Source organism: Agromyces sp. GL_144 (assembly GCF_057834305.1).
This window is the reverse complement of the sequence record NZ_CM174399.1, coordinates 4,040,130-4,094,872: the sequence shown is the minus strand read 5'-3', so window position 1 is coordinate 4,094,872 and position 54,743 is coordinate 4,040,130. Positions and strand designations below refer to the sequence as shown.

At 71.3% G+C, this 54,743-nt stretch carries 56 protein-coding genes and 1 pseudogene (1 of these 57 only partly in view); 25 read left to right on the top strand and 32 right to left on the bottom strand.

Annotation, left to right across the window (positions count from 1 at the left end; all coding sequences use genetic code 11):
* The 5 genes from AC3IPY_RS18865 to AC3IPY_RS18845 form a co-directional block, all read left to right on the top strand.
* A protein-coding gene (locus tag AC3IPY_RS18865) for a type III polyketide synthase (RefSeq protein WP_489185813.1) crosses the window boundary here: on the top strand, positions 1–108 show its final stretch. 1,032 nt of this gene lie to the left of the window's left edge; the window shows 108 of its 1,140 coding nt (coding positions 1,033–1,140); its start codon lies off the left edge, out of view; the stop codon is at positions 106–108.
* A 4-nt stretch (positions 109–112) separates the two neighbouring features.
* Positions 113–874, top strand: coding sequence for a methyltransferase domain-containing protein (locus tag AC3IPY_RS18860; protein ID WP_489185812.1), 762 nt, complete (start codon positions 113–115; stop codon positions 872–874).
* On the top strand, positions 867–2,147 hold the full coding sequence (locus AC3IPY_RS18855; RefSeq protein WP_489185811.1) for an FAD-dependent oxidoreductase: 1,281 nt from the start codon (positions 867–869) through the stop codon (positions 2,145–2,147). The genes AC3IPY_RS18860 and AC3IPY_RS18855 overlap by 8 nt, the downstream gene beginning before the upstream one ends.
* 222 nt (positions 2,148–2,369) lie before the next feature.
* Positions 2,370–2,810, top strand: a complete 441-nt coding sequence (locus AC3IPY_RS18850) for a hypothetical protein (protein WP_489185810.1) — start codon at positions 2,370–2,372, stop codon at positions 2,808–2,810.
* 4 nt (positions 2,811–2,814) lie between these two features.
* The gene (locus tag AC3IPY_RS18845) at positions 2,815–3,111 is read left to right on the top strand and encodes a transcriptional regulator (protein WP_489185809.1); all 297 of its coding nucleotides are present in this window, start codon (positions 2,815–2,817) and stop codon (positions 3,109–3,111) included.
* Between the two features lie 27 nt (positions 3,112–3,138).
* Here AC3IPY_RS18845 and AC3IPY_RS18840 read toward each other — a convergent pair whose 3' ends face one another.
* The gene (locus tag AC3IPY_RS18840) at positions 3,139–3,579 is read right to left on the bottom strand and encodes a nitroreductase family deazaflavin-dependent oxidoreductase (RefSeq protein ID WP_489185808.1); all 441 of its coding nucleotides are present in this window, start codon (positions 3,577–3,579) and stop codon (positions 3,139–3,141) included.
* 102 nt (positions 3,580–3,681) lie between these two features.
* Positions 3,682–4,398 carry a YceI family protein gene (locus AC3IPY_RS18835; RefSeq protein ID WP_489185807.1) on the bottom strand — a complete coding sequence of 239 codons (717 nt, stop codon included), beginning with the start codon at positions 4,396–4,398 and terminating at the stop codon, positions 3,682–3,684.
* A 170-nt stretch (positions 4,399–4,568) separates the two neighbouring features.
* Here AC3IPY_RS18835 and AC3IPY_RS18830 point away from each other — a divergent pair, with 170 nt between their 5' ends.
* Together AC3IPY_RS18830 and AC3IPY_RS18825 are read left to right on the top strand one after the other, a co-directional pair.
* Positions 4,569–4,991: a nuclear transport factor 2 family protein gene (locus AC3IPY_RS18830; RefSeq protein ID WP_489185806.1), complete on the top strand. Its 423-nt coding sequence runs from the start codon at positions 4,569–4,571 to the stop codon at positions 4,989–4,991.
* An 83-nt stretch (positions 4,992–5,074) separates the two neighbouring features.
* On the top strand, positions 5,075–5,785 hold the full coding sequence (locus tag AC3IPY_RS18825; protein WP_489185805.1) for a MarR family transcriptional regulator: 711 nt from the start codon (positions 5,075–5,077) through the stop codon (positions 5,783–5,785).
* Between the two features lie 28 nt (positions 5,786–5,813).
* On the opposite strand, the gene AC3IPY_RS18820 is transcribed toward AC3IPY_RS18825, so the two are convergent.
* Positions 5,814–6,842: an LLM class flavin-dependent oxidoreductase gene (locus tag AC3IPY_RS18820; protein WP_489185804.1), complete on the bottom strand. Its 1,029-nt coding sequence runs from the start codon at positions 6,840–6,842 to the stop codon at positions 5,814–5,816.
* 223 nt (positions 6,843–7,065) lie between these two features.
* Here AC3IPY_RS18820 and AC3IPY_RS18815 point away from each other — a divergent pair, with 223 nt between their 5' ends.
* The 4 genes from AC3IPY_RS18815 to AC3IPY_RS18800 all read left to right on the top strand — a co-directional run bounded on the left by AC3IPY_RS18815 (position 7,066) and on the right by AC3IPY_RS18800 (position 11,277).
* The gene (locus AC3IPY_RS18815; protein WP_489185803.1) at positions 7,066–9,237 is read left to right on the top strand and encodes an ATP-dependent Clp protease ATP-binding subunit; all 2,172 of its coding nucleotides are present in this window, start codon (positions 7,066–7,068) and stop codon (positions 9,235–9,237) included.
* Between the two features lie 171 nt (positions 9,238–9,408).
* Complete coding sequence (locus tag AC3IPY_RS18810) at positions 9,409–9,861, top strand: YciI family protein (protein WP_489185802.1); 453 nt, start codon at positions 9,409–9,411, stop codon at positions 9,859–9,861.
* A gap of 1 nt (position 9,862) precedes the next feature.
* Positions 9,863–10,024, top strand: a complete 162-nt coding sequence (locus AC3IPY_RS18805; RefSeq protein ID WP_489185801.1) for a hypothetical protein — start codon at positions 9,863–9,865, stop codon at positions 10,022–10,024.
* Positions 10,021–11,277 carry an RNA polymerase sigma factor gene (locus AC3IPY_RS18800; RefSeq protein ID WP_489185800.1) on the top strand — a complete coding sequence of 419 codons (1,257 nt, stop codon included), beginning with the start codon at positions 10,021–10,023 and terminating at the stop codon, positions 11,275–11,277. Before AC3IPY_RS18805 ends, AC3IPY_RS18800 begins: the two co-directional genes overlap by 4 nt.
* Positions 11,278–11,337: 60 nt before the next feature.
* On the opposite strand, the gene AC3IPY_RS18795 is transcribed toward AC3IPY_RS18800, so the two are convergent.
* A complete protein-coding gene (locus AC3IPY_RS18795; RefSeq protein ID WP_489185799.1) occupies positions 11,338–12,609 on the bottom strand; it encodes an MFS transporter in 1,272 nt (423 codons plus the stop codon).
* A 79-nt stretch (positions 12,610–12,688) separates the two neighbouring features.
* On the opposite strand from AC3IPY_RS18795, the gene AC3IPY_RS18790 reads away from it, so the two are divergent.
* Positions 12,689–14,287: a carboxylesterase/lipase family protein gene (locus AC3IPY_RS18790; protein WP_489185798.1), complete on the top strand. Its 1,599-nt coding sequence runs from the start codon at positions 12,689–12,691 to the stop codon at positions 14,285–14,287.
* A gap of 90 nt (positions 14,288–14,377) precedes the next feature.
* Positions 14,378–14,860, top strand: coding sequence for an aromatic ring-opening dioxygenase LigA (locus AC3IPY_RS18785; RefSeq protein ID WP_489185797.1), 483 nt, complete (start codon positions 14,378–14,380; stop codon positions 14,858–14,860).
* 116 nt (positions 14,861–14,976) lie between these two features.
* On the opposite strand, the gene AC3IPY_RS18780 is transcribed toward AC3IPY_RS18785, so the two are convergent.
* Complete coding sequence (locus tag AC3IPY_RS18780; RefSeq protein ID WP_489185796.1) at positions 14,977–15,645, bottom strand: TetR/AcrR family transcriptional regulator; 669 nt, start codon at positions 15,643–15,645, stop codon at positions 14,977–14,979.
* 99 nt (positions 15,646–15,744) lie between these two features.
* Here AC3IPY_RS18780 and AC3IPY_RS18775 point away from each other — a divergent pair, with 99 nt between their 5' ends.
* On the top strand, positions 15,745–16,215 hold the full coding sequence (locus tag AC3IPY_RS18775; protein WP_489185795.1) for an anthrone oxygenase family protein: 471 nt from the start codon (positions 15,745–15,747) through the stop codon (positions 16,213–16,215).
* A 32-nt stretch (positions 16,216–16,247) separates the two neighbouring features.
* Complete coding sequence (locus tag AC3IPY_RS18770; protein ID WP_489185794.1) at positions 16,248–17,297, top strand: zinc-dependent alcohol dehydrogenase family protein; 1,050 nt, start codon at positions 16,248–16,250, stop codon at positions 17,295–17,297.
* A 144-nt stretch (positions 17,298–17,441) separates the two neighbouring features.
* Here AC3IPY_RS18770 and AC3IPY_RS18765 read toward each other — a convergent pair whose 3' ends face one another.
* The 6 genes from AC3IPY_RS18765 to AC3IPY_RS18740 all read right to left on the bottom strand — a co-directional run bounded on the left by AC3IPY_RS18765 (position 17,442) and on the right by AC3IPY_RS18740 (position 24,673).
* Positions 17,442–18,092, bottom strand: coding sequence for a DUF2510 domain-containing protein (locus tag AC3IPY_RS18765; RefSeq protein WP_489185793.1), 651 nt, complete (start codon positions 18,090–18,092; stop codon positions 17,442–17,444).
* 144 nt (positions 18,093–18,236) lie between these two features.
* Entirely contained in the window at positions 18,237–18,830 is a 594-nt protein-coding gene (locus AC3IPY_RS18760) for a nitroreductase family protein (protein ID WP_489185792.1), read from the bottom strand.
* Positions 18,831–19,034: 204 nt separating this feature from the next.
* The gene (locus AC3IPY_RS18755; protein ID WP_489185791.1) at positions 19,035–20,153 is read right to left on the bottom strand and encodes a threonine aldolase family protein; all 1,119 of its coding nucleotides are present in this window, start codon (positions 20,151–20,153) and stop codon (positions 19,035–19,037) included.
* A gap of 218 nt (positions 20,154–20,371) precedes the next feature.
* The gene (locus AC3IPY_RS18750; protein WP_489185790.1) at positions 20,372–22,483 is read right to left on the bottom strand and encodes an alkaline phosphatase family protein; all 2,112 of its coding nucleotides are present in this window, start codon (positions 22,481–22,483) and stop codon (positions 20,372–20,374) included.
* A gap of 157 nt (positions 22,484–22,640) precedes the next feature.
* The gene (locus AC3IPY_RS18745) at positions 22,641–23,792 is read right to left on the bottom strand and encodes an ABC transporter permease (RefSeq protein WP_489185789.1); all 1,152 of its coding nucleotides are present in this window, start codon (positions 23,790–23,792) and stop codon (positions 22,641–22,643) included.
* Positions 23,789–24,673: an ABC transporter ATP-binding protein gene (locus AC3IPY_RS18740; RefSeq protein ID WP_489185788.1), complete on the bottom strand. Its 885-nt coding sequence runs from the start codon at positions 24,671–24,673 to the stop codon at positions 23,789–23,791. The genes AC3IPY_RS18745 and AC3IPY_RS18740 overlap by 4 nt, the downstream gene beginning before the upstream one ends.
* Before the next feature lie 147 nt (positions 24,674–24,820).
* Here AC3IPY_RS18740 and AC3IPY_RS18735 point away from each other — a divergent pair, with 147 nt between their 5' ends.
* From AC3IPY_RS18735 to AC3IPY_RS18720, 4 genes are all read left to right on the top strand, one after another.
* Positions 24,821–25,027: an antitoxin MazE-like protein gene (locus AC3IPY_RS18735; protein ID WP_489185787.1), complete on the top strand. Its 207-nt coding sequence runs from the start codon at positions 24,821–24,823 to the stop codon at positions 25,025–25,027.
* Positions 25,024–25,350 (top strand): type II toxin-antitoxin system PemK/MazF family toxin, encoded by a 327-nt coding sequence (locus tag AC3IPY_RS18730; protein ID WP_489185786.1) that lies wholly within the window; start codon positions 25,024–25,026, stop codon positions 25,348–25,350. The genes AC3IPY_RS18735 and AC3IPY_RS18730 overlap by 4 nt, the downstream gene beginning before the upstream one ends.
* A gap of 31 nt (positions 25,351–25,381) precedes the next feature.
* Positions 25,382–25,933, top strand: coding sequence for a peptidase dimerization domain-containing protein (locus AC3IPY_RS18725; RefSeq protein WP_489185785.1), 552 nt, complete (start codon positions 25,382–25,384; stop codon positions 25,931–25,933).
* Positions 25,934–26,158: 225 nt separating this feature from the next.
* Positions 26,159–27,556 (top strand): MFS transporter, encoded by a 1,398-nt coding sequence (locus AC3IPY_RS18720; RefSeq protein ID WP_489188372.1) that lies wholly within the window; start codon positions 26,159–26,161, stop codon positions 27,554–27,556.
* Positions 27,557–27,710: 154 nt separating this feature from the next.
* Here the strand turns inward: AC3IPY_RS18720 and AC3IPY_RS18715 are convergent, their stop codons facing one another.
* From AC3IPY_RS18715 to AC3IPY_RS18695, 5 genes are all read right to left on the bottom strand, one after another.
* Positions 27,711–28,289 (bottom strand): dihydrofolate reductase family protein, encoded by a 579-nt coding sequence (locus tag AC3IPY_RS18715; RefSeq protein WP_489185784.1) that lies wholly within the window; start codon positions 28,287–28,289, stop codon positions 27,711–27,713.
* The gene (locus AC3IPY_RS18710) at positions 28,289–28,765 is read right to left on the bottom strand and encodes an SRPBCC family protein (protein WP_489185783.1); all 477 of its coding nucleotides are present in this window, start codon (positions 28,763–28,765) and stop codon (positions 28,289–28,291) included. The genes AC3IPY_RS18715 and AC3IPY_RS18710 overlap by 1 nt, the downstream gene beginning before the upstream one ends.
* Positions 28,758–29,099 (bottom strand): ArsR/SmtB family transcription factor, encoded by a 342-nt coding sequence (locus AC3IPY_RS18705; protein ID WP_489185782.1) that lies wholly within the window; start codon positions 29,097–29,099, stop codon positions 28,758–28,760. Before AC3IPY_RS18705 ends, AC3IPY_RS18710 begins: the two co-directional genes overlap by 8 nt.
* Before the next feature lie 75 nt (positions 29,100–29,174).
* On the bottom strand, positions 29,175–29,912 hold the full coding sequence (locus AC3IPY_RS18700; protein WP_489188370.1) for a response regulator: 738 nt from the start codon (positions 29,910–29,912) through the stop codon (positions 29,175–29,177).
* The gene (locus tag AC3IPY_RS18695; RefSeq protein WP_489185781.1) at positions 29,906–31,318 is read right to left on the bottom strand and encodes a sensor histidine kinase; all 1,413 of its coding nucleotides are present in this window, start codon (positions 31,316–31,318) and stop codon (positions 29,906–29,908) included. Before AC3IPY_RS18695 ends, AC3IPY_RS18700 begins: the two co-directional genes overlap by 7 nt.
* Before the next feature lie 181 nt (positions 31,319–31,499).
* Between AC3IPY_RS18695 and AC3IPY_RS18690 the strand changes: the two genes are divergently transcribed.
* Positions 31,500–32,057, top strand: coding sequence for an EXPERA domain-containing protein (locus tag AC3IPY_RS18690; protein ID WP_489185780.1), 558 nt, complete (start codon positions 31,500–31,502; stop codon positions 32,055–32,057).
* A gap of 103 nt (positions 32,058–32,160) precedes the next feature.
* The gene (locus AC3IPY_RS18685) at positions 32,161–33,561 is read left to right on the top strand and encodes an FAD-binding oxidoreductase (protein ID WP_489185779.1); all 1,401 of its coding nucleotides are present in this window, start codon (positions 32,161–32,163) and stop codon (positions 33,559–33,561) included.
* Between the two features lie 496 nt (positions 33,562–34,057).
* On the opposite strand, the gene AC3IPY_RS18680 is transcribed toward AC3IPY_RS18685, so the two are convergent.
* The 4 genes from AC3IPY_RS18680 to AC3IPY_RS18665 form a co-directional block, all read right to left on the bottom strand.
* Positions 34,058–34,990: an alpha/beta fold hydrolase gene (locus AC3IPY_RS18680; RefSeq protein ID WP_489185778.1), complete on the bottom strand. Its 933-nt coding sequence runs from the start codon at positions 34,988–34,990 to the stop codon at positions 34,058–34,060.
* 53 nt (positions 34,991–35,043) lie between these two features.
* Positions 35,044–36,759 (bottom strand): SulP family inorganic anion transporter, encoded by a 1,716-nt coding sequence (locus tag AC3IPY_RS18675; protein ID WP_489185777.1) that lies wholly within the window; start codon positions 36,757–36,759, stop codon positions 35,044–35,046.
* The gene (locus tag AC3IPY_RS18670) at positions 36,756–37,145 is read right to left on the bottom strand and encodes an ArsR/SmtB family transcription factor (RefSeq protein ID WP_489185776.1); all 390 of its coding nucleotides are present in this window, start codon (positions 37,143–37,145) and stop codon (positions 36,756–36,758) included. The genes AC3IPY_RS18675 and AC3IPY_RS18670 overlap by 4 nt, the downstream gene beginning before the upstream one ends.
* A 90-nt stretch (positions 37,146–37,235) precedes the next feature.
* Positions 37,236–38,081: a PIG-L deacetylase family protein gene (locus AC3IPY_RS18665; protein WP_489185775.1), complete on the bottom strand. Its 846-nt coding sequence runs from the start codon at positions 38,079–38,081 to the stop codon at positions 37,236–37,238.
* A gap of 174 nt (positions 38,082–38,255) precedes the next feature.
* Here AC3IPY_RS18665 and AC3IPY_RS18660 point away from each other — a divergent pair, with 174 nt between their 5' ends.
* Positions 38,256–39,590, top strand: a complete 1,335-nt coding sequence (locus AC3IPY_RS18660; protein ID WP_489185774.1) for an MFS transporter — start codon at positions 38,256–38,258, stop codon at positions 39,588–39,590.
* Between the two features lie 9 nt (positions 39,591–39,599).
* Here AC3IPY_RS18660 and AC3IPY_RS18655 read toward each other — a convergent pair whose 3' ends face one another.
* Positions 39,600–39,989 carry a phage holin family protein gene (locus AC3IPY_RS18655; protein WP_489185773.1) on the bottom strand — a complete coding sequence of 130 codons (390 nt, stop codon included), beginning with the start codon at positions 39,987–39,989 and terminating at the stop codon, positions 39,600–39,602.
* 315 nt (positions 39,990–40,304) lie between these two features.
* On the opposite strand from AC3IPY_RS18655, the gene AC3IPY_RS18650 reads away from it, so the two are divergent.
* Both AC3IPY_RS18650 and AC3IPY_RS18645 read left to right on the top strand, forming a co-directional pair.
* Positions 40,305–41,288 carry a hypothetical protein gene (locus tag AC3IPY_RS18650; protein ID WP_489185772.1) on the top strand — a complete coding sequence of 328 codons (984 nt, stop codon included), beginning with the start codon at positions 40,305–40,307 and terminating at the stop codon, positions 41,286–41,288.
* A gap of 87 nt (positions 41,289–41,375) precedes the next feature.
* Positions 41,376–42,041: a DUF4232 domain-containing protein gene (locus AC3IPY_RS18645; RefSeq protein ID WP_489185771.1), complete on the top strand. Its 666-nt coding sequence runs from the start codon at positions 41,376–41,378 to the stop codon at positions 42,039–42,041.
* 32 nt (positions 42,042–42,073) lie between these two features.
* Here the strand turns inward: AC3IPY_RS18645 and AC3IPY_RS18640 are convergent, their stop codons facing one another.
* The 4 genes from AC3IPY_RS18640 to AC3IPY_RS18625 form a co-directional block, all read right to left on the bottom strand.
* Positions 42,074–42,736 (bottom strand): SDR family NAD(P)-dependent oxidoreductase, encoded by a 663-nt coding sequence (locus AC3IPY_RS18640; RefSeq protein WP_489185770.1) that lies wholly within the window; start codon positions 42,734–42,736, stop codon positions 42,074–42,076.
* A gap of 89 nt (positions 42,737–42,825) precedes the next feature.
* Complete coding sequence (locus AC3IPY_RS18635; RefSeq protein ID WP_489185769.1) at positions 42,826–44,298, bottom strand: DUF6421 family protein; 1,473 nt, start codon at positions 44,296–44,298, stop codon at positions 42,826–42,828.
* 329 nt (positions 44,299–44,627) lie between these two features.
* Entirely contained in the window at positions 44,628–45,092 is a 465-nt protein-coding gene (locus AC3IPY_RS18630) for a GNAT family N-acetyltransferase (protein WP_489185768.1), read from the bottom strand.
* An 85-nt stretch (positions 45,093–45,177) separates the two neighbouring features.
* A complete protein-coding gene (locus AC3IPY_RS18625; protein ID WP_489185767.1) occupies positions 45,178–45,828 on the bottom strand; it encodes a TetR/AcrR family transcriptional regulator in 651 nt (216 codons plus the stop codon).
* Between the two features lie 77 nt (positions 45,829–45,905).
* Between AC3IPY_RS18625 and AC3IPY_RS18620 the strand changes: the two genes are divergently transcribed.
* A complete protein-coding gene (locus tag AC3IPY_RS18620; RefSeq protein WP_489185766.1) occupies positions 45,906–47,429 on the top strand; it encodes a DHA2 family efflux MFS transporter permease subunit in 1,524 nt (507 codons plus the stop codon).
* 196 nt (positions 47,430–47,625) lie between these two features.
* On the opposite strand, the gene AC3IPY_RS18615 is transcribed toward AC3IPY_RS18620, so the two are convergent.
* The 7 genes and pseudogenes from AC3IPY_RS18615 to AC3IPY_RS18585 form a co-directional block, all read right to left on the bottom strand.
* Entirely contained in the window at positions 47,626–47,925 is a 300-nt protein-coding gene (locus tag AC3IPY_RS18615) for a DUF4190 domain-containing protein (RefSeq protein WP_489185765.1), read from the bottom strand.
* A gap of 161 nt (positions 47,926–48,086) precedes the next feature.
* A complete protein-coding gene (acs, locus tag AC3IPY_RS18610; protein WP_489188369.1) occupies positions 48,087–50,078 on the bottom strand; it encodes an acetate--CoA ligase in 1,992 nt (663 codons plus the stop codon).
* Between the two features lie 173 nt (positions 50,079–50,251).
* A complete protein-coding gene (locus AC3IPY_RS18605) occupies positions 50,252–51,172 on the bottom strand; it encodes an ABC transporter permease (RefSeq protein ID WP_489185764.1) in 921 nt (306 codons plus the stop codon).
* Between the two features lie 12 nt (positions 51,173–51,184).
* Positions 51,185–52,222, bottom strand: a complete 1,038-nt coding sequence (locus tag AC3IPY_RS18600; protein ID WP_489185763.1) for an aliphatic sulfonate ABC transporter substrate-binding protein — start codon at positions 52,220–52,222, stop codon at positions 51,185–51,187.
* 113 nt (positions 52,223–52,335) lie between these two features.
* Complete coding sequence (locus AC3IPY_RS18595; RefSeq protein WP_489185762.1) at positions 52,336–53,250, bottom strand: ABC transporter ATP-binding protein; 915 nt, start codon at positions 53,248–53,250, stop codon at positions 52,336–52,338.
* Between the two features lie 301 nt (positions 53,251–53,551).
* Positions 53,552–54,219, bottom strand: a pseudogene (locus tag AC3IPY_RS18590) (NAD(P)H-dependent oxidoreductase).
* A 3-nt stretch (positions 54,220–54,222) separates the two neighbouring features.
* The gene (locus tag AC3IPY_RS18585) at positions 54,223–54,696 is read right to left on the bottom strand and encodes a MarR family winged helix-turn-helix transcriptional regulator (protein WP_489185761.1); all 474 of its coding nucleotides are present in this window, start codon (positions 54,694–54,696) and stop codon (positions 54,223–54,225) included.
* Positions 54,697–54,743 lie beyond the last annotated feature (47 nt).

Sequence of the window (54,743 nt, the reverse complement as noted above, 5' to 3'; positions counted from 1 at the left end):
CTGCGCAACATCCTCGATTCGGATGCCGCCGACGGCGAGCGGGTGGCGGCGATGGCCTTCGGGCCGGGCCTCACGGTCGAGTCGGCGCTCATGACGGTTCGCGCCTGAGACCATGTCGTCGTCGCCTTCGCAGTCGCGGCCGGCGCCGCCCGGCGGGGTGCTGACCTCGCTGCGGAGTCGTGACGACACCCTGGTCGAGCTCATGGACGCGCCCGACTGCGACCCCGTGATGCTCGCGCGCACCTACGAGCAGTTCGGGCGCGTGAACGCCGTGGTCTCGAACCAGCGGGCGGTGTACCGGCGGTGGATCCGGCCCCGGCTCTCGCGCACCGAGACCCGTCGCGTGCTCGACGTCGGCACGGGCGGGGCCGACGTGCCGCGGGCACTGCTGCAGTGGGCCCGCGCCGACGGGCTGCGCCTCGAGGTCACCGCGATCGACCCCGACCCGCGCTCGTACGACTGGGCCTCGCGGCGGCCGCCGGAACCGGGGCTCGTGCTGCGCCGGACGACGAGCCGCGAGCTGGCCGTCGCGGGCGAGCGATTCGCGGTCGTGACCTCGAACCACGTGCTGCACCACCTCGACGGCGGGCAGTTGGGTGCGCTGCTCGCCGACTCCGAGCGGTTGGCGGCGGGCGGCGGCATCGCCGTGCACGGCGACATCGAGCGCAGCCGGTGGGGCTACGCCGGGTTCGCGCTCGGCACGCTGCCGTTCACCACCACCCTGATCGCGGGGTCGTACATCCGCGCCGACGGGCTCACGTCGATCCGCCGCAGCCATACAGCCCTCGAGCTCGCGGCCCTGCTCCCGGCGGGGTGGCGCGTGCGTCGAGGCTTCCCGTCTCGGCTCGAGGTGCTCTGGGACCCGCATGGCTGAGACGGATGGTGGGGGGCGTGCGGATGCTGCGGGGCGGGCGGATGCCTCGGCCGAGCCGCGCCACGACGTGGTCGTCGTCGGCGCGGGGCCGGTCGGCCTGCTGCTCGGCTGCCTGCTGGCCCAGCGCGGCATCGATGTCGTCGTGCTCGAGCGGCGCGCGTCGCGCACCGGGCGGTCGAGGGCGATCGGCATCCATCCGCCCGGGTTGCGTGCGCTGGCGCGCGCCGGCGTCGACGCCGAGGTGCGCGCCGCCGCGGCCCCGATCCGCGACGGCCGGGCGACCTGCGAGGGGCGAACGCTCGGCGAGATGTCGTTCGAGCGCGGCGGCGTCGTGCTCTCACTGCCGCAACTCGAGGCCGAGGCGATGCTCGAACGCCGGCTCGAGGCGCTGCGGCCGGGCGCCGTTCGTCGTGGGGTCGAGGTGCGCGCCGTCGACGATCTCGGCGTGGATGTGCGGGTCGAGGGGGTGCTCGTCGGGGGCGGCGGTGTCGGCGGCACCGCCGCCGGTGCGCGGACTGGGGCGGGCGATGCCGACGGCGCCTCGATCGGCGACTCGATCGGCGCGCGCGGGTTCGCGGTGACGGCGAGGTACGTGATCGCGGCGGACGGCATCCGCAGCGGCATCCGCGAAGCTCTCGGGGTCGGATGGCGCTCGCGTCCGGGCCGTGCCCACTACGTGATGTGCGACACCCGCGACGACACCGGCGAGCCGACCTCGGCGCTGCTGCACTTCGAGCCGGCGGGCGTCGTCGAGTCCTTCCCGATGCCGGGCGGCCTGCGGCGATGGGTCGCTCGGGTGCGGCGGCCGCCGGCGCGGCTCAGCGCCGACACGCTCGCGGCGATCGTGCACGCCCGGGTCGAGGGCGGCCGGTTCGACGTGGCGTCGGCGGGCGAGCCGAGCGCCTTCGAGGCGCGGCAGCACCTCGCCGAGCGCATGGCGGTCGGCCGCATCGCGCTTGTCGGCGACGCCGCGCACGAGATCAGCCCGATCGGCGGGCAGGGCATGAACCTCGGATGGCTCGACGCCCTGCGTCTCGACCACGACCTCGCCGCGGCGCTCGCGGTCGGCGCGCCGCTCGAGGCCTTCGAGGTCTACGACCGCGTGCGCCGTGCGGCGGCGCGGCGGGCCGTGCAGCGGGCGGCGTTCAACATGGCCGTCGGCGCCCCCGCCTCCGGGCTGCGCCTGCGCGTGCGCAACGCCGGCGTGCGGGTGCTCGACGTGCCGCCCCTGCGCTCGGTGCTCGCGCGGGCGTTCACGATGCGCGGGCTCTGAGTTCGCGTCGCCGGCCTGCCCGCGGCATCCGCTCGCTTGCTCGCCTTGCGCCCGACCGAACGCATGCGCCACGCCCTTTTGCCGGCAGACGATGCCTGCGAGCGCGCGGTGAATGGTCGTCGCGCCGCAAAGGGTCGTGGCGTGCGGACGCGGCGACGTCTCGAGGCCCCGGAGGCCGGGTCGACATTGACATCCACGCCGAAGAGGCGTCTACTTTCCAGTATGGAAAATGCTCCGACGGCCGAGGAAGCGCTCGAGGTCGCCACCCGGGCGCAACGAGTCGCCGTCGATCGCTCGCGCGCGCCGTGGTGGTATTACCCGGCCAGTGGCGCGTTGCTCGGGCTCGTGTTCGTCGTCTTCCTACTGGCGCCGGGCGTGCTCTCCAGCGTCGCCCTGATCGTGTCGGTGATCGGCAATCGCATCCTCGACGCACGCCGCCTCCGGCTGACGGGCACCAGGGTCTCCGAGTTCCGCGGCGATGCGGCGATCGTCTCCCTGCTCGTCGTCGCCGCCCTGCTCGCCGCGCTCGGCCTCGGCATGTACCTCGTCTTCGAGCAGCACCTGACCTGGGTCGCGTGGGCGGTCGGCGTCGCCATCGTGCTCATCAGGATGGCGAACGGATGGCTCCTCGAACACGTGCCGCGAACATCCGTCGAAGGCTGAACCGATGCAAGCACCTCATCCGCGATTGGACGACGTCATCCACCCGCTTCGGCGCCTGGCGATCTGCGCGTTCCTCTCGCAGGTCGCCGAGGCCGAGTTCTCGGTGGTGCGTGATGCGCTCGAGATCAGCGACTCCTCGCTCAGCAAGCACGCGTCGACGTTGAGAGACGCCGGATACCTCGAGGCCTACAAGCTCCCCCGTGACGGCTACGTTCGCACCTGGCTCTCACTCACGACTGCGGGTCGTGCCGCCTATGCGGCCCATGTCCGGGCGCTCCGCGAACTCACCGACGCCTCCTGAGCGCCCGAACCGAACCGAACCGTCGGATCAGAGCACGACGCGCGTGAGCAGGAACACCGGGATCACGCGCTCGGTCTTCGTCTGGTACTTCGCGTAGTCGGGCCAGGCCTCGACGGCGCGCGCCCACCAGAGCTCGCGCTCGTCGCCCTCGAGCTCGCGGGCGACGTAGTCGTGCTTCTCGGCGCCGTCCTGCAGTTCGACGTTCGGGTGCGCGTGCAGGTTCCAGTACCAGACCGGATGCTTCGGGGCGCCGCCGAGCGAGGCGACGACGGCGTACTCTCCGTCGTGCTCGACGCGCATGAGCGCGGTCTTGCGGAGCTTGCCCGACTTGGCGCCGACAGTCGTGAGGACGATGACCGGCTTGCCGTGCAGCGTGTTCGCCTTCGCCCCGTCGCTCGCCTCGAACGCCTCGGCCTGCTTGCGCGCCCAGGCCGCCGTGCTCGGTGCGTATTCGCCTTCGAGTGGCATGCGTTCTCCTTCGTCTCGTGCTTCGAGGCTACGCCCGCCGACGGCCGCGAGGCCCGCCTTGCGGCGACATGCCCGTCGGCTTCGACGACCCTGTGTGCGGCGCTACGCCGGCTCGACCTGCAGCGAGAACTCCACGAATCCCTCGGGCTCGACCGAGACGAATCCGAGGCTGGGCGCCTCGACGCCGTAGTCGGCGAACGTGATCGGGATGCTCCCGGCGACCTGCCCCGTGTCGCCGTTCAGCACTGCCTCGAGTTCGACGGTCACGGTGCGGGTCTCGCCGGCGAGGGTGAGCTCGCCGGTCGCCTGGATGGTCTGCACCTCGCCGACGGCGGGGGCCGCGCCGCTGACGACGGCGTCGGTGAGCACGAACGTCGCGGTCGGGTTCTGGCCGACGCGCATGGCGTTGTCGCGGAAGTACGAGTCGCGGCTCGGGTTGTCGGTCGCGATCGAGGCGACGTCGACCGTGATCTCGGCCGAGACCAGGGTCAGTCCGTCGACGGTCATCGTGCCGGCGACCTCGTCGCTTCGGCCGACGACCGTGACGTCGGTGCCGTTCAGTACCTCGTCGACGCGGTAGCCCGCGTACGATCCGTCGCCGACCGTCCACTCGCCGCTGAGGTCGGATGCCGCGGCCGAGCCGCCGTCGCCACCCGACGTCGCACTCGGGGCGGGGGTCGCGGTGACGCTGGGCGCGGCATCCGCTTCGCCGACGATGACGTCGCGATAGATGATCGGGCCGGCGATGGCGGCAGTGGCGCCGAGCACCAGGACGGCGCCGACGATCGAGGCCGTGATGATCTTCGTGCGCTTCTGCATGCGGATCCCTCGTGCGTTCTCGTGGTCGGACTCCGATCTTGACGCACGAACGTATGAGAAGGCATTGAATCTGCCGAGAGGGTTGACGGATGGGGTTGCGGTTCGAGCGGATCCCGATATTGTTGGTTACACCAACGTTGGCTACACCAACGAAAATGAAGGAGCCGCCCATGTCCATCGATGCCGCCGATCGCGCCGACCTGACCGACCTCGTCTCCCGACTGGGCGCCGCCCTGGACGAGCACCGGTTCGAGGTGCTGCGCGAGCTCTTCACCGAGGACGCGACCGCGACCACGCCCGGCGGCGCTGCAGAGGGCCGAGACGCCGTGATCGCCCAGGCGACACGCAATCACGTCGGCTACGAGCGCCTGCACCACGTGATGACGAACGTGCTCTGCGAAGCGGATGTCTCGACCGCCGGTGCTCGTGCCGCGCGCGTGCGCGCGAACCTCACGGCGCATTTCGCCCGTGCCGACGGCGTCCCGGTGCAGGTGCTCGGCGCCGTGTACCGGCTGGGCGTGCGGGACACGGAGGCGGGCTGGCGCATCGCCGAGCTGCGGGTCGAGCCGGTCTGGCGCACGGCCGCCGCGTGACGGGTCGGCGCGTGAACGGCGGCCCTGCGGCCGCCCGCGACGCGTCTGCTCGCCGGCGACCGACGCTGATCTAGGCTGACGCCATGCACGCCCAACCGAACCCGCCGCGTCGGCTCGCCGAGCTGCCGAGCTGGCTCCTGAGCCGTGCGGCAGGCCTCGGCGCCGCGGCCGTGGGCGAGGCGCTCGCCGCGCACGGCGTGCGCCGACACCACTTCTCGGTGCTGCACGCGCTCGCCGAGGAGGGCTCGGTGAGCCAGGCCGAGCTCGGCCGCCGCCTCGGCATCGATCGAAGCGACCTGCACGCGGTGCTCGGCGAGCTCGAGGCATCCGGTGCCATCGCCCGAACGCCCGATCCCGCCGACCGGCGCCGCAACACCGTGACGATCACGGCTTCGGGCGAGACGCTCCTGACCGACCTCGATGCCGCGGTCGACGCCGCGCAGCTCGAGCTGCTGGCGCCGCTCGAGGCCGATGAGCGCGCCGAACTGCGGCGGCTGCTCGTGAAGGTGCTGGGCGTGACCCGCGTCGAACTGCGCGGAGAACTCGTCTGCGCCGACGAGGCACAGGCCGAGCTTGTTCGAGCGCATCTGCCGCGCCATATCGAACTGACGCGAGCCGAGCCCGGCTGCGAGAGCTTCACGGTCGTCCCGTCGCAAACCCCACGGGTTTGGGTCGTCGAAGAGGTGTTCCGTGACGTCGCCGCGTTTCGCGCGCATCAGCTGCGCGTCTCGTCGAGCGAATGGGGGCGGGCGACCGCTTCGATCGAGCGCCGCTATACGGTCTCGGGAGTCTGAGCAGGAGTCTGAGCGCGAGCGCCGCTGCTCAGGCCCGCGTGCTCTGCCAGCCGAGGCTCGGCGCGACGTGCTCGGCGAAAGCCGAGACGAGGCGCAGGTTGAACTCGACGCCGAGCTGGCTCGGGATCGTGAGCATGAGGGTGTCGGCCGAGCGGATGGCGGCGTCGCGCTGCAGCTGCTCGACGAGCTTGTCGGGCGTGCCCGCGTAGGTCTTGCCGAACGTCGAGCGGATGCCGTCGATCATGCCGACGCCGTCGCCGTCTTGACGACCGCCGAAGTAGAGCTCGTCTTCGGCGGTCGTGATCGGGAAGATCGACCGGCTGACCGAGGTGCGCGGCTCGCCGGGGTGGCCCGCCTCGCGCCACGCATCGCGGAAGGCCTCGATCTGCTGCGCCTGCAGCTCGTCGAACGGGATGCCGCGGTCCTCGGTGAGCAGCGTCGACGACATGAGGTTGACGCCCGTGCGGCCCGCCCACTCGGCCGAGTCGCGGTTGCCGGCGCCCCACCAGATGCGCGATCGCAGGCCGGGCGAATACGGCTCGATGCGCTGCAGGCCGCTGCCGCCGCCGAACGGCGAGGTCGCGTCGCGCTCGGCGAGTCCCTCGCCCTCGATCGCGCTGAGGAAACGGGCGAAGTGCTCGCGCGCGACATCCGCCCCTCTCGGATCCTGCGAGCCGGTGTAGCCGAACGTCTCGTAGCCGCGCACGACCGACTCGGGTGAGCCCCGGCTGACGCCGAGCGCGAGGCGCCCGCCCGAGATGAGGTCGACCGCGGCCGCCTCCTCGGCGAAGTGCAGCGGGTTCTCGTAGCGCATGTCGATGACGCCGGTGCCCACCTCGATGTGCTCGGTGCGGGCCGCGATCGCCGCGAGCAGCGGCATGGGCGAGGCCTGCTGGCGGGCGAAGTGGTGCACGCGGAAGTAGGCGCCGTTGACGCCGAGCTCGTCCATGCCCTGCGCGAGGTCGATGGCCTGCAGCATCGAATCGGCGGCCGAGAGCTGGCGTCCGCCGCCGAGGGGGCCGTAGTGGCCGAATGAGAGCGTTCCGAATCGTTGCACGTCAAGGTCAACGTTGCGGCGCCGGGGCGCATTCCGAGGCGGTCCGTCGAGGTCTCGATACGGCCGCGGGCGGCCTACTCGACCGACTGCGGGTCTGGCGGGCCCCGCGGCATCCGTCTACCGTGAAGCGGGGGAGCGAACGCCGGCTCGAGGCATCCGGAATACCGCACCTCTTCGCAAAGTTGAGTCTAGTACACTCAACTTACAGACGAAGGGAGAGCCTGTGGCCAACATGCAGGGCGCGCCGAGCTCGCAGGAAGAGCAGAAGTCGGCGCTCGAACAGTACGGCGTCAACCTCACCGAGATCGCGAAGGCGGGCAAGCTCGACCCCGTCATCGGTCGCGACGCCGAGATCCGCCGCGTCAGCCAGGTGCTCACGCGCCGCACCAAGAACAACCCCGTGCTCATCGGCGAGCCCGGCGTCGGCAAGACCGCCGTCGTCGAGGGGCTCGCCCAGCGCATCGTCGCGGGCGACGTCGCCGAGTCGCTGAAGAACAAGCAGCTCATCTCGCTCGACATCTCCGCGCTCGTCGCGGGCGCCATGTACCGCGGCCAGTTCGAGGAGCGGCTCAAGGCCGTGCTGAAGGAGATCAACGAGGCCGAGGGCGAGATCATCACCTTCGTCGACGAGCTGCACCTGCTCATGGGCGCCGGCGGCGGCGAGGGTTCGGTCGCGGCATCCAACATGCTGAAGCCCATGCTCGCGCGCGGCGAGCTGCGCCTCATCGGCGCCACCACGCTCGACGAGTACCGCGAGTACATCGAGAAGGATGCCGCGCTCGAGCGCCGCTTCCAGCAGGTGTACGTCGGCGAGCCGTCGGTCGAAGACACCGTCGCGATCCTCCGTGGGCTCAAGGGCCGGTACGAGGCCCACCACGGGGTGACCATCACCGACGCCGCGCTCGTCGCCGCGGCATCCCTCTCGAATCGCTACATCTCGTCTCGCCAGCTGCCCGACAAGGCGATCGACCTCGTCGACGAGGCCATGTCGCGCCTCAAGATGGAGATCGACTCCAGTCCCATGGAGATCGACCAGCTCAAGCGCGAGGTCGACCGCATGAAGCTCGAGGAGCTCGCCCTCAAGAAGGAGAAGGACGACGCGTCGAAGGAGCGGCTCGCGAAGCTGCGCGAGACGCTCGTCGACAAGGAGCGCGAGCTCGCCTCGCTCGAGGAGCGCTGGTCGCGCGAGCGCATGTCGCTGAACCGCGTCGGCGACCTCAAGAAGCAGCTCGACGAGGCGGTCACCGCCCGCGACCGCGCCATGCGCGAGGCCGACTACGCCACCGCGTCCCGCCTCGAGTACGAGACCATCGCGCGGCTGCAGCGCGACCTCGTCGAGGCGGAGCGAGCGGATGCCGCCGGCACGGCCGCCGACGAGCCCCGCATGGTCAACGAGCAGGTCACCGACGAAGACATCGCGGCCGTCATCGCCGCATGGACGGGCATCCCGGTCGGGCGCCTGCTGCAGGGCGAGACCGAGAAGCTGCTGCACCTCGAGGCCGAGCTCGGCAAGCGGCTCATCGGCCAGAAGCGCGCCGTCGGCGCCGTGGCCGACGCCGTGCGCCGCTCGCGCGCCGGCATCAGCGACCCGAACCGGCCGACCGGCTCGTTCCTCTTCCTCGGCCCGACCGGTGTCGGCAAGACCGAGCTCGCCCGCGCGCTCGCCGAGTTCCTCTTCGACGACGAGCGCGCCATGGTGCGCATCGACATGTCGGAGTACGGCGAGAAGTTCTCGGTCTCGCGCCTCGTCGGCGCCCCTCCGGGGTACGTCGGCTACGACCAGGGCGGCCAGCTCACCGAGGCCGTGCGTCGCCGGCCCTACTCGGTCGTGCTGTTCGACGAGGTCGAGAAGGCGCACCCCGAGGTCTTCGACGTGCTGCTGCAGGTGCTCGACGACGGCCGGCTCACCGACGGCCAGGGGCGCACGGTCGACTTCCGCAACACGATCCTGATCCTCACCTCCAACCTCGGCTCGCAGTACCTCATCGACCCGAGCCTCTCGTGGGACGAGAAGGAGCAGGCGGTCATGCAGACCGTGCGGCAGTCGTTCAAGCCCGAGTTCGTCAACCGCCTCGACGACCTCGTCGTGTTCTCGGCGCTGTCCGAGAGCGAGCTCGCCGAGATCGTGAACCTCTACGTCGACAGGCTGTCGGCGCGCCTGCACGAGCGCCGGCTCGAGCTCGGGGTCACCCCCGACGCCCGGGCCTGGCTCGCCGAGCGCGGCTACGACCCGCTGTACGGCGCCCGGCCCCTGCGCCGGCTCATGCAGCGCGAGATCGACGACCGCCTGGCGCGGGCGCTGCTCGCCGGAGACATCCGCGACGGCGACGCCGTGGTGGTCGGGCTCGACGCCTCGGGCGAGGGGCTGTCGGTGGGGCGCGCCGAGCGGGCCTGACCGACGGGGCCGGCCGTTCGCGCCCCAGTCGTCGTCTGCATTCGTGGCGGTCGCAACCCGATCTGCGAAACACTTCTGAAGAAGATCCGGACCCGTGTCGATCCGGCGCCCGCCCGTTCGACGCATGAGTGAGGCGGGCACTTCGGCCCCTTCCCGAACAAGGAGAACACCGTGAAGTACATGCTGATCATGCGCTCGAACGACGCCGCCGTCGAGGCCTACGAGGAGCTCGATTTCACCGAGGTCATCGCGGCGATGGGCGCCTACAACGAGTCGCTCATCAAGGCGGGCGTGCTGCTCGGCGGCGAGGGTCTCACCGACGCGAAGGAGGGCTTCGTCGTCGACTTCGACACGACGCCCCCGGTCGTCACCGACGGCCCCTACGGCGAGACCAAGGAGCTCTTCAACGGCTTCTGGATCATCCAGGCCTCGAGCCCCGAAGAGGCCGCGGAGTGGGCCAAACGCTGCCCTCTCGGCCCCGGTTCGAAGCTCGAGGTGCGCCGCGTCACCGAGCTCGAGGACTTCCCGCAGGACAACGAGTGGATCCAGAAGGAGGCCGGCTGGCGCGAGGAGGGCAAGCTCGGCACCGGCTCGACCGGCACCGCGGCCGGCACGGGTGACTGACATGCCCGAGGCGGATGTCGCGGGCCGGCCCGTTCCGGATGCGGCGGGCCGCTCCGCTCCGGGCGTCGCGGGCCGGCCCGTTCCGGGGGTCGTGTTCGGTCATGCCGACCGCCCGCGCGGCGTGTTCGTGGCCGAGAACGACCTCCGGAAGGGCCGACCATGATCGACGACGCCGATCGTGCCCGTCGCGCCGTCGCCGCCGTGTGGCGCATCGAGTCGGCGCGCATCGTGGCGACCCTGACCCGGTTCGTCGGCGACGTCGGACAGGCCGAAGACCTCGCCCAGGAGGCGATCGTCGAGGCGCTGCGCCAATGGCCCGATGAGGGCGTCCCGAACAATCCGGGCGCCTGGCTCACGGCGGTCGCCAAGCGCCGGGCCATCGACGGCTGGCGACGCCGTGAGCGGCTCGACGAGCGGTATGCGGCGATGGCCCGCGATCTCGAGCAGGAGGGCGCCGCGGCATCCGACGTGTTCTGGGACCCCGACACGATCGACGACGACGTGCTGCGTCTCATCTTCGTGTCGTGCCACCCCGTGCTCACGCGCGAGGCGCAGATCGCGCTCACGCTGCGCATCGTGGGCGGCCTCGGGTCCGATGAGATCGCGCGGGCGTTCCTCGTGCCGACGGCCACGATCCAGCAGCGCATCGTGCGCGCCAAGAAGACGCTCGCGGCCGCGAAGGTGCCGTTCGAGGTGCCCGAGCCGAACGAGTACGCGGCTCGGCTCGCCTCGGTGCTGCAGGTGCTCTACCTCGTCTTCAACGAGGGGCACCTGCCGGCCTCTGGCAGTGATTGGGTGCGACCGGATGTCTCGAGCGAGGCCTTGCGGCTCGCGCGAATGGTCGCCGGGCTCATGCCGCGCGAGCCCGAGGCATGGTCGCTCGTCGCGCTGATGGAGTTCACGGCGGCTCGCTTCCCGGCCCGAACGGCACCCGACGGATCGGCGGTCCCGCTCGACGAGCAGGACCGCACGCGGTGGGACCGCGCGCAGATCGGCCGCGGACGGGAGGCGCTCGCGCGCGCCGACCGGGTCGGACGGGGGCGAGGGGCCTACGGACTGCAGGCCGCCATCGCCGAATGCCACGCGGTGGCGCCGACGATCGACGACACCGACTGGGCGCAGATCGTGGTGCTCTACGAGGCGCTCGGGCAGCTCGCGCCGTCGCCCGTCGTCGACCTGAACCGGGCGGTCGCTGTCGCGATGGCCACCGGCCCCGCCTCGGCGCTCGCCGTCGTCGACCGGCTCGTGGCCGGCGGAGCGCTCGCGCGGTATCCCGCGCTGCCCGCGGTGCGCGGGGAACTGCTCGCCAGGCTCGGCCGCACGGCCGAGGCGCGCGCCGAGCTCGAGGCCGCCGCCCGGCTCACGGGCAACGACCGCGAGCGCGCGAGCCTGCTCGCGAAGGCAGCGAAGCTGTAGCCCCACGCCCGCGTGCAGCGCGGGATACCGCGCGAGCGCCCGGCGCCGCGGGCGTGGCCGTCAGCCGGCGGCCGGCGCGGGCTGCGGCTCGACGCCGTTGGCGTTCGCGGGGATGCGTCGTTCGAGCGCCAGCGCCATGACGCCGATGCCGAGGCAGCAGAGCACCATGAGCCCGATGAACACGGCGCCGAGGCCGTTGCCGAGCAGTACGCCGGCGGCGACCGGACCGGCGATCGCGCCGCCCTGGAACGCGGCCGAGTTGATGGCGTTGTAGCGGCCGCGGTTGTGGTCGGACGCGAGGTCGTTGTAGACGGCCGGCACCGTCGGCTGCAGCAGCGTCTCGCCGAACGCGAAGACGCCCATGAACGCGATGACGCCGATCGCGGCGGCGAGGGTGTCGGGCAGCAACCCGGAGGCGCCGAGCAGCAGCCACGAGACCACCCAGACGAGCGCCATGATGCACATGACGCGGGTGCGGCGATGCCCCTTGATCCAGCGGAGCACCGCGAACTGGAAGAGCACGATGACGAGCGTGTTGACGGCGAATGCGAAGCCGACGGTGCGGGTCGACACCTCGGCGACCTGCCGGGCGAACGCGGGGAAGCCCGCCTCCATCTGGCCGTAGCCGACGAACATCGCGACGAACGTGAGCAGGGTCACCCAGATGACGGCGGGCCGTCGGAGGATCTGCCGGTAGCTGCCGCCGGTCGTGTCGTCTGCGTCGTGCGGCTGCTCGGACTGCGTGCGCACGTGGCGAAGCGGCCCGACGAGCAGCCCCATCGGGATGAGGCAGCTCGCCGCATCGACGAGGAAGATCACGGTGAACGTCGTGGGGTCGGCGACGTTCACGTAGAACCCGCCGATGACGCCGCCCACGCCGATGCCGAGGTTCAGCAGCGCGAAGTTGACGCCGAAGTACTGCTGGCGCAGGTCGCCGGTGACGACGCTCGCGACGAGCGCATTGAACCCCGGCCACGAGACGCCGAAATTGACGCCCATGAGGATGAGCCCGGTCGCGGCGACCGCCGGATGCGTCGCGAAGGCGAGCAGCGCGCAGCCGGCGATCATCGCCGCGAGGCCGACGAGCAGCACCCGGCGCGCGCCGTAGCGGTCGATGAGGGTGCCGCCCGGCCCCGTGACGATGAGCCCGACGACGGCGATGAGCCCCATGAGCGTGCCCGAGAGCGCGAGGTCGAACCCGCGCACCTCGTGCAGGTAGATGATCGTGAACGGCAGGGTGAGCCCGCGCCCGAGGGTCTGGATGGCGACGGTGGACAGCAGCCATCGCCCCTCGGTCGGCAGGGCGCGCCAGAAGCCACGGATTCCGTTCACCCGAGCATCCTGCCGCATGCCTCCGACATCCGCAGTTCGCGTCACCCAGGCGTTCACCGACGGCGGGTAGGCTCCCCGCATGCTCCTCGGGGGAAGGGTCCGCGCCGACGCGCTCGTCGTCGAGACCGATGCCGGCGCGGTGCGCGGCGTGCGCGAGCGCGGCATCCGTGCGTGGCGTGGCATCCCGTACGCGGAGGCGCCCGTCGGCCCGCTGCGGTTCCTCGCGCCGAGGCCGGCCCCGGGCTGGGACGGCATCCGCGACGCGTCGCGCTTCGGCCCCGTCGCGCCGCAGAATCGCCGCGGCCAGTTCATCGGCGCGGCATCCCACCTGCCCCGCAGCGAGGACTGCCTGAGCATCAACGTGCTCGCCCCCGATCGAGCGGATGCCGCGGGCACGACGCATCCCGCCGGTTCGCCCCGCCCGGGGCCGACCGGTCTTCCCGTCATGGTCTTCATCCACGGCGGCGCCTACAGCGTCGGATCCGCGCGCGAGTACCCGCGGCAGGGGGAGCTGCTCGTGCGGCGGCACGGCGTGATCTACGTGGGCCTGAACTACCGGCTCGGCGCGCTCGGGTGGCTGGATTTCCGGGCGTACGCCGGGCCGCGGCATCCGTTCGACGCGAACGTCGGGCTCCGCGACCAGGTCGCAGCCCTCGAATGGGTACGCCGCAACATCGCGGCCTTCGGCGGCGACCCCGACCGGGTCGCGCTGTTCGGGGAGTCGGCGGGCGCCAACTCGGTGACGACGCTCATGGCGGTGCCGAGCGCCGAGGGCCTGTTCTCGCGCGCGATCGCCCAGAGCTCGCCCGCGAACGCCGTCTACCTGCCCGAGATCGCGGCGAAGTGGGCGGGCGAGTACGTGTCGATCCTCAGCCGACTGGTCGATGACGACGACCTCGAGAGCGAGAGCCTCGAGGATGCCGCGACCATGCTCCGCGCTGCCGACCCCGCCCTGATGGCGCGGGCGACGACCGAGCTGACCGTGCGCACGCCCGACGAGAATCCGGGCACGATCAGCCTCGCGCCCGTGATCGACGGCGATTTCCTGCCATGGCGGCCGCTCGACGCGTTCCGCGACGGCACCGCGCACCGGGTGCCGCTCATCATCGGAACGAACGACCGCGAGGGGTCGCTGTTCGAGGGGCGCATCGACATCCTGCCGACGACGAAGCCGCGTATCAGGGCGATCTTCGCGAACACGCGCAAGAGGTCGCGCAAGGCGATCAAGCGGCAATACCCCGGCCTGCCCGAGCGGCGGCCCGCGGCCGACTTCGGCGGCGACTTCACGTTCTGGTACCCGAGCGTGAAGGCGGGCGAGCGTCATTCGCGGTATGCGCCGACCTGGTTCTACCGCTTCGACGCGGCCCCGCGCACTGCACGGCTGCTCGGCCTCGACGCGACGCACGGGCTCGAGCTCTTCGCGCTCTTCGAGAAGTTCGACACCCCCGTCGGCACGGCGCTCACCATGCTCGGCGGTCGGCGCATGTTCCGTTCGGCCGGGCGTCGCATGCAGGCGCACTGGGTCGCGCTCGCGACATCCGGAGCACCGCTCGAGAGCTGGCCCGGGTATGACGAGCGGATGCGTCAGACCCTCGTCTTCGACGCGGTCGACCGGATCGAGGCCGACCCTCGTCGCGAGAAGCGGCTCGCGTGGCAGGAGTTCGTGCCGCACGTATGAGCGGGCATCCTCAGCGCTTCGGCGCGCGGCATCCTTCCCCTCGGCGGCCGCCGTCACTACGCTCGGAGCAACGAGGGCGAGGGGGACGTCATGTCGGAACCGGTGGTCGAAGGGGTCGTGCTGACCAGGGGTCAGGATCGAGGGCTGCGGTTGATCGGGCTCGCGGGCGTCATCGGCGGGGCACTGCTCATCATCGTCGCCGTCATCGCGTGGATGGCCGTCTCGGCGCAGTTGCGCGCCGAGAACATCACGATCTCCGACGACGCGCCGATCCTCGCCGGCCAGCAGGTCGACGGGCCGATCGACGCCTACGTGCAGGCGAGCGTCATCAACACGCACGCGCTCGAGATGGCCGACGGCAAGACCTATGCCGAACTCGACATGGACGACCCGGTGCGGGCGACCGTCATGGACGCCTCGTTCCTGCGGGCCTCGCTCTTCACCTCGGTGGTGTCGTTCGGCGTCGCCCTGTTCGCCGGGGGCGTCGGCGTGATCTTCATCCTGTTCGGGTGGGCGATCCGCATCATGGTGCCCGCGCTCGGCAAGGCGCAGCCGGTCGTCGCCAGGCGCTGAGGGGCGGATGCCTCAGCGGCGGTTCGTCGCTGGTTCGGCGGGTCGGCGGCTGATCCGTCAGTCGGCTCGCGGATGCCTCGACACGCCGTTCGTCGCCGGTTCGTCGTCGTGTCGGCTCAGGCGAAGAGCTCGACGAGCAGCTCGCGGCGCTCCTGCTCGGCCGAGGGGCGCAGCCGGTCGGCGAGCGAGAGCTGGGTGAGCCCGTTGAGCGCGGCCCAGAACAGCTCCGCCCGGGTCTCGTCGGCGACGGGGTCGCCGGTCTGGACGGCGTGCAGCACGCGCGCGAAGCCGGCGCGCAGGGGCTCGGGGGCGTCGGGGGTCGCGAACGAGACCGTCGTCGACATTGCGGACATCGCCTCGTAGACCGCGGGGTTCGCCCTGGCGAAGGCGAGGTAGCGATCGATCAGGGCACGGCGGGCGGCCGGCGTGCCGGGGCCGGGGGATGCGGAGGCCGTGCTGTCGTCGCCTCCGGCGTCGTCCTTGACGCGGGCGCCGTTGTTGCCGTTGCCGTTGCCGCCGTCACTGTCGCCGTCGCCGTCGCCGTCGCCTGAGAGCGCGTCGGCCAGTCGGCGGTAGCCGTCGACGACGACGGCCGCCACGATGCCGTCGCGCCCGTCGGCGAAGTGCGAGTAGAGCACGGGCTGGCTGTACCCGATCTCGGTGGCGAGCCGTCGCACCGTCACCGCCGGCCAACCCTCGGCCTCGGCGATCGACCGGGCTGCCTGCACAATGCGTTCGCGGCGCTCGCGGTAGATGTTCTGCGCTCGATCCGAGGGGGGCTTCACAAACTCACCATAGCACTGCTAGATTTTCTAGCAACGCTAGCTAGCACTGCTAGATGTTGACCGCCACCCACTGATCCGATCTTGAAAGCAGGAGCCGAAATGCTCATCGCCGACGTGCTCATCGTCATCGCCATCCTCGCCACCGCCGTCATCTTCGGCACCGACACCTCGACCGCCATCGTGACCCGGCCTGCGCTCGCCGAACTCGATGACCGTGCCCTGGTGCAGCTGACCGGTCGCAGCCACCGTTACGGCGGCGCGCGCTTCGCACCGATCGGGATCACCGGGGTCGTCGCCTCGGCGCTTGCCGCCGCGGTGCTCTTCATCATCGGCGAACCGCTCTCGGGTGCGCTCGTCGCCGCCGGCCTGTTGATGCTGCTCATCTGGCTCGTGCTGTTCGCCCGCATCGCGAACCCGATCAACCAGGTGCTCATCGCCGCGGCGATGGCCGACGAGGTTCCGGCCGACGCCCGCGAGCTGCAGGACCGCTGGGAGTCGATCATCGTCATCCGCTCGATCCTGCAGGGCCTCGCGGTCGCGCTCTTCGCCTGCGCGCTGTTCGTCGGGTGACGGTACGAGCGCGCGCGCGTAGGCTCGAACGCATGCTCGCAACCGTGATCCACGCCGCCCATGACATCCGCGTCGAGACCGTGCCCGACCCCGTGCTGTCGACCGGAGGCGACGCGATCGTGCGCGTGGTCGCCGCCTGCGTGTGCGGCTCCGACCTCTGGCCGTACCGCGGCATCACGCCGACCGACGAGCCGCATCGCATCGGGCACGAGTTCGTCGGCGTGGTCGAGGCCGTCGGCGACGACGTGACGCTCATCGAGGTCGGCGACTTCGTGATCGCGCCGTTCTACGTGTGCGACAACACCTGTGTGAACTGCGCGAACGGGGTCAGCACCTCGTGCCTGAACGGCGGATGGTGGGGCGGCGACGACCGGCTCGGCGGCTTCGCCGACGGCGGCCAGGGCGAGCGCGTGCGCGTGCCGCTCGCCGACGGCACCCTCGTGCCCGTTCGCCAGGAGATCACCGACGAGATGGTGCCCGGCCTGCTCACGCTCAGCGACGTGATGGGCACCGGGCATCATGCGGCCGTCTCGGCGGGCGTGCAGCCGGGCGAGTCCGTCGTGGTCGTCGGCGACGGCGCCGTCGGGCTCTGCGCCGTCATCGCCGCGAAGCGACTCGGGGCGACGACGATCATCGCGATGTCACGGCATCGCGATCGGCAGGACCTCGCCCGTGCCTTCGGCGCCACTCACATCGTCGCCGAGCGCGGCGACGAGGGCGTGCTCGCCGTCAAGCAGCTGACCGGCGGCATCGGCGCCGACCGCGTGCTCGAATGCGTCGGCACGAAGGAGTCGATGGACCAGGCGATCCGCTCGACCCGCCCCGGCGGAATGGTCGGATACGTCGGCGTGCCGAACGGTGGGCCCGAGCTGCCCGTGCGGCCGCTGTTCAACCGCAACGTCGGCGTCAACGGCGGCGTCGCACCCGTGCGCGGCTACATCGAGGAACTGCTGCCCGATGTGCTCTCGGGGGCGATCGAGCCCGGCCGGGTCTTCGACCTGACCCTGCCGCTGTCGGAGGCGGCCGAGGCCTACGCCGCCATGGACGAGCGCCGCGCCGTCAAGGTCATGCTGCGGCCGTAGCGCCAGGGCCCGGTGCGTCCGTTCGGGCCCGGAGTTCCCATTCGGTCGGCGACATGCGGCGCCGACGGAGACGCCGGACGCACCACGCCCAGCCCCGGTGCGACCCGAGGGCGGCGACCGCCCGTCGACGACCGTCGATGCGACTCAGTACCCGACGACCTCGGTGACCGCCGCGATCGAGGCGAGCACGACCCAGACCGACCACACGATCGCGATGATGACGGCGGCCACGTTCACGCCGATCGCGGTCCACATCGGTGCCAGGCCGCGGCCCGTCTGCCGGCGCACGACGACCGAGCGGCCGATGACGTAGACGAACGAGCTCAGGAACGCCCACGCCCAGTGGAAGCGCGACGCGTAGCCGGCGCGGCCGAGGGCCGCGTGATCGAGCGCGGCGCACCAGACGACGATGCCGTAGAGCACGAACGAGAGTGCGACGGTGCCGAGGTACCAGGGGTCGAAGAAGATCGCGTAGGGCGCGAGCGGGTCGGAGAGGTCGGCGGAGGCCACGACGTAGCGCGCGGGGTCGAACGTCGCCAGTGAGATCAGTCCGAGCAGCGGCAGCAGTGCGACGAGCCAGATCCACGGGGTCGAGGTCGGCGTGCCCTCGGGCACCGTCGCAGCGACCGCGCGCTCGCCGTACGGCTGCGGCGTGGCGGGCTGTGCCGGCGCGACCTGCTGTGCCGGCGCGACGTGCGCCGTCCACTGCACGCCGTCCCACCAGCGCTGCGCGGGCGCACCGCTCGGGTCTGGGTACCAGCCGGCGGGCGTCACGGGGGCAGCATCATTCGTCATCGGATCTCCTCGTCGGGGTCCGGGCCATGTTATCGGCGCCGGCCGACGGCCCGAAACGACGCGAGCGGATGCCGCGACCCGGGGCCGCGGCATCCGCTCGCGTTCATTCGGGGCCGGCCGCGCCGGACCCCGGGGCGAGGGAGACTACTCGCCGACGAGGACGAGCTCGTCGAGCGACTTGCGCTCGCGGGGAGCGACCTCGCGCTCGCGGAGCACGTCGGGCAGCGCGTCGACGTCGCCGAGCACGCCGATCGTGGTGATCGAGACGATCTCGAGGTTGTCGGCGAGGCTGAACGCGTCGTGCAGCTTGGCGGCGTCGAACCCGCCCATCTGGTGGGTGTGCAGGCCCTCGTGCTGCGCCTGCACGGTGAGGTGCGCGACGGCCTGGCCGAGGTCGTAGCGCGCCCACGGGCGCGGCTTGCCCTCGGCGTCGGCGATCTCGGCGATGTTGATGACCAGCGCCGCGGCCGAGTCGGCCCAGACCTGGTTGAAGCCCATCATCGCGTCGTGCGCGGTCGTGAACGCGGCGGTTCCGCGGCGGGCGACGATGAAGCGCCACGGCTGCGAGTTGTTCGCCGACGGCGCCCAGCGGGCGGCCTCGAGCACGGTGCGCAGCGCCTCCGCGTCGACGACGGCGTTCGGGTCGAACGCGCGGGGGCTCCAGCGGTCGACCAGCGGGTCGATGAGCTGCGCCGTGGTGTCGGCGCGACGGGAGGTGAGATCGGTGACGAGCGTCATGGTGCAGCTTTCGGAGGGGGAACGGTGGCCGGGGCGCCGTTGTCCCGTTCCATTGCAACGCATAAATCTGGGAGGTATTCCAGGAACGGGAGCAGCTTTCACAATTCAGGAACATCTGGCGGTTATGGCCGCCGACGCGAACGGCGAGGCCCGGAATCACGGGCCTCGCCGGTCCGCCTTCCTGAATTCTGAAGGGGGTGGGGGTCAGCCGCGCGCGAGCTCCTCGCGGATGCCGGCGACGAAGGCGTCGATGTCGTCTTCGCTCGTGTCGAACGAGCACATCCAGCGCACCTCGCCCTTCGCGGCATCCCAGTCGTAGAACTTGAAGCCGCGCTCGCGCAGGCGGTCGGCGACGCCGAGGGGCAGCACCGCGAAGACGCCGTTGGACTCGGTGGCCTGGCTGAAGCCGAGGCCGGGCAGCTCGCCCGCGGCGATGCCGGCGTCGAGGGCGTCGCGCAGGCGTCGCGCCATGGCGTTCGCGTGCGACGCGCTGTCGAGCCACAGGTCGCCCTCGAGCAGGGCGATGAGCTGCGCCGACACGAACCGCATCTTCGAGGCGAGCTGCATGTTCAGCTTGCGCAGGTACTTCAGGCCGTCGGATGCCGCGGGGTTGAGCACGACGATCGCCTCGGCGCCGAGCGCGCCGTTCTTGGTGCCGCCGAAGCTCAGCACGTCGACGCCGGCGTCGCGCGTGAACGCGCGCAGCGGCAGCCCGAGCGACGCGGCCGCGTTGGAGAGGCGTGCGCCGTCCATGTGCAGCAGCATGCCGTGGTCGTGCGCGTGGTCGGCGATGGCGCGCACCTCGTCGGGCGTGTAGAGCGTGCCCAGCTCGGTGGTCTGCGTGATCGATACGACGAGCGGCTGTGCGCGGTGCTCGTCGCCCCAGCCCCACGCCTCCTCGTCGATGAGCTCGGGGGTGAGCTTGCCGTCGGGCGCCACGACGGTCAGCAGCTTCATGCCGCCGACGCGTTCGGGTGCTCCGCCCTCGTCGGAGTTGATGTGCGCGGTCTTCGCCGAGATCACGGCGCCCCAGCGCGGCAGCATCGACTGCAGGCCGGTGACGTTCGCGCCCGTGCCGTTGAACACGGGGAACGCCTCGACGCCCTCGCCGAAGTGCTTCGCGAACACCTGCTGCAGGCGCTCGGTGTAGGCGTCTTCACCGTAGGCGACCTGGTGGCCGCCGTTGGCCGCGGCGATCGCGGCGAGCACCTCGGGGTGCACGCCGGAGTAGTTGTCGGAGGCGAAACCACGGATGGTGGTGTCGTGGAGGGGGGAGGGCTCGTGGGTCACCGAACCATCCTGCCACCCGGCGGCTGGCGGCATCCTGACGGTCGGCGCACGGAACCTGCGTTGCGCGGGCGGTGCGCGCACGGATGCGCGACAGGGAGACGGTCGAAGACCTGAGGATGCCGCGACCTCCCGGTGTCCCAGACGAGCGGATGCCGCGACCGGGCCGGATGCCACGACCGGGCCAGGTGCGCTGAAGAAACACGGATGCCCCGGGGCGCCGGCCCCGAGGCATCCGCTCGCCTGCTCGCGACTCAGCCGAGGAGCGTGAACACCGTCGTCGAGGTGTTGCCCGCGACGTCGTGCACGACGAGGGTGTTCTCGCCCGCGACCGCGCCGAACACGCCGGGCTTCACGAAGTTGAGGTCGGACCAGGCGTTGTCGGTCAGGTCCTTGACCACGCCGTTGAGTACGACCCTGTCGACCTTGCCCGCGTCGAAGAGCTTGAAGCTGACCTTCTCGTAGACGCCGTCGGCGCCGACCGTCTCGCCCGCTCCGGTCTTGACCGTCGCGGTGGGCGCGGTGGCGTCGATCGTGAAGGCGAACGTGCCGGTCTTGGCGATGTTGCCGGCGAGGTCCTCGGCGTTGAACTTCACCGTGTAGGCGCCGTCGGGCAGCGTCACCGTCGCCCGGTGCGTGCCGGTCGTCGCGCCGCCGACCGGGCTCTGGGTGCTCTTGACGAGGGTTCCGTCGCGGTAGACGTTGGCCACGATGCGCTTCAGCCCGCGGTCGTCGCTCGCGTCGACCTGCACCTCGAGGGCGCGGAAGGGGCCGGCCGTGGTCGGGGTGACGAGCGTCGCGACCGGCTTGGCCGTGTCGGGCTCCTCGGGCACCTCGGGCGCGGCCTCCTGGTCGAGGCGAACGCGGTCGACGGTCCAGAAGGCGCTGTTCGTGCCCGTGTAGTGGAAGCGGAACTGCGCCGTGCGGGCGCCGGCCGGCGCGTCGAAGGTCAGTCGCTCCACCGTGTTCGTGTTCGCCGAGTACGCCTTCAGCGACTGCGGCGCGCCGCCGTCGAAGCTCACCGAGACCTCGGCCGACTGCGGGCCGTCGATGAAGTAGTTCGTCGCATACGCGAGGGTCGCGGTCGCGGCGCCCGTCAGCGGGTACTCGGGGCTCACGAGCGTGGAGTCGAACTGACCCGCGCCGTGCGACTTGTCGTCCCACTCGTCGGAGTCGGCCACGGCGAACACGTCGCGGCTGCGCACGCTCGTCTCGCGGCGCTGGCCGAGCTCGACGTTCGTCCAGAACTCGTCGGTCGAGAAGGCCCAGCCGGCCCATTCGGCAACCCCGCCCGCGGGCATCTTCGAGTTGTCGATGCTCCAGCCGTCGGGCGCGGTGTGCGTCCAGCCGAGCACGCCCGCGCCGGGGCGGGTCTCGTCGACCTTGCCCTGCAGCACGGGTCGGAGCGCGTCGAAGTCGTCGGCCTCCAGGTCGCCGAGTGCGCTGCCGTCGAGGTTCCACGCGGCGTCACGGTCGACGCCCGCCGCGGCGATCAGGGTCGGCGCGATGTCGACGACCTTGACGTCGTTGCGCACCGAGCCGGCATCGATGCCGGGGCCCGCCGCGATCACGAACGTCTTGCGCTCGGCGGGCGAGTTGCCGCCGTGCCCGCCGGTCGGCGTGTGGCCGTGGTCGGCGGTGACGATGATGGTCCAGTCCTCGTCGGCGCGCGTGGGGCGGGCGTCGACGGCGGCCAGGATCTCGCCGAGCTGCGCGTCGGCGCGCCGCAGTGCCGCGCCGTACGCCGCGCCGTTCGTGCCGACCGAGTGGCCGGCGCCGTCGACCTCGTCGAGGTGCACGAACACGTCGTCGGGGTCGCCCGTGCTGAGGGCGGCGACGGTCTTCGCCGTGGTGCCGGCGTCGTTGCCGCCGGCGATGCGCTCGTCGATGGCAGGGCCGAACACGATCTGCGGGATCGGGCCCCACGTGCCGACGACGAGCGTCGAGCGATCGGGCTCGGCGGCCTCGATGCGCGTGAGGTAGTCGGGGAACTCGGCGTAGTTCGGGTTGGTGAAGTTGTTGTCGAGCACGCGGTGCTTGTCGGGCCAGACGCCGGTGGCGATGCTCGACCACCCGGGGCCCGAGATGGTGCCCGCCATCGGCGAGGCGTAGAGGTTGCTCGTCGCGGTCAGGCCCGAGGCGCGGAGCGCGTCGAGGTTCGGCATGCCCGCGGCCGCGAAGAAGTCGAACGAGGCGCCGTCGATGCCGACGACGAGGGTCTTCGCGGTGCGTTCACCGACGGCGGATGCCGCGGGGACGGCGGATGCCGCGGGGCCGAACGCGCTCGCGGTCATGGGTGCGGAGACGAGCAGGGCGCTCAATGCGACGGTCGAGACAGCGAGGACGCTGCGTTTCGTCGAGGACATGGATTCTCTCCAGAGCTTGGCGTGCGTCCGCGCGGTCGCCCGGACGCACGCCAGTCTCACGAGCCGCCGTCTCCGCCCGGTTCGGTTTCGGTGGGCACCGGGTGAACGGGCGACGGCGAACCGCCGGAGTTGTCCGGACAGGAGCGGAACCGCGGCGTCAGCCCCGCAGCGCGTCGCCGAGCTTCACGCGGGCACCCGTCTTCAGGAGCGAGTTGCGGTACATGCGCTCGCCGACGAGCACCGCCGCGGCGGCCGTCGCGAGCAGGATGGCGAGCGACACGAACGGCTCCCACCACTCGGTCGTGCCGAGGAACACGCGCATCGGCATGCCCACGGGCGCCGAGAACGGCACGTAGCTCATGATCGCGAGCACGGTCGGGTTGTTGTTGAACACGATGATGAGGATGTACGGGATCATCACGAGCATCGTCACGGGCGTTGTGACCGAGCCGACGTCTTCAGCCCGCGAGACGAGCGCCGAGCTCGCCGCGAAGAGCGCCGCGAGCATCACGAACCCGATCGCGAAGAACACCACGAACCAGATGACGGATGCCCCGAGCCCGCCGAGCAGCACCCGTTGGCCGGTGAGCATCAGGCCGAGCAGCGCGAGCACCGCGATCGCGAGGATCTGGCCGAACGCGAGCACGCTGTTGCCGATGACCTTGCCGGTGAGCAGGGCGCGAGCCGACACCGTCGAGAGCAGGATCTCGACCACGCGGGTCTGCTTCTCTTCGACCACGGACTGCGAGATCGTCGAGCCGAACGTGATCGCCGACATGAAGAACACGATGCCGAAGCCGAAGGCCACGAGGTAGGCGAGGCCCGGATCCACGGCGGCGGGCTCGAGCAGCTCGACACTCGGGTACACCGCGAGGGCCTGGGCGACGCCGGTCGGCGCCTGATCGAGTCCGATCACGACGACGCCGAGAGGGTCGGATGCCGCGGGGGCCACGATCGCGTCGACCTCGCCGTCGCGCAGCAACTGCTCGCCGGCGGCCTGGTCGTCGACCGGCACCGCCTCGAGCGCGGCGTTGCCGTCGACGGCCGACGCGGCGGTGCCGACCACCGCGACCTTCGTCGCGTCGGACTGCCCGCCGAGGAGCGAGCCGAGCACGACTGACGCGAGCACCGCGAGCATGAGGATGCCCGTCGAGATGAGGAACGCCTTGCTGCGCAGGCGCATCGTGATCTCGCGGCCCGCGATGAGGCTCACGCTCTCGACGAATCGGGGTGCGGTCGGGCGAGCGGCGTTCGCCGGTCGGGTAGGCGCGCCGGCGCTGTGCCGAGACCCGCTGTTCTGCGTGCTCATCGCACGACCTCCTTGAAGATCTGGGCGAGCGAGGTGCGCTCGCGCGCGAAGCTGGTGAGGCCCCCACGGGCGACCGCGGCGGCGAGGGCGGCCTCGCGCGCGGCATCCGACTCGGCCTCGAAGACGGCCCAGCCTCCGTCGAACTCGATGACGCGGATGCCGGGCTGCTGGCGCAGCCAACCGGCGTCGCCGCTCGCGAGGAGCTCCCAGCGGTCGGTGCCGTACTCGGCGCGCAGGGTCTCGCTCGTGCCCGAGGCGACGATGCGCCCGCCCGAGATGATGACGAGGTCGTCGCAGAGGCGCTCGACGATGTCGAGCTGGTGCGAGGAGAAGAGCACGGGCGTGCCCTTCGCCGCGACATCCGCCAGCACGCCCTGCACCGTCTCGACCGCCATCGGGTCGAGACCCGAGAACGGCTCGTCGAGCACGAGCAGCTCGGGCTGGTGCACGAGGGCGGCGGCGATCTGCGCGCGCTGCTGGTTGCCGAGCGAGAGCGACTCGATCGTGTCGCCGGTGCGCTCGCCGAGGCCCAGCCGCTCGAGCAGGTCGAGCGCGTTGCGCCTGGCGGCCTCGGCCGACCAGCCGTGCAGGCGCGCGAGGTACACGATCTGCTCGAGCACCTTCATCTTGGGGTAGAGACCGCGCTCCTCGGGCATGTAGCCGAAGCGGCGGCGGTCGCCCTCGGTGAGCGGGCTGCCGTCGATCGTGACGGATCCCCCGTCGGAGGAGAGCACGCCCAGGATGATGCGCATGGTCGTGGTCTTGCCTGCGCCGTTGCCGCCGACGAAGCCGGTGAGACGGCCGTCGCCGACCGAGAAGCCCACGTGGTCGAGCGCGAGGCGCTCGCCGTAGCGTTTGGTGACGTCGTTGAGTTCGAGCATGGCTCAAAGCTACGGATGCCGCGTGCCCGGGGCATCCCCCGTGCGGATGGACGTGCGCGGGGTCGGCGTCGCGCGCCTCCGCCGTGCGGGGGAGGCGGTTGCAGCTCCGCGCTCGCCACTCGACGTCGTTACATGTAACATTGGAGCATGGCGGTTCGTGATCGGGTGAGCGATTACCGGCGGCGCATGCGTGAGCGCGGCTATCGACCGGTGCAGGTCTGGGTGCCCGATGTGCGCACCGAGCGGTTCGCCGCCGAAGCACATCGCCAGGCCGCCGCCGTGGCTGCAGCCGCTGGGCAGAGTGACGACCAGGCGTTCATCGAGGCGATCTCCGTCGATTGGGACGATGCGTGAACCGCGGAGAGCTCTGGAGCGTCGCCGGCGGTGTCTACGCCTCCAAGCCGCGTCCGGCGCTCATCATCCAGGATGACCGGTTCGACGTCACCGATTCGGTGACCGTGCTCCCGCTGACTTCGACCGTGGTCGATGCGCCGTTACTCCGTATCCCCGTCGCGGCGACGGAGGTCTCGGGTCTGCGTCAGGACAGCGCCGTCATGATCGACAAGACCACCACTGTGCGCCGCAGCAGCGTGCAGGAGCGCGTGGGGCGTCTCACCGCGGCGCAGCTCGTCGAGGTCGAGCGCGCCATGCTCGCCTTCCTCGGCCTCGCCGGCTGAGCGGATCGCTCCGCAGCTGAAGCGCGGCACCGTGCTCTCCTCGTTCGTGCGCAACGCGGGCGAGGCGGCCAACGTCATCCCCGCGCACGCCGAACTCGAGATCGAGACGCGGTCCGCGAACGCCGACGACTGGGAGAACGTGCGCCGCCGCGTGCGCGAATGCGTCGCGGGCGCGGCGCAGGCGACCGGGTGCACGTTCGAGATCGAGCTGCCCGAGCTGCCGTACGGCGTACTGAAGCAGGACGAACGCCTCTCCGAGCACTTCGACGACGTGCTGCGCGACCTCGGGTACGACGTGCAGGAGCAGCCGGACGGGCCCGGCGGCTCCACCGACATGGCGGATGTCTCGCAGTACCTGCCGGCCATCCACCCGATGATCGCGATCCGCGGAACGGGCGTGAACACGCCGGGGCACAGCCCCGAGTATGCGGCGATCGCGATGACTCCCGCGGCCGACGCGGCGATGCTCGACGGTGCGGTCGCGCTCGCGCTGGCCGCCACGCGGGTCGCGGCCGATGCCGAGCACCGCGCCGAGCTCGTGGCCGTGCAGGCCGCGCGCGGCCCGTTCACCTGGGCGGACTGAGCCCCGGCGGGCCGCACGAAGCCGGACGGGGAGCGCGGGCGAGGGACACGTCTCGCGCTCCCCGTCCCATATCCGGCGGGGGTTCCGGATGTCGCAGGTCGTGGTTACCCTCGCAGGGTGAGCGATCCTCGCGACGAGCCTTCCGAAATCGCGGCCCCGGCAGAGGCCGCGGATTCGTCGGGCGCGGCGATCGCGGCATCCGACGTGGTGCCGCCGCCCGACGGCATGCGCACCTTCCTGCAGGTGCTCGTGAACACGGCCATCGCCAACGTCACCACGAGCTTCCTGTGGTTCGCGCTCACGTTCTGGGTGTACCTCGAGACCCGATCGGTGCTGGCGACGGGCATCATCGGCGGCGCCTACATGCTGCTCATCGCCTTCTTCGCGATGCTCTTCGGCTCGATCGTCGACCGGCACCGCAAGCTGCAGGTCATGATCTTCTCGAGCCTCGTCACGCTCGGGGCGTTCGTCGTCGCCGGGGTGCTCTACCTGCTGCAGCCCGAGTCGTCGCTCGTCGATCTCGGCGGGCCATGGTTCTGGGCGTTCTCGGGCATCATCCTCTTCGGCTCGGTCATCGAGCACATGCGTAACATCGCGCTGTCGACCACGGTCACCCTGCTCGTGCCCGTCGAACGCCATGCCAACGCCAACGGCCTCGTCGGCACGGTGCAGGGCCTCGCGTTCATCGTGACGAGCGTGTTCAGCGGGCTATCGATCGGCCTGCTCGGCATGGGCTGGACCCTCGTCATCGCGATCGGCATGACCCTCGTCGCCCTCGTGCACCTGCTGTTCCTGCGGGTGCCGGAGGAGCGGCCGGTGCCGGCCGAGGGCGAGCGGGCCTCGACCATCGACATCCGCGGCAGCATCGCCGCCATCCGCTTGGCGCCGGGGCTGTTCGCCCTCATCATCTTCTCGACGTTCAACAACCTCATCGGCGGCGTCTACATGGCGCTCATGGATCCGTACGGACTCACCCTCTTCCCGGTCGAGGCCTGGGGCGTCGTGCTCGGCGTCTCGGCCACCGGGTTCGTCATCGGCGGCCTCGTGATCGCGAAGTTCGGCCTCGGCCGCAACCCGATCCGCACGATGCTGCTCGTCGTCGTGGGCATGGGCGTGCTCGGCGCGCTCTTCACGATCCGCGAGTGGTGGGTGCTCTACGGGCTCGGCATCTGGGTCTACATGGCGCTCATCCCGGCGGTCGAGGCGGCCGAGCAGACCGTCATCCAGAAGGTCGTGACCTTCCGGCGCCAGGGCCGGGTCTTCGGCTTCGCGGCGGCAGTCGAGTCCGCGGCGGCGCCGATCACGGCGTTCCTCATCGCGCCCATCGCCGAGTTCGTGATCATCCCCTACATGAACACCGGCGCCGGTCAGCAGGCCTGGGGCTGGCTGCTCGGCGAGGGCGAGGCCCGCGGCATCGCGCTCGTGTTCCTCGTCTCGGGACTCGCCATGGTCGTGCTCGCCCTGCTCGCCTTCACGACACGCTCGTACCGCCTGCTCTCGGCCGAGTACCAGGGCAACGAGTCCTCGGTCCCGGCGAGCGGCGAGGCGGCGGTCGGTGATCCGGCGGCTGCCTCTGGTGCCGCGGCCGCGCGCGCCTCAGCGCCGAGCTCTCCCGAGGAGTAACCCGTCGGGTGCACTTCGTGATTTCGGTACCGAAGTACCGTTCGGTACCGACTCCGCAGGCTCAGTGCGCTGCTCCTTGGCGCATCCTTCGCGCAGTTCCGGTGCCGAAGTGCCGGCCGGCACCGATTCCGTCGCGTGATCCGGTCGCCGGCGCTCAGCGCACGACGTAGCGAAGGCTGACGACACCTCCCGGCCGCGCCTCGACGTGACCGAGCTCGAGGGCGCCGTCACCGACCTGGACCGGGGTGAACGAGCGCCCAGCTCCCAGCAGCACGGGCACGACGCGCAGGTGCAGTTCGTCGACGAGCCCGGCCTCGAACAGCGCATCGGTGAGGGTGAGGCTTCCCCACACGATGACGGTGGCGAACCGCTGCTCGAGCGTCGAGACGGCGTCGACGGCGTCGCCGCGCAACACCTCGATCTCGCCGTCGCCCCATGGCGCCGCCTGCAGCGTGTTCGACACGACGAACTTCGGCAGTCTGTCGATGAGCTCGGCGACCTGCTCGACCGCGGGATCGACGCCCGGCCAGTAGTCGGCGAACATGCGGTAGGTCGTCGCGCCGAACAGGATCGCGTCGGCCTGCGAGACGTAGGCGAGTTGCTCGGCGTCGTTCAGGCGGACCTCGCCGTCGGCACCGGGCCGGACGAGCGCCTCGAAGAAGTCGAGGCCTCCGGCGGGGTCGGCGGCGTATCCGTCTGCGGTGACGATCTGTTCGACGAGAAGGCGGCCCATCAGGGCGCCTCGGTGCGGTCGAGATGCTCGACGAGGAGGTCGAACGCGGAGTCCCAGCCGTCGTAGACGTCGTCATCACCCGGCGCTCCGTCGAAGCCGAGGACGTGGAAGGTCATGCGCGTCTGCTCGCCACGATCGCCGTGTTCGGCGAGCTCGATGGTGAGGACGGGCGCGCTCTCGTCGGGGTCGCCGGGCGAAGCCCAGGTCATGACGATCCGCTCGGGCGGGGTGACTTCACGGTACACGCCGACGGTCGGGTACTCGCTGCCGTCGGGCGCGATCATCGTGTAGCGGTACCGGCCGCCGGGGCGTACGTCGAGATCCACGCTCTCGCGGGGCGTGACGATGCCGCGGGGGTGCCACCAGATGGCGGCCTCGTCGGGGTCGGTCCAAGCACGCCAGACGACGTCGCGGGGCGCGTCGAAGACGCGCGTGATGGTGAACTGCTTCGTTGCGGAGGCGGTCTGCTCAGGCATCCGTCTGTCCTTTCAGCTCGCGGAGTCGCTCGTCGAGCAGGTCGAAGCGCGCGTTCCACTCGCCCCGGTGGCGTTCGACCCAGGCCGAGGCCTCGTCGAGCGGCTCGGTGCGCAGGGTGCACGTGCGCCATTGGGCCGTGGCGGTGCGCTCGATGAGCCCCGCACGCTCGAGCACCTTGAGGTGCTGCGAGATCGCCGGGCGGCTCATCGCGAAGGGCTCCGCCAGTTCGCCGACGGTCGTCGGACCGTTGCGGAGTCGCGAGAGGATCTCGCGCCGCGTCGGATCGGCGAGCGCCTGGAACACGAGGCTGAGCTCGTCGGGCTCCCCCTGCATGTAAGCAACTCCTTAATTAATGATTTGCTTAAACTACGCGCGCGCCCGCGCTGCGTCAAGGCCCTCCGGCCGGGATCACGACGACGGGCGCACGACCCCGTGCTCGTAGGCGTAGACCACGGCGTGCACGCGGTCGCGCAGCCCGAGCTTCATGAGCACCTTCGACACATGCGACTTCACGGTCGCCTCGCCCACCCACATGCGGCGGGCGATCTCCGCGTTCGAGATGCCCTCGGCCAGGAACTCGAGCACCTCGCGCTCGCGCTCGGTGAGCGTGGCCAGTTCGGGCGAGGCGAATGCAGGAACAATCGACCCGCTCCCGGCATGTCGGCCGGTGTCAGACGGCGTGTCGCCGTTTCTTCCTGCATTCTGTGCCGCCGGGCCGCGCCCGGCCGCGGCCTGGATCACGCGCCGGGTCACGTCGGGCGAGAGCAGCGCGTCACCGCGGGCAACGACCTGCACGGCCTCGATCAGCTGCTCGGGGCTCGAGTTCTTCAGCAGGAATCCGCTCGCGCCGGCCTCGAGCGCCTCGAAGAGGTAGTCCTCGCGGTTGAACGTCGTGAGCACGAGCACCGCCGCGTCCGACGCCGGGTCGGTCGTGATGCGCCGGGTCGCCTCGAGCCCGTCCATGCCGGGCATCTGCACGTCCATGCAGACGACGTCGGGGGCGAGCGCCGCGACCTGAGCCAGCGCCTCTGCTCCGTCGGCGGCTTCGCCGACCACCTCGATGCCGTCCTCGGAGTCGAGGATCGTGCGGAACCCCGCACGCACCAGGCTCTGGTCGTCGACCACGAGCACGCGGATGCTCACGATCGCACCTCCTCGCGACGCAGCGGGAACCGGGCGCGCACGAGGTAGCCGCCCCTGGCGCGCGGGCCGAGCTCCAGCGTGCCGCCGGCCGCGGTGACGCGTTCGCGCATGCCGAGCTGACCGAGGCCGGTGCCGTCGGCGGTGCCGCTGTCGGCCGCGGTGCCGGCGCGAGAGCCGCCCGAGCCGCCCGATCCGCCGGCAGCGGGGGTCGGCCTCGCCGCGGACCGCGTCGCGGAGCCCGTGTTCGTGATCTCGATCTCGACGGCGTCGTCGTCCCACCGCACGCGCACCTCGGCCGTCGCCGAGGAGCCGGCGTGCTTGCGCACGTTCGTGAGCGCCTCCTGTGCGATTCGGTACGCACTGAGGTCGACGACCGCCGAGACGGCACACGGTTCGCCGATGATCGCGAGCGTCGCGGGCAGACCGTTGGCCGTGCTCTCGGCGACGAGCTCGTCGATGCGGGCGATGCAGCGTGTCGACGTGCTGGCGGTCAGCGGCACGTCGTCTGCCGCGCGTCCGGTGGCGACGTCGATCGAGCCCGTGTCGGCGTCGCCGCGCAGGGTGCCGAGCAGGCCGTGCAGTTCGTCGACGGCGTCGCGCGCACTCGATTCGATCGACGAGAGCGCGCCGGCCGCGGCATCCGGATCCTTGGCCAGCACCCGCCGGGCCGCGCCCGCCTGCACGCCGATGACCGACACGTGGTGCGCGACCACGTCGTGCAGCTCGCGCGCGATGCGCAACCGTTCGAGCGCGACGGCCTGCACGCGCGTGCGCTCCCGCTCGGCCGCGAGCTCGGCGGTGCGCTGCTCGAGCTCGGCCCGCGCCCGCGCCGATCGGTAGGCGGCGTCGCCGAAGTACCACGCCCCGCCGAAGTAGAGCAGGTTGGTGAGCACGTTGATGAGCCCGAAGGCGAGGTAGGGCGAGAGCAGGCCCTCGCGTCCGAGGTCGGGCAGGTAGTCCTGCACGGCCGAGTAGGTGACCAGGCCCCAGAAGAGCCAGCCGAACATGACGACGACGATGAGGCCGCGCACCAGATTCGCCCGGCGCCGGCTGCGCCCCCAGGCGCCGACCGTGTAGATCGCGATGAAGAGCGCGATGTTCGAGAAGAGCAGTTCGAGCACCTCGGCCATCGAGCCGATCATGAAGGCGGCGGATGCCACGACCGCGACGATCTCGGGCCGGCGACGCCGCGCGGCGAGCGGCAGGGTCATCGCGACGACCCAGATCGCGGTGGCCCACCACGGCGTCTCCTCGCCGAGCCCTGTGATGCGATAGAGCACGATGCTGGCGGTCGTCGCGACCGCGAGCACCACGGCGAGCACCACGTCGTTGCGGTACGCGAGCCGGTCGGGACGCGGACGGATCCACTCGACGCCGTCGACGACGGGTGGTGCGAGGGTGGCGCTCATCCCTCAACGCTAGCGAGCCGACGGGGGCGCCGGATCCGCCGTGCGGCGGAGTTCGCGGAGCCCGGGCGAGGTCGGCGGTCGGCCGAAGTCGGCGAGTCCGGCGTGGGCGCACCGGCACGAGCGAGGTCGCCCGTGCCGCATCGTGGCGCCCGCGGCATCCGACGCAGTACGCTCGTGCCCCATGACCGCCGTGACGCCGCCGCCCGCCGAGACTTCGGTCGCGGCATCCGCAGACCCCTGCCGCCCGCCGAACCTCGGACTGCGCGAGCGGCCCTTCGACGTCTTCTTCATCGTGATGTTCTCGCTGTTCACGATCACGAGCCTGATCAGCGACCTGCTGCCCTCGATCGGGGTCGACTTCTCGCAGCCGTCGGCGAACTTCTTCGTGAACTCGAACTGGTGGTACGCGCACGACACCGACCCGCTGTTCATGGAGCCGCCGACGTGGATGCGCATCGTGACGGGCCTGTCGGCCTTCGTCTACATGCCGTTCTACATCGTGCTCGTGATCTCGCTCATCCGCGGCTGGAACTGGATCCAGCTGCCGAGCGTCATCTACGCGACCATGATCTCGACCATCACGGGCATCATCGTGTTCGGCGTCGAGTTCTTCGGCGAGCCCGAGTGGATCACGCCGAACCCCGTGAAGTTCCTCGCGTTCAACCTGCCGTACGTGCTCGTGCCCATCGTGCTGCTCGTGCGCATGCGCAAGCCGCTGCCGTTCGCGCGCAGGTTCTGAGCATGGCCGCCTCGGCCGGCGGCGGCGGCGGAGGCGAGCGGAGGGGCGCGGGCGAGCGGATGCCTCGACCCGCCGCCCCGTCTGCGGGAATAGGCTCGCTCGCATGAGTCACGCCGTGTCCGCCGAAGCCTCCGTCGTCGCCGAACTGCAGCGGGTGCTGCACGCGGACCAGGTGCTGACGGATGCCTCGGCGCTCGCCGCGTACGCGCACGACGACGCCGAGTGGGCGCCGTTCGAGACGCCGCTGGCCGTCGTGCTCGCCGAGCGCGAGGAGGATGTGGCCGCGGTCGTACGGCTGGCCGCGGCATCCGGGGTGCACGTCGTCCCGCGCGGCGCGGGGACCGGGCTCTCGGGCGGGGCGAACGCCGTGGCGCGCAGCGTCGTGCTCTCCCTCGAGCGGATGACCCGCATCGTCGAGATCGACGCGGCCGAGCGCTTCGCCGTGGCCGAGGCCGGCGTGATCAACGACGTGCTGCGACAAGCGGTGGCCGAGCAGGGCCTCTGGTACCCGCCCGACCCGGCGAGCTACCGCATCTCGACGATCGGCGGCAACGCGGCCACGAACGCGGGTGGCATCTGCTGCGTCAAGTACGGGGTGACGCGCGACTACGTGCTCGGGCTGCGCGTCGTGCTCGCCGACGGCGAGGTCGTCGACCTCGGCCGGCGCACCGCGAAGGGCGTCACCGGGTACGACCTCACCGCGCTCCTGGTCGGGTCCGAGGGCACGCTCGGCATCATCACGCAGGTCACGGTCAAGCTGCTGCCGCTCGCCGGCCGCGAGGAGCGGGCGGTCGTCGGTGCCTTCGGCTCGCTGCGTGCGGCCGGCGACGCGGTTGCGGCGATCAGCGCGAGCGGCATCGTTCCCGCGGCGCTCGAGATCCTCGATCGCACGTGCATCGAGGCGGTCGACGCGTGGCAGTCGCTCGGGCTGCCGCACGGCGTCGACACGATGCTGCTCGCCAAGGTCGACGAGGTCGGTGCGCTCGGCGAAGGGCACGCGGCATCCGTCGCCTCGCTCATGGCGGAGGCGGGCGCGCTCTCGATCGAGCAGGCCTTCGAGCCGGGCGAGGTGGATCGGCTCTTCCTCGCGCGTCGCCTCGCCTACCCGGCGCTCGAGCGTCTCGGCCCCGTGCTGACGGAGGACATCTGCGTGCCGCGCGGCGCGGTGCCCGAGATGCTCTCGCGCATCCAGGCTGCGGCCGCCGAGCACGACGTCGTCATCGCGAACATCGCGCATGCGGGCGACGGCAACCTGCATCCGCTCATCATCGCGCCGTCGGGTGATGAGGCCGCCAAGGCTCGGGCGAAGCTGGCGTTCGACCGCATCGTCGACGAATGCCGCGAGCTCGGCGGCACCGTCACGGGCGAGCACGGCGTCGGGCTGCTGAAGCTGCCGGGTGCGGCGCTCGAGCTCGGCTCGCGCGTCATCGCGATGCACGCCGCGATCAAGCAGGCGCTCGACCCGCGCGGCACGCTGAACCCGGGCAAGGCGTTCCCGGGCTGAGGGTTGTCGCGTCGAGCGCCTTCGGGCGCGCGACTCGGGGCTGTCGGGCCAGGTGTTCTCGGGCGCGGGCTGTCGAGCCCAGCCGGCCTTCGACCTGCGCCGGCTCTCGGTCTGCCCGAGCCCCCGAGTCGGAGCCCCCGTGGAATCGGTGCCGAAGTACCGAAGTGCCGTGATCTCTCGTGGAGGTTCCCGTCCTCGTGGAGGTTCCCGTCCTCGCGGTCGTGTCGTCTCCGTGCCGGTCGGTATGCGGTGCGGGGCCTCGCCGAGCGGCCGGAGGTGGGAGGGCGCGTGCCAGAATGCTGCAGCCGTGCAGCCGTGCAGCCGTGCAGCCGTGCAGCCGTGCAGCCGTGTAGCCGTGTAGCCGTGTAGCCGTGCAGCCCACGTTTCTCCGAGGACACCCCCGGACCCATCCGTCCGGCGCCCGGAAGGCGCCCGCGACCGCCGCGCGCGACCCGCACGGCTGGTACGCCGGCCGTCGCACGCGCGTGCTCTGCGGTCAGCGCGCGAGGAAGGCCAGCAGCTCCTCGTTGAAGCGGGCCGGCTGCTCGATGTTCGTCGCGTGGCCGTCGCGCTCGATGATCGTCGAACTCGCGAGCGGATTCAGCGCGGCGGATGCCTCGGCGTGCGCAGCGGGCCAGAACTCGCTCTCGGCGCCGGCGATGAAGAACGCGGGCACGGCGGCCGCGGCGATCGCGGGCCGCCAGTCGCGCTTCGCGTGGTCGTTCAGGAGGGCGAGTTCGACGTCGGTGAAGCTCGGCTTGCCGCCCTTGGGCAGGTCCATCGCCTTCAGCACGCGCGCGATGCGCACGAGCCCCTTCGACTTCGCGGGGAACCGCCCGGGGTCGGGGATGCCCGCGGCGAACAACGTGTCGGCGTTCGACGCGTCGTAGTCGTAGAACCCGAACGCCCAGCCGTCGGAGTTCAGCATCTTCGGCGTCTGGTCGACGATGACGATGTCGCGGATGCGACCGGCTGCGCCGCCTGCGCCTGCGCTTGCGCTTGCGCCTGCCGCATTTCCAGCGCCTGCCGTGTCGGCTGCGCCGACTGCGCCGACTGCGCCGACTGCGCCGCCGGCGCCCGCCGCGCTCAGATGTGCCCAGATGGCGTTGCCGCCCATCGACTGGCCGACGAGCGTCACGTCGTCGAGCCCGAGCTGCTCGATGAGATCGCCGATGTCGGCGCCGTGGCGATGCATGGTGTGGGCCGATGCACCGTCCGCACCGGTGGCCGGGCCGATCTCGGAGGCGCCATGCCCGCGCCGGTCGAACGCGATGACGCGGAGGCCGGCCCGCGTCAGCGGCTTCACCTGGTAGCGCCAGCTCGTCGCGGGGGCCTTGAAGCCCGCGATCAGCACGACCGGCCTGGCCCTCGGATCGCCCCACTCGAGGTAGTGCAGACGGGTGCCGTCGGTGGCGGTGATGCGGGCCATGGATGGGATCCTCACTGGCTGGTCAGCAGAGACTACAGGAATTGCGGGGCGGTTCACGCCGGGGCATCCGTCGAGGATGTCGCGGAGGCGTCCGCTGCCCGCCGCACGTGACTCCTCGCGTGCTCGACGGCGGGCCCGAGCTCGTCGAAGAGGTGGTTCTGGTGGCGGAGCGAGCGGATGACGCCGACGCGTTCGGCGAGCCGCAGGTGCCGGGTCTGGATGCCCTTGACGAGCACGGTCACGCCTCGTCGTTCGAGCGCGGTGATCAACTCGGTCACCACCTGGGCGCCGGTGGCGTCGAGGATCTGCAGCTGCGACATCCGGATGATGACGACCTCGATGCCCCGGATGTCGCCGACGCGCTCGAGCATGCGCTCGGCGGCGCCGAAGAAGAGCGCGCCCTCGAGGCGGAAGAGCGCGATGCGCTCGTCGCCGGTCTCGGCGGGGCCGGGGAGCTCCTCGCGGTGCACGCCGCTCGAACGGGCGAGGGCGCGGAGCGCGAAGAATGCGGCGACGGCGATGCCGATGAGCACGGCGTAGACGAGGTCGAAGCTCACGGTGATGAGTGCCGTCGCGATGAAGACGATCGCGTCGGCCCTGGTCGAGCCGACGACGCTGCGCACCGTGGCGACCGAGACCATGCGCGCGGCCGTGACCATGAGCACGCCCGAGAGCGCGGCGAGGGGGATGACGCCGACGACGGATGCCCCGAACGAGACGACGAGGAGCAGCAGCACCGCATGGGTGACCGCCGCCAGGCGCGTGCGACCGCCCGACCGCACGTTGACCGCCGTGCGGGCGATCGCCCCCGTCGCGGGCATGCCGCCGAAGAACCCGGCCGCGACCGACGCGAGGCCCTGGCCGACGAGCTCTCGGTCGGCGTCGTACGCGCCGGTGTCGGAGATCGACGCGGCGACCCGCGCCGAGAGGAGCGACTCGATCGCCGCGAGTGCCGCGACGGCGAAGGCGGGCCCCGAGAGGCTCGCGATCATCGTCCAATCGGCGGCCGGGAACGTCGGGGCGGGCAAGCCGACGGGGAGCACGCCGATCGTGTCGACGGGCAGTCCGGTGAGCGCCGCGATGACCGAGACCACGATGATCGCGACGATCGATCCCGGGAACCGCGGATGGATGCGCGGGGCCAGCACCATGATCGCCGCGACGACGGCGACGATCGCGAGCGTGTACCCGAGCTCCGGCCACTGGGCGGTCGGCACGGCTTCGGCCGCGGCGAGGAACGCATTGGGGCTCGGCCCGGGCGCGACGCCGAGCGCGGCGGGCACCTGCTGCAGGAAGATGATGACCGCGATGCCGAGCGTGAACCCCTCGATGACCGGCCACGGGATGAAGGTGACGGCTCGTCCGAGTCTCAGGGCGCCCGCGATGACCACGATGAGACCGGCCATGAGGCACACGATCGAGAGCACCCCCACGCCGTGCATCGCGACGATCGGCCCGAGCACGACGACCATCGCCCCCGTCGGTCCGGACACCTGCACGTTCGATCCGCCGAAGACCGCGGCGACGAGCCCAGCGACGATCGCGGTCACGAGTCCGGCCTCGGCGCCCGCGCCGGAACTGACGCCGAACGCGAGGGCGAGCGGGAGCGCGACGATGCCGACCGTGACGCCGGCGAGCAGGTCGCCGCGCCACGTGCGCCTCAGGTCGCGGTAGTCGGATGCCGCGGGCAGCAGGTCGCGCGCACGCGACCAGGCGCGGCGGCCGGGTGACCGAGGGCCGCCGCGCGGCGAGGCATCCGCCGTGCTCATGCCGTCACGGCGACGGGCGGGATCTCGGGGAGGCCGTCGCGCTCGACGAGCTGCTGCTCGGTCGTCGCGAGGATCTCGCCGAGCAGGGCGCGTGCGACGCGCAGCAGGTCGGCGACCTGGGGGTAGGCCAGCCGGTAGTAGACCAGGCTGCCGCGGCGCTCGGCGTCGACGAGGCGATTTCGGCGCAGCACGGCGAGGTGCTGCGACACATGCGAGGCCTCGAGTCCGGTCGCGGCGATGAGCTCGGTGACGGATGCCTCCGGCTGCGCCGAGAGCACCTCGAGCACCCGGATGCGGATGGGGTGGGCGAGGCCCTTGAAGAGCCCCGCCTTGACCTCGTACAGGGGGCGGTTGGTGTCGCCGAGCATGAGGCCTCCGACCGACATGATGATATGAGGAGATCATCATATCGTGCCCTGGTGCACGATCGGTCGGGTGACCCGGCGGCGAGCTCGGGGCGACGCGGCGGCGAGGCCTCAGCCGAGCGGCTCGGCGGCGAGATCCCGCACGTGGGTGAACTCGTGGTCCCAGAGCAGGTAGATGAGCCAGGTCGGCAGGATGTACGACTCGGGCATGAAGTTCGCCTGCGACGCGTGGATGCTCCAGCCCTCGTGCTTCTTGCCGGTCTCGGCGGGCATTGCGTACTCGGGCTCGGGTTGGTTCGCGACGACGAACGCGCCGACCTCGCCACCGAACGCCGACAGCGCCTTGGTGGGGCTGATCGTGTAGACGAGGTACTTCGGCCCGGTGTACGAGCCGCCCTCCTCCTCGAGCTGCGCGATGGCCTTCTCGGTGACCTCGCCCATGCGCATGTGGTCCTTGTGGCCGGTCGCGCCGCTGGCCGGCCAGAAGCCGACGACGACATCGGGGCGCACGCGCTTCATCTCGGCGACGACGCGGTCGACGAGCTCGCCCTCATCGATGTCGGGCACGCCGCCGTCGGGGTAGTCCCACACGACGTGGCGGTCGACGCCCAGGTTGAAGCTGTTCTTCAGCGCCTCGGCCCGTCGGATGTCGCCGAGGTCCTCCTGTCGGGCGACGACGGGGGTCTGGTGCCCGACCTCGCCCTCGGTCGCCGTGATCATCGCGGTGTACGCGCCGTCGATCGTCTTGGCCCGGTAGAACAGGCCGTTCACGGTCTGCTCGTCGTCGGGGTGGGCGAACACGCCGAGCACGCGGGTGCCGCCGAGTTCGCCGATGATCGAGTCGACGCCCTTGGCGGTGGGCTCGTGGAACAGGTCGCGTCCGGCCCAGTAGACCCCGCCGACGAGGGCGAGGACGACGGCCGAGACGGTGATGAGCGCGACGGTGCGCTTGCGCATGATGATGCTTTCGGGTCGAGCGGATGCCTCGTGGCGGGCGTGGGTGGCGCCGGATGCCACGGCGGTGGGGGCTGCAGCATGCTACCCCGCGGCATCCGCCTTCCCGAATCGTCCTCGGTTTCCGGAGGGCGGCCGACGGTGGCGGCGCGAACACGGCGGGCGCATGATGGGGCGGTGACCGCGACGTCGCCGGAGACGACGCCGACCTCCACGCCGGGGCGCGTGCAGGCCGTCTACTTCACCCTGCTCATCGGCAACACGCTCGCGGCATCCTTCATCTGGGGCATCAACACGCTGTTCCTGCTCGACGCGGGCCTGACCAACCTCGAGGCGTTCGCGGCGAACTCGTTCTTCTCGATCGGCATCGTCGTGTTCGAGGTGCCGACGGGCGTGATCGCCGACACGTTGGGTCGCCGGGTGTCGTACCTGTTCGGCACGGTCACGCTCTCGGTGACCACGGCGCTCTACTACCTGCTGTGGGTGTGGCACTCGCCGTTCTGGGCGTGGGCGCTCGTGTCGGTGCTGCTCGGGCTGGGGTTCACGTTCTTCTCGGGTGCGGTGGAGGCCTGGCTCGTCGATGCGCTCACCGCGACCGGGTACACGGGCAGCCTCGAGCGGGTGTTCGGCCGAGGGGTCTCGGTGTCGGGCATCGCGATGCTCCTCGGCTCGACGCTCGGCGGCGTCGTGGCGCAGGCCACCGACCTGGGCGTGCCGTTCCTCATGCGCGCGGGCGTGCTCGTGCTCATGTTCGTGCTCGCCGCGCTGCTCATGCGCGACCTGGGGTTCACGCCGGCGGGTCGATCGAACCCGATCGCGGCGACGAAGCACGTGCTCGTGGCATCCGTGGAATACGGTCTCGGCAGACCCGGCGTGCGCTACATGATGCTCTCGTCGATGTTCACGGCCGGCGTCGGCTTCTACGTCTTCTACGCGCTGCAGCCGCACCTGCTCGAACTGTGGGGCGACGAGGGCGCCTACTCGATCGCGGGCCTCGCGGCGGGCATCGTGGCGGGGTCGCAGATCATCGGAGGCCTCGTGGCTCCGTGGCTGCGACTGCGGTTCCGCAAGCGCACGACCTCGATCATCCTCGCGATCTCGGTGAGCGCCGGCATCCTCGTCGTGCTCGGCGTGAACCGGAACTTCTGGGTCGCGCTCGCGTTGCTCGTGCTGTGGGCGCTCATCGACGCCGCGGCCGGGCCGGTTCGGCAGGCCTATCTCAACGACATGATCCCGTCGAGCCAGCGCGCCACGGTGCTCTCGTTCGACTCGCTCATCGGCAGTTCGGGCGCCGCCGTGATCCAGCCGGTGCTGGGCCGGTCGGCGGATGTCTGGGGTTACCCGTTCTCGCTCGCGCTGGGCGGGGTCGTGCAGGCGCTCGCGGTGCCGTTCCTCTGGCTGAGTCGGCGCAGCGGTGAGGCGGCGGATGTCGCGACGACGACGGACTCCGCGCCGGAACCGCCGTCCGGAGCCGCGTCCGACGCCGGAACGGATGCCGCGCCCGACGCCTGAGGCGGGGCGTCAGCGCTTGGCGGCGCGGCCCTTGTCGAATCGCGGCGTGATGAACTTGCCGGAGACCCAGCCGAGGATCGCGGTGATGATCCAGACGACGACGGTCGCGAGGATCCACCCGCCGACGCCGTCGAAGCTGACGCCGCCGAACAGCGACGCGACCCACAGGGCGAGGAAGGTCGAGATGAGGCCCGCGATGCCCGCGACGGTCGGCGCCGCCCGGTGGAAGATGCTGTGCACGAGCCACTCGATGAACGCCTGCACGATGGCGAACACGAGGATCGCGACGATGAACCCGCCCGGGTGCACGTGGAACCCGGGCACGAGCAGCGAGGTCAGCAGCAGCGCGATCGCCGCGGTCGCGAGGAAGATCGCCAGGTTCAGGAGGGTGCGCACCATGTCGCGAGCGTAGCGCCCGCCCGCGGGTTTCGGCGGTCGGGCGCACCGGGGTCATCCGGAACGTCCCGACCGCACGCGGCGACGACGAGGGCGCTGGGCATCCCCTGAGAGAACCTGTACCCCGAAAGGGGGGTGTTGTAGTCTCGGTTGATGTCTCTGCGCCGTGGATCCACCCGGGCTCGACCGTCCCCCGCCTCCCCGTCCTCGAACTCCTCGAGGCCGTCGTCCGGCCATGGCCGGTCGGTGCGATCCCCTGGGGAACGCGCCTCGAAGCGGGGCCCTGGCCGGCTCGCGATCGGTCTCGGAACGGTCGGTGTGCTGGCGCTCTGCACGCTCGGCGCCGCCGCGGGCGTGCATGCCGCGGGCGGCGACGAGGCCGCACCGGCGGCGATGATCGCGAAGATCCTCGGCACGTACCAGACCGACGACGGCACGATCGGCACGGATGCCTCGGGCGTGCAGCCGATCGCCGGCGACGAGGGCGACAACTCGGGCGACGGCGGTCGCGAGGGCGCCGGCGGCCCCGACGACGGATCCGGGCGAGCACCCTCGACGAAGGCCCCGTCCACCCCGAAGCCCACGCCGACGCCGCGGCCGACGCCCGGTGATCCCGCCGATCCCGATGCGACGCCCGCGCCCGATGCCACGCCCGCGCCCGATGCGCCGGCCCCCGTCGACCCCTCGGATCCCATGTCGCCCGAGTACAACCCGTACACGACGCAGGGCGATCCCGCGTACGTCACCGATGCCGACAAGTCCGCGTGGCTCGGGCAGGAGGCCGTCGTGCGCACCTGCATGTCCGACGCGGGCTTCGAGTACCTCGACTGGCAGTGGTGGCTGGGCGGCAGCCCGCAGCCGGCCGGGCAGTCGCCCGACGAGGCATCCGCATGGTCCACCGCGCTCCGCGGTGACGGCGGGTCGAACAGCGGATGCCGCGCCCAGGCGCAGCAGGCCGCCGATGAGGCCGCGGCCGCCGGCACGCCGCTGAGCGCGCCGGTCCCGCCGCTCCCCGGCCCCGAGGTGCCGACCGAGCGCGAGAACTGGCTCGACTTCCAGTCGGCGGTGCGCTCGTGCATGGCCGAGCAGGGCCTCGAGTACCGCTACTGGGAGTACTGGAACCCCGCCTACGACTCGACCGACGGTTCGGCCGCGATGCCCCAGGGCCTCGATGACGAGAGCCGTGCCGCATGGAACCTCGCGGCGTTCGGCGACGCCGCCCCGATCGGCGGCGCCCCGAACGACGGCGGCGGATGCTGGGCCACCGGCCTCGGCGTGAGCGGCTACCGCACGTTCGACTGAGGGACCGCATCGGGGTGCGCCCTGTTCTCGGCCCGTTCGGCCGGGTCTAGCCTGAGAGCTCGGACGGGATGACGCAGAGGAGTCGCGATGAAGCGGATGAGGGCGATGATCGTCGTCGGTGTGCTGCTGGCCGGTGCAGTGGCGCTGAGCGGCTGCGCCGGCTCGTCGAGCCTCACCGCCGCCGAGTCGACGGCGACGGCGACCTCACCCCCGACCGCGACCCCGGTGCCGACGATCGCACCCGCGACGACCGCGCCGGCCGAAGGCGGAGGCGACGACGACGCCGGAGTCGCCGCGCGCGACCAGGAGCCGTTCGCCGAAGATCAGGCGGTTGCGACCCATTGCGTCGACGAGCAGCTCCGCCTCGTCGTCGAGCCGCTGCCCGACGAATCGGGGGCGGGCTCCTTCGGATTCCAGCTCGTCTTCACGAACGTCTCCGACCGCCCGTGCGCCTTCGACGGGTGGCCGGGGCTCATCGCGATCGACGCAGGCGGCGCCGAGGTCGGCGCGCCCGCCCAGGCCGATTCCAGCACCTCCACCCCGGTGGTGCTCGCAGCAGAGGGCGGCGTCGCGACCTCCCACGTGCGCGGTTCGCAGGCGGGCGCCTACGACTGCACGGCTGTCGAGGCCGCGGGCCTGCGAGCACGCATCACCTCCGACGGCGCCGGGCCCGGCATCGATGCGCCGTACCCGATCACCGTCTGCGATGGCAGCACCTCGACGCTCACGACCTCGCCGCTCGTCGCCGGCTGACGGACCTCACCACCCGGAGTCCGCCGATCGGGTCAGGCCGTGAGCTCGACGACGCTGCCGTTGCGGTCGGCGTCGGTCGAGGCATCCGCTCGCCAGAGGTCGACGACGGATGCCGCGAGCCGGCCCTCGAGGCCCGCGAGCGACTGCACGCGGAACGTGACGGCCGCAGCCGGGGCCCCGGTCTTCGAGAAGCCCTGCGCGAGCGAGCGCATCCACGACTCGGACGCGGCCTTGACGGCGGTGTAGTTCGCACCGCCGGCGGTGGGTCGCTCGACCGTCGTCGACGAGACGATGGCGATGCGACCGGCCGACGACGCGAGGAGGTCGTCCCAGAACGCGCGGCTCACGTGCCGCAGCGCGGTGAACGAGCGCTCGAGCACGCGGTAGTCCTCGTCGGTCTGGCCCGGGATGCCGCCGCCGCCGCGCCAGCCGCCGACGAGGTGGATCACGCCGTCCACGTCGCCGACGCGCGCGTGCAGGCGCATCGCGAGTTCGAGCACGTCGTCGTCGTCGGTGAGGTCGGCGCGCTCGCCGATGACGCCTGGCATCGCGTCGACGAGCGCGTCGATGCGGCCCTGGTCGCTGCCGACGGCGATCACGGTCGCGCCGGCGTCGACGAGCGCCCGGGCGACGGCGCGGCCCGAGGCGCTCGTCGCGCCCGCGATGAGCACGGTGCGGCCTTCGAGTGCGGTCATGCGGTCATTCTCCTCTGCCGGTCGAGTAGGCGCGTCAGCGCCGTATCGAGACCATCCGTGTCGGGGGCATCGGGTCTCGATACGCTTCGCTACTCGATCGCCGAGTGGGCCGTGATGCCGACCGTCGACTCGATGACCGGCTTCATCTTCTTGTCGAGCGCCTCGTAGAACATCGACAGCGGGAACTCGTCGTCCATCACCAGGTCGGTGTAGCCCTTGGGCGGGCCGGCGAGCACCTCGCGGGGCAGCCCCTCGGCCCACATCGACGCCGGGTTCGGCGTGACGACGCTCGTGACGAGGTCGTACGCGGCGAGCCAGTGCACGGTCTTCGGGCGGTCGATCGACTTCCAGTAGAGCTCGTCGATGGCGTCGCCCAGCTCCACCACGGCATCGGGCACGGCGTCCCAGTCGAAGCTCAGCGAGACATCCGTCCACTCGAGCACGTGCTTGCGGTGCAGCCACGCGAACAGCAGCTGGCCGCCGAGCCCGTCGTAGTTGCGCACGCGCGAGCCCGTGATCGCGAAGCGGAAGATGCGGTCGAAGATCACCGCGTACTGCACGAGCTTCGCGTGCTCGAGGGTCTGCGCCTCGACGTCCGAGAGCGGCTCGGCCGAGGCATCCGTCGCCCGGGCCGTGAGCGTGCGCTCGATCTTGACCGACTCGCGGAACGCGGTCAGGTCGCAGCGCAGCTCCTCGAGCGAATAGAGGAAGAACGGCATGCGCTGCTTGATCATGAACGGGTCGAACGGCAGGTCGCCCCGCATGTGCGTGCGGTCGTGGATGATGTCCCACATCACGAACGTGCGCTCGGCGAGCTCTTGATCTTCGAGCAGCGACGCGGCGTCGGCGGGCAGCTCGAGCTTCGTGATCTCGGATGCCGCGCGCACGACCCTGCGGTAGCGGGCCGCCTCGCGGTCCTGGAAGATCGCGCCCCACGTGAACGGCGGGATCTCGCGCATCGCGACCGTCTCGGGGAACAGCACGGCCGAGTTCGTGTCGTATCCGGGCGTGAAGTCGACCAGCCGCAGGCTCACGAAGAGCTTGTTCGAGTAGTCGCCGGCCTCGAGGGCGGCGATGAACTCGGGCCAGATCGTCTCGACCACGAGCGCCTCGACGTGCCGGTCGGGCGAGCCGTTCTGCGTGACCATCGGGAAGACCACGAGGTGGCGGATGCCGTCGATGCGGTGCCGCTGCGGCTGGAACGCCACGAGCGAGTCGAGGAAGTCGGGCACGCCGAAACCCTCCGCCTGCCAACGGCGGAAGTCGACGACAGATGCCGCGAGGTACGCGCGCTCGTGCGGGAATCGCGGCGCGAGCTGCTCGATCGACGCGACGATCGTGTCGACGAGGTCGCCGGCACGGGCGTGGTCGGATGCCTCGGGCACGGAGCCGTCCTTGACCTGCACGCCCTGCAGCTCGGTCGCGGCGGCCTTCAGCGCCAGCCACGCGGCATCCGTCTCGACGCCCTCGGCGAGGGCGAGGTCGGCGGCGGTGGGCTCGAAGGGCTCGTCTTCGAGGACCTCGGGTTCGCCGATGATGGCGTCAGCAGTGGTGCTCGACATATTGAACCTCCGTTCCTCGGGATGCGTGCCGATCGGCACGGGATGCGTGCCGCCTGGCACGATCGCGCGGCGGGAATCGCCGTACAGATCAAGGCTACGAGGCATCCGCCTGCGATTGATTGAGAACGCGCGCGTGATTCCTGCGTCGAATCGGATGAGCGCGAAAGGAATCGCCATGCGGCGAACGATGCGTGCGCGGGGTCTCCCCGTGCCCGGAGTTTCCGTTCGCGCACGGTGTTTCCGCGCGATCGGCGACACCGGGCGCGAACGGAAACACTCGGTGAGCGGGGTCGCTGAGGGGTGCGAGCGAGGGCGTGGGCGCGCGGCGGCTAGAGGTTCTTCGTCATGTGCAGCGACGCGGCCTCGAACCCGAGGCTCTCGTAGAGCTCGATCGCGGGCACGTTGTAGGCGAAGACGTTCAGTCCCAGCACCGGGGCGCCGTGCTCCTTGGCGAAGGCGGCCGCGTACTCCATCGCCGACCGCGCGTAGCCGTGGCGGCGGTGCGGCGCGCGCACGTGGATGTCCCACACCCACCACTGGTCGCCGCCCTCCTTCCACGGGCCGAGCCAGAGCCAGCCGACGTCCTCGCCGTCGGCGAGGATCGTGAAGAGGTGCTGCCCGTCGATGAGGTGGCGCCCGTCGGGGAAGAAGCGCGCGAGCGAGGCCCGCTTGCCGTCGATGGCCTCGGCTTCGGAGTCGCCGGCCTGCATGCGCGCCGCCTCGTAGTAGGCCATGGACTCGGGGAGCCAGAGCTCGACGTCCTCCTCGGACATGGGCGCGTATTCGATGGGCATGTCCCCATCGTGTCATCGCGGTCGTGCCGGGCGCGAGGGTCGGGCGCGGTCGGTGTCGAGGGCGGCGCGGCTCAGCCGCGAACCGTCACCAGGGCTCGTCGGCGCGCGGGAGGAAGGCGCGCACCTTCTCGACGGCGTCGGGGAAGCATTCGTCGAACACCTCGGTCGCCGAGACCTCGTCGCCGTACTCGCCCGTGAGGCGCAGGCCGACGATGGCGTTGATGAGCATGCCGTTCGCGAAGAACGTGCGGGTGTCGTCGGCCGAGAAGCCGGCGTCGTCGCGGATGAAGCGCCAGAGCATGCTGAAGCCCTCGCGCGCGACCCGGCCGATCTCGGCCGCGCCGCCCATGGCGGTGGAGCCGGCGATCACGGGCAGCATGCCGCGTTCGGAGAGCATGCCGGTGTAGGCGTCGCCGAGTCGGCGGGCGCGGTCGTCGGCCGGACCGGCCACTGCCTGCTGGAACGCCTCGAGGAGGCGCGCGTAGGCCCGCTGGATGACCTCGATGTAGAGCTGCTCCTTCGTGCCGAACAGGCGCACGACGTAGGGCTGGCTGACGCCGGCAGCCTTGGCGACCTCGTCGGTCGTGGTGCCGACGTAGGTGCGGGCGCCGAAGACCGCGGTCGCCGCGACGAGGATCTGCTCGCGCCGGTCGACGGCGCTCATGCGGGTAGCGGGGGCCGGCGCGGGTGTCGGCGGTGCGGCGGCGGGCGCTTCTGCAGTGACTTCGGCGGTCATGCTTGACATGTTATCAGTCGATTACTACAGTCGCTTCAGACCTAAGTAATCATTCGATAACAACATCAGGAGTCCACATGTCCACCACGGTCGACGAACGCACCGGATCGACGCCGGAAGACGCCCCGGTGACGGATGTCGCGGGCCGGGCGCCCGCCTCGGGCGCTGCTGCTCCGCGCAACGGGGGCAGTGCGCCGCGCGCCCTCTGGCTCGTGCTGCTCGCCTCCGCGCTGCCGATGTTCATGGCGACGCTCGACAACCTCGTCATGACGAACGCGCTCCCGGTGCTGCACGCCGAGTTCGGGGCATCCGTCGAAGAACTGCAGTGGTTCATGAACGCGTACACGCTCGCGTTCGCGAGCACGATCCTCATGGCCGTCGCGCTCGGCGACCGCTTCGGCCGACGCACGGTGTTCGTCACCGGCATCGTCGTGTTCACGCTGAGCTCGGCGTTCGCGGCGCTCGCCTCCGACCCGGGCCAGCTCATCGCCGCCCGCGCGTTGCAGGGCTTCGGCGCCGCGGCGATCATGCCGCTCTCGCTCACGCTGCTGGCCGGGTCGGTGTCGCTCGCGCGACGTCCGCTCGCCATCGGCATCTGGGGTGGCGTCGCGGGACTCGGCGTGGCCGTCGGACCGCTCGTGGGCGGTGCGGTCATCGAAGGCTGGTCCTGGCAGGCGATCTTCTGGATCAACGTGCCGATCGGGGTGATCTCGGCCGTGCTCGCGCTGCTCGCGCTGCCGAACAGCTTCGGCGCGAAGCTGCGCGCCGACGTCGTCGGGCTGCTGCTCTCGGGCCTCGGCCTGCTCGCGCTCGTCTACGGCATCGTGCGCGGCAACGAGGCCGGCTGGGACAGCGCCGAGGTGCTCGCCGGACTCATCGGCGGCGGCATCCTGCTGCTCGCCTTCGTGTTCTGGGAGTCCAGGGCCTCGGCGCCGTTGCTGCCGCTTCGGCTCTTCCGCGATCGCAGCTTCTCGATCGCCAACGTCGTCGGGCTCGGCTTCAGCTTCGGCACGTTCGGATCGGTGTTCATCCTGATCCAGTTCCTGCAGGTCGTGCAGGGCGCGAGCCCGTTCGAGGCGGCGCTGCAGACCTCGCCGTGGACGCTCGCGCCCATGGTCGTCGCGCCGCTCGCGGGCCTCTTCGCCCCTCGGGTGGGCACGCGCACCCTCATCGTCACGGGACTCGTGCTGCTGGGCGGCGCCCTGCTCTGGCTCACGCCCCTGCTCGAGGCCGACGTCGCGTACGCGTCGTACATCGCCCCGTTCATCGTCGCCGGCGTCGGCATGGGACTCGTGTTCGCGCCGTCGGCGACGGCGGTGCTGGCCACGATGGCGCCCGCCGATCACGCCAAGGCCAGCGGCACCAACTCGATGGTGCGCGAGGTCGGCATCGCGCTCGGCATCGCGGTCTCGACGGCGGTGTTCACCGGTGCGGGTGGGCAGCTGATGCCCGACCTCTACACGGTCGGTGCGCAGCCCGCGGTCGTCGTCGGGGGCGTGGTGGTGCTGGCGACGGCGCTCGTGGCGCTGCTGCTGCCCTCGGGTCGGTCGGTCGCCGGCAGCGGCGAGGCGGTCGCGGCGCACACGCCGCCGGTCGAGTAGCGCAGCGTATCGAGACGAGCGCCACGGCCGAGGCGGGTCTCGATACGGCGCCGGAGCGCCCACTCGACCGGCGAAGACGACGAATCCCCCGCCCGGATGCTCCGGGGCGGGGGATTCGCGGTGTCAGCGTGTCAGCGCGTCAGCGGGTCTGCACGGACCTGCGCTTCAAACGCGACGCGCTCGAGGGCGACGCGCCTCAGTACGAGGTGGTGCTCAGCGAGCCCGACGCGGCGATGATCGAGAACGCGACGATCGTGATGATGATGCCGATCACGATCGAGGCGAAGCCGATGATGACGGCGGCGAGGGCCAGGCCGCGGCCGCGCTCGCCGGTCTTCTTGACCTGGTTGAGGCCGATGAAGCCGAGGATGATCGCGACGACGTTGAAGCCGATGAGCGACAGCACGAAGCCGACGATCGACAGCACGTTCCACTTCTCGGACGGCGCGACCGGTGCGGCTGCAGCGGGAACGGGGGCGGGAGGCAGGTTGGTCATTCGGGTTTCCTTCGGTTTCGAGTGCGGTGGACGACCGCCGGATGCAGCGTGGCAGGTCTGGCCACGCCGCGTCAATGGGCACCGCTCACCGCGCGTCACGTTCCGTCGCGCGGAGTCATCCCGGCTGGTCGAGGAAGCGCACCGGCGCCACTCGACCGGCGCTACTCGACCGGCGAAGCGAGCACCGCGGCGATCGCGCCGGGCACGCGGTCGTCCTGCAGCGAGGTCGTGTCGCCGAGCGAGCGGCCCTCGGCGAGGTCCACGAGCAGACGTCGCATGATCTTGCCCGAGCGGGTCTTGGGCAGGTCGGCGACGAAGACGACCTCTCGCGGCTTGGCGATCGGGCCGATGGCCGTCGTGACATGCGAACGCAGCGTGACCGCCCGCTCCGCGGCGGACGACGACGAGGCCGCGACACCGGTCAGGGCGTCGGATGCCACGACGAAGGCCACGATCGCCTCGCCGGTCGTGGCATCCGAGACGCCGACGACCCCGGCTTCGCCGACCGACGGGTGCGCGACGAGCGCCGACTCGATCTCGATGGTCGAGAGGCGGTGCCCCGAGACGTTGATGACGTCGTCGACGCGGCCGAGCAGCCAGATGTCGCCGTCGGCGTCGACCTTCGCGCCGTCGCCCGAGAAGAAGTAGCCGCGGTCGGCGAACCGGGCCCAGTACGAGTCGCGATACCGCTCGGGGTCGCCCCAGACGGTGCGCGCCATGCCCGGCCAGGTGCCGTCGACGACGAGGTAACCCCCATGGCAGGGTGGGACATCCGCTCCCTGCTCGTCGACGACGCGCGTCGTGAGGCCGGGCAGTGCGCGCAGCGACGAGCCGGGCTTCAACGTGGAGACGCCGGGCAGCGGTGCCATGACGGCCGCGCCGGTCTCGGACTGCCACCAGGTGTCGACGATGGGCGCGCTGCCGGCGCCGACCTGCTCGCGGAACCAGACCCAGGCTTCGGGGTTGATGGCCTCGCCGACCGAGCCGAGCAGGCGGATCGACGAGAGGTCGTAGCCGCCGTCGGCCGGGCCGGGCACGCCCTCGGGGAACCAGGTCATGAGCGAGCGGATGAGCGTGGGCGCCGTGTAGTACGTCGTCACGCCGTAGCGCTCGATGATCTCGAAGTGCCGCCCGGCGTGCGGGGTGTTCGGCGTGCCCTCGTAGATGACGCTCGTGGTTCCGGTGAGCAGCGGCCCGTAGTGCACGTAGCTGTGCGCGGTGACCCACGCGAGGTCGGCCGTGCACCAGTACACGTCGTCGGGCTTCGCGTCGAACACGGCCCAGTAGCTGTAGGCGACATGCGTGAGGTATCCGCCGGTCGTGTGCACGAGCCCCTTGGGCTTTCCGGTGGTGCCGCTCGTGTAGATGATGAAGAGCGGATGCTCCGCATCGAAGCTCTCGGCCTCGTGCACGTCGGGCTGGCCAGTCACGAGCTCGTGCCACCAGACGTCTCGTCGGGCGGTCCACGGCAGGTCGGGCGTCTCGTCGCCCGTGCGCCGGATCACGAGCACATGCTCGACGGATGCCACGCCCGCGACGGCCTCGTCGACGGCGGCCTTGACCGGCACGGCCGTGCCGCGGCGGAACTGCCCGTCGGTCGTGATGACGAGCTTCGCCCCCGTGTCCTCGACGCGGAAGCGCAGCGCCTCGGCCGAGAACCCGCCGAAGACGAGCGAGTGCACGGCGCCGATGCGCGTGACCGCGAGCGTCGCGATGACGGTCTCGAGCAGCACCGGCAGGTAGACGACGACGCGGTCGCCCGCGACGATGCCGAGTTCGGTGAGCGCATGGGCGGCCCGCGCGACCTCGCGCTGCAGCTCGGCGTAGGTGAGCGAGCGGCGGTCGCCGCGTTCGCCCTCGAAGTGGAAGGCGACCTTGTCGCCGCGCCCGGCGTCGACATGGCGATCGACGGCGTTCACGCTCGCGTTCAGGCGGCCGCCCGCGAACCACTCGGCGTGCGGGATGCTCAGTTCGGCCGTCGCGCCGGTCGTGCCGCTCTCTGCGGTGGGCACGGCCGGATGCCACGTGTGCGCCGTGTGCCACGGCTCGTCCCAGTCGAGGCGCTCGGCCTGCCGCGCCCAGAACGCGACGGGGTCGGCGTCGGCTTCTTCACGAAGCACATCGGCGCGCGCCGGCGTGATGTTGGCCCGCACGGCGAACGCCGAAGGGGCAGGGAAGCGGCGGTGCTCATGCAGCAGGCCCGAGATGGTCGGGTTCGCGTCGCCGGCTTCGTCGCCCCGTTCCCGGGGTCGATTCGCGACATCCGCTCGGCCCGCATCGCGTGCGGATGTCGCAGAGTGACCCCCGGAGGCCCCGGAAGGTTCGATCACGCCCACTTGCGCACCGCCCAGCGCTCGAAGAGGCCGACGAGCGCATCGGTGAGCTTGCCCAGGATCGCGAGCAGGATGATCGCGAGGAAGATGCGGTCGATGCGGCCGTTCTGCCCGGAGTCGAGGAGGAGGAATCCGAGGCCCATCGAGCTCGCGATGAGCTCGGCGGCGACGAGGAAGAGCCAGGCCTGGGCGAGTGCGAGGCGCAGCGCCGAGATGACCGAGGGCACGACGGCGGGCAGCTGCACCGCGGTGAACAACCGGATGCCGCGCAGCCCGAACGCCCGACCGGCCTCGAGCAGTTGCCGGTCGACGTGCCGCAGCGCTGCGGCCACGATCGTGTAGACCGGGAAGAACGCGCCGATCGCGATGAGGATGATCTTCGAGTCCTCGCCGATGCCGAACCACAGGATCAGCAGCGGTACCCATGCGAGCGAGGGCACGGCGCGGATCGCGCCGAGCGTCGGCGAGAACAGCACGTCGCCGAGTCGCGACAGGCCGACCACGGCGCCGACCGCGAGACCGAACACGGAGCCGATCGCGAAGCCGATGAAGACGCGTTGCGTCGAGATCGCGACGTAGAGGCCGAGCAGGCCGCGCTGGGCGAGGTCGACGGCCGCGAGCCACACCATCTCGGGGCTCGGCAGCATCGACACGGGCACGAGCCCGCTCGTGGACACGAGCTGCCACGTGAGGAGCAGTGCGATCGGGATGAGCGCGCCGCCGACGACGACGAACCAGCGGCGGTCGACGAGGCGTCGGCGCGCCTCTGGTGCAGCGGGGGAAGGGGGAGTGACGGATGCCCCGCGTCCGGCCGCGACCGTCGTCGTGCTGCCGTTCACGGCGACTCGGATCGCGTCGTTCTCGTGGATCAGCGGCCCGGTGGCGGTCAACGGGGACTGCGAGGCATCCGTCATCTCAGGGGGTTCCTACTCGAAGCGCGACGGGTCCGCGGCGGTCGCGAACTCGTCGTTGATCAGGGTGTCGAGTGCATCGTCGACCTGCTGCTGCGAGGCGACGTCGCCGAGCTCCACGAAGATCGGGCCGATCTTCTCGAGCACCGCGACCTGCGCGTCGCCGGGAACGTTGTCGACGTCGAGGTTCGTGCGCTCGTCGATGACCTTGGTGGCGACGGCCTCGTCGAGCCCGGCGACCTCGGCGAGGATCGCCGCCGTCTCCTCGGGGTTCTCCTCGGCCCAGGCACGGGCGTGCTCGTAGGCGTCGACGACGGCCTGCGCGACCTCGGGCTTGTTCTCGATGAAGTCTTCGGTGGCGTTCAGGAAGCCGTAGCTGTTGAAGTCGACGTTGCGGTAGAACAGCGTCGCGCCGTCTTCCTCGGCGCCGGCCATGATCGGGTCGAGCCCCGCCCACGCGTCGACCGAGCCGTTCTGCAGGGCGGCCCAGCCGTCGGCGTGCTGCAGGTTCTGCACGGTGACGTCGTCGGCCGAGAGGCCCTCGGCCTCGAGCGACTGCAGCAGGAAGAAGTACGGGTCGGTGCCCTTGGTCGCGGCGACCTGCTTGCCCTTCAGACCTTCGACCGAGTCGATGCCGGTGCCGTCGACCGTGACGAGCGCCGCCCACTCGGGCTGCGAGAAGATGTCGATGACCTGGATGGGCGAGCCGTTCGAGCGGGCGAGCAGGGCGGCCGATCCGGCCGTGGAGCCCACGTCGATGGCACCAGCGCGCAGGGCCTCGTTGGCCTTGTTCGAGCCGGCCGACTGCACCCAGTTCACCTCGAGGCCGGCGTCTTCGAGCCAGCCCTGGTCCTTGATCACGAGGCTCAGCGGGTTGTAGGTCGCGAAGTCGATGTTGAGCGTCTGGCCCTCGAGCGAGGCGGCCTCGCCGGATGCCGCGGTGTCGGGCTCTGCGGCCTGGCCCTCGCCCGCGACGCAGCCCGAGAGCAGCAGGGCGGTGGCGGCGGCGCCCGCGACGAGCGCGGATCGCAGGAACGGGGCGGTGCGTGACATGGGGTTCTCCTCTGTGGGGGTGCGACGGGGGTGCTGTGGCGTCGAGGTGGGGTGCGTCGGTGCGGTGGCGGTTCTGGTGTTGCGGTGGTGGCGTGCGACGCGGCGGCGGCGCGTCAGTACGGGTAGTGCGGGATGGTGGTCGTGGTCTCGATGCCGCGCGCCGAGCCGTGGCGGTCGATGCCGAGCCCGTCGAGCAGGCGGCCGCGCAGCTCGGCGAGTTCGGCCGAGCCGCGGTCGCGCGGTCGGTGGCCCGGCACGACGATCGTCTGCGTGACGACGGCGCCCGGCGTCTCGCCCTCGTGCCCGAGCAGGATCACGCGATCGGCCAGCTGCAACGCCTCGTCGACGTCGTGCGTGACGAGCAGCACGGTCGCCGGTTCGGCGGCGTGCACGTCGAGCAGCAGGTCCTGCATCTTCAGGCGGGTGAGCGCGTCGAGCGCGCCGAACGGCTCGTCGAGCAATAGCACCGCGGGGTTTCGGGCGAGCGCACGGGCCAGCGAGGTGCGCTGCGCCATGCCGCCCGAGACCTCGCGCGGGCGGTGGTCGGCGAAGTCGGCGAGTCCGACGAGGTCGAGCAGGCGCGCGACCTGCTCGCGTGCGGCGGCGCTTGCGGTGCCGCGGGGCAGGCCGAGCGCGACGTTGTTCGCGATCGTGCGCCACGGCAGCAGTCGCGGCTCCTGGAAGCCGACGGCCGAGCGAGGGTCGAACGGCTGCACGGGCTCGCCGTCGATGAGCGCCGTGCCCTGCGTGGGCCGGTCGAGGCCGCCCGCGATGCGCAGGAGCGTCGACTTGCCGCATCCGCTCGGGCCGAGGATCGCGACGATCTCGCCCGCCGCGATCTCGAGGTCGAGGTCGCGCAGCACCTGCCGATCGCCCGTCTGCGAGGCGAACGCGCGCCCGATGCCACGCAGCGACACCGGTGCTGCCGCGGCCGACGTGGCAGTCGCCGTCGTGGTCGCTGCCGATGCGCGGCCGGCGCCGGAGTCGCGAGGGTTCGCGTCGCGAGCGGTGACGGATGCCGCGGTCATGGCGTCTCCTCGACGGACAGGGGCTGTGGGGGTTCCCTCGACGCTACGCGCGACCGGGAGCGCTGTCAGGTGCGCGCGACCCGCGGCGTAACACGCGCGTTCCGCGCCGAATCACCGGAATGCTCGAACATCCTTCGATCGGGGCGCCGGAGCGAGCCACCCGTACGGCAGAGTCTTCGACGCTCATGCCTCGCGCGGAGGCCGCTCGGCGTGATTCCCGCTCCGGGGGTCGCTTCGCGACATCCGCTTCAGGAGATGCGCGCGTTCGTGTCGCAGAACGACCCCGGGAACGGATGCCCGCTCAGGCGGCGGAGGCCGCAGCGACGGGTCGGCGTGTGCGCGAGGCATCCGTCGCTCCGAGCCGCCGCACCTGCTCGAGCCACGCCGTGCGCTTCTCGGGCGTGGAGAACCGCACGGGCGTCAGGCGCGTGATGCCGATGGTGCGCACGCCGCAGTAGCCGAGGGTCGCGCGCTTCAGCGAGGTCTCGGCCGCGCTGCGGTAGACGAAGCGGTTCCAGGCGATCGGCGCATCCATGGTCATGACGATGCGGGCGGTCCTGCCCCCGAGCAGCCGGGTCGAGATCTGCCCGCGTCCGTACTTGAACGCCGTGCCCGAGAGGATCGCCCGGTCGAGGAAGGCCTTCAGCACGGCGGGGTAGGTGCCCACCACTGCGGGAAGAAGAACACGAGGTGGTCGGCCCACGCCACGTCGTCGATGAAGGCGCGGATGCGCGGCTCGAGGTGCGAGGTGTCGCCGTCGGGCGCGCGCAGGTCGGCGCGATCGGCGGGCAGCAGGTCGAACGGGCGCTCGGCGAGGTCGATGACCCGCACCTCGGCGCGCTCGCCGCGGTCGGCGCGGTCGCCTTCGTCGACGGATGCCGCGCGCAGGCCGGTCGCGTACTTCTCGGCCAGTGCGTGGTTGAAGCTGCCGGCGTTGGGGTGGCCGATGATCACGAGCGTGTTCGCCATGGCTCAGTGCTCCTTGGAGTCGAGGTGTCGGATGACGGTCTTGAGGTCTTCGTGCAGGGCCGCGAGGTCGACGGTGTCGAGATCGTCGAACTCGTCGGTGAAGGAGGCGCCGAGCACGGGCAGCGCCTCGGCCAGCAGTCGGCCGGCCTGCGGGGTGATCGAGAGCAGCACGCGTCGTGCGTTCGCCGGGTCGGTGCTGGTCTGCACGAGTCCGGAATCGACGAATGCGGGCACGCGCTTGCTCACGGCCGCCTTGCTGACGCCGAGGCAGTCGGCGAGGGTCGTGATGTCGGGCGGCGTCGGCAGGTTCGCGATGACCGCGATGAACTGGAACTGGTTGAAGCTGATGCCGAAGCGTTCGCGCAGCAGCACGTCCGCGAAGCGGTCCATGCGGTCGACGATCAGGTGCAGGGTGACCGTGAGGTGGTCGCCGAGCGGGCCGCCGGGTTCGGGGAGGACTTTCGGTTCCGGGCTCATGCGATGAGTCAACCTGTTGACACCTGGAATGTCAACAGGTTGACACG

Bases quoted from the DNA above. Each gene is read 5' to 3' on its own strand.
- AC3IPY_RS18770 (WP_489185794.1), top strand. From the start codon at position 16,248: ATGCTCGCAACCGTGATCCACGCCGCCCATGACATCCGCGTCGAGACC.
- AC3IPY_RS18685 (WP_489185779.1), top strand. From the start codon at position 32,161: ATGAGTCACGCCGTGTCCGCCGAAGCCTCCGTCGTCGCCGAACTGCAG.
- AC3IPY_RS18615 (WP_489185765.1), bottom strand. From the start codon at position 47,925: ATGACCAACCTGCCTCCCGCCCCCGTTCCCGCTGCAGCCGCACCGGTC.
- AC3IPY_RS18845 (WP_489185809.1), top strand. From the start codon at position 2,815: ATGCAAGCACCTCATCCGCGATTGGACGACGTCATCCACCCGCTTCGG.
- AC3IPY_RS18705 (WP_489185782.1), bottom strand. From the start codon at position 29,099: ATGCAGGGGGAGCCCGACGAGCTCAGCCTCGTGTTCCAGGCGCTCGCC.
- AC3IPY_RS18800 (WP_489185800.1), top strand. From the start codon at position 10,021: ATGATCGACGACGCCGATCGTGCCCGTCGCGCCGTCGCCGCCGTGTGG.
- AC3IPY_RS18630 (WP_489185768.1), bottom strand. From the start codon at position 45,092: ATGCCCATCGAATACGCGCCCATGTCCGAGGAGGACGTCGAGCTCTGG.
- AC3IPY_RS18790 (WP_489185798.1), top strand. From the start codon at position 12,689: ATGCTCCTCGGGGGAAGGGTCCGCGCCGACGCGCTCGTCGTCGAGACC.
- AC3IPY_RS18860 (WP_489185812.1), top strand. From the start codon at position 113: ATGTCGTCGTCGCCTTCGCAGTCGCGGCCGGCGCCGCCCGGCGGGGTG.
- AC3IPY_RS18665 (WP_489185775.1), bottom strand. From the start codon at position 38,081: ATGCGCAAGCGCACCGTCGCGCTCATCACCGTCTCGGCCGTCGTCCTC.
- AC3IPY_RS18605 (WP_489185764.1), bottom strand. From the start codon at position 51,172: ATGACGGATGCCTCGCAGTCCCCGTTGACCGCCACCGGGCCGCTGATC.
- AC3IPY_RS18785 (WP_489185797.1), top strand. From the start codon at position 14,378: ATGTCGGAACCGGTGGTCGAAGGGGTCGTGCTGACCAGGGGTCAGGAT.
- AC3IPY_RS18585 (WP_489185761.1), bottom strand. From the start codon at position 54,696: ATGAGCCCGGAACCGAAAGTCCTCCCCGAACCCGGCGGCCCGCTCGGC.
- AC3IPY_RS18830 (WP_489185806.1), top strand. From the start codon at position 4,569: ATGTCCATCGATGCCGCCGATCGCGCCGACCTGACCGACCTCGTCTCC.
- AC3IPY_RS18695 (WP_489185781.1), bottom strand. From the start codon at position 31,318: ATGAGCGCCACCCTCGCACCACCCGTCGTCGACGGCGTCGAGTGGATC.
- AC3IPY_RS18765 (WP_489185793.1), bottom strand. From the start codon at position 18,092: ATGACGAATGATGCTGCCCCCGTGACGCCCGCCGGCTGGTACCCAGAC.
- AC3IPY_RS18855 (WP_489185811.1), top strand. From the start codon at position 867: ATGGCTGAGACGGATGGTGGGGGGCGTGCGGATGCTGCGGGGCGGGCG.
- AC3IPY_RS18690 (WP_489185780.1), top strand. From the start codon at position 31,500: ATGACCGCCGTGACGCCGCCGCCCGCCGAGACTTCGGTCGCGGCATCC.
- AC3IPY_RS18600 (WP_489185763.1), bottom strand. From the start codon at position 52,222: ATGTCACGCACCGCCCCGTTCCTGCGATCCGCGCTCGTCGCGGGCGCC.
- AC3IPY_RS18735 (WP_489185787.1), top strand. From the start codon at position 24,821: ATGGCGGTTCGTGATCGGGTGAGCGATTACCGGCGGCGCATGCGTGAG.
- AC3IPY_RS18595 (WP_489185762.1), bottom strand. From the start codon at position 53,250: ATGACCGCGGCATCCGTCACCGCTCGCGACGCGAACCCTCGCGACTCC.
- AC3IPY_RS18825 (WP_489185805.1), top strand. From the start codon at position 5,075: ATGCACGCCCAACCGAACCCGCCGCGTCGGCTCGCCGAGCTGCCGAGC.
- AC3IPY_RS18740 (WP_489185788.1), bottom strand. From the start codon at position 24,673: ATGCTCGAACTCAACGACGTCACCAAACGCTACGGCGAGCGCCTCGCG.
- AC3IPY_RS18835 (WP_489185807.1), bottom strand. From the start codon at position 4,398: ATGCAGAAGCGCACGAAGATCATCACGGCCTCGATCGTCGGCGCCGTC.
- AC3IPY_RS18755 (WP_489185791.1), bottom strand. From the start codon at position 20,153: ATGCCGCCAGCCGCCGGGTGGCAGGATGGTTCGGTGACCCACGAGCCC.
- AC3IPY_RS18655 (WP_489185773.1), bottom strand. From the start codon at position 39,989: ATGGTGCGCACCCTCCTGAACCTGGCGATCTTCCTCGCGACCGCGGCG.
- AC3IPY_RS18720 (WP_489188372.1), top strand. From the start codon at position 26,159: ATGCGCACCTTCCTGCAGGTGCTCGTGAACACGGCCATCGCCAACGTC.
- AC3IPY_RS18710 (WP_489185783.1), bottom strand. From the start codon at position 28,765: ATGCCTGAGCAGACCGCCTCCGCAACGAAGCAGTTCACCATCACGCGC.
- AC3IPY_RS18625 (WP_489185767.1), bottom strand. From the start codon at position 45,828: ATGACCGCCGAAGTCACTGCAGAAGCGCCCGCCGCCGCACCGCCGACA.
- AC3IPY_RS18775 (WP_489185795.1), top strand. From the start codon at position 15,745: ATGCTCATCGCCGACGTGCTCATCGTCATCGCCATCCTCGCCACCGCC.
- AC3IPY_RS18620 (WP_489185766.1), top strand. From the start codon at position 45,906: ATGTCCACCACGGTCGACGAACGCACCGGATCGACGCCGGAAGACGCC.
- AC3IPY_RS18750 (WP_489185790.1), bottom strand. From the start codon at position 22,483: ATGTCCTCGACGAAACGCAGCGTCCTCGCTGTCTCGACCGTCGCATTG.
- AC3IPY_RS18645 (WP_489185771.1), top strand. From the start codon at position 41,376: ATGAAGCGGATGAGGGCGATGATCGTCGTCGGTGTGCTGCTGGCCGGT.
- AC3IPY_RS18675 (WP_489185777.1), bottom strand. From the start codon at position 36,759: ATGAGCACGGCGGATGCCTCGCCGCGCGGCGGCCCTCGGTCACCCGGC.
- AC3IPY_RS18715 (WP_489185784.1), bottom strand. From the start codon at position 28,289: ATGGGCCGCCTTCTCGTCGAACAGATCGTCACCGCAGACGGATACGCC.
- AC3IPY_RS18805 (WP_489185801.1), top strand. From the start codon at position 9,863: ATGCCCGAGGCGGATGTCGCGGGCCGGCCCGTTCCGGATGCGGCGGGC.
- AC3IPY_RS18760 (WP_489185792.1), bottom strand. From the start codon at position 18,830: ATGACGCTCGTCACCGATCTCACCTCCCGTCGCGCCGACACCACGGCG.
- AC3IPY_RS18840 (WP_489185808.1), bottom strand. From the start codon at position 3,579: ATGCCACTCGAAGGCGAATACGCACCGAGCACGGCGGCCTGGGCGCGC.
- AC3IPY_RS18745 (WP_489185789.1), bottom strand. From the start codon at position 23,792: ATGAGCACGCAGAACAGCGGGTCTCGGCACAGCGCCGGCGCGCCTACC.
- AC3IPY_RS18635 (WP_489185769.1), bottom strand. From the start codon at position 44,298: ATGTCGAGCACCACTGCTGACGCCATCATCGGCGAACCCGAGGTCCTC.
- AC3IPY_RS18680 (WP_489185778.1), bottom strand. From the start codon at position 34,990: ATGGCCCGCATCACCGCCACCGACGGCACCCGTCTGCACTACCTCGAG.
- AC3IPY_RS18670 (WP_489185776.1), bottom strand. From the start codon at position 37,145: ATGTCGGTCGGAGGCCTCATGCTCGGCGACACCAACCGCCCCCTGTAC.
- AC3IPY_RS18640 (WP_489185770.1), bottom strand. From the start codon at position 42,736: ATGACCGCACTCGAAGGCCGCACCGTGCTCATCGCGGGCGCGACGAGC.
- AC3IPY_RS18850 (WP_489185810.1), top strand. From the start codon at position 2,370: ATGGAAAATGCTCCGACGGCCGAGGAAGCGCTCGAGGTCGCCACCCGG.